The organism is Pseudomonas sp. 32A, assembly GCF_052682255.1.
The window spans coordinates 3,314,088-3,369,556 of record NZ_JBQYLY010000001.1 but is presented as its reverse complement, the minus strand read 5'-3'; the positions used below and the strand labels follow the sequence as shown (position 1 = coordinate 3,369,556).

Annotated in this window: 58 protein-coding genes and 1 riboswitch (2 of these 59 cut by a window edge); of the genes, 29 read left to right on the top strand and 29 right to left on the bottom strand. The window is 62.0% G+C overall.

Going from position 1 to position 55,469, the window contains the following annotated elements; all coding sequences use genetic code 11:
- Nucleotides 1–51: the 3' end of a DUF1090 domain-containing protein gene (locus tag ACUN0G_RS15355; RefSeq protein WP_445573764.1), read on the top strand. The gene continues 345 nt to the left of window position 1, outside the view; only the last 51 of its 396 coding nucleotides appear in the window; the start codon falls outside the window, past its left edge; the stop codon is at nt 49–51.
- 6 nt (nt 52–57) lie between these two features.
- Here the strand turns inward: ACUN0G_RS15355 and ACUN0G_RS15350 are convergent, their stop codons facing one another.
- Nucleotides 58–507, bottom strand: coding sequence for a c-type cytochrome (locus ACUN0G_RS15350; RefSeq protein ID WP_445573763.1), 450 nt, complete (start codon nt 505–507; stop codon nt 58–60).
- A 128-nt stretch (nt 508–635) separates the two neighbouring features.
- Between ACUN0G_RS15350 and mltA the strand changes: the two genes are divergently transcribed.
- The gene (mltA, locus tag ACUN0G_RS15345; protein WP_421551481.1) at nt 636–1,808 is read left to right on the top strand and encodes a murein transglycosylase A; all 1,173 of its coding nucleotides are present in this window, start codon (nt 636–638) and stop codon (nt 1,806–1,808) included.
- 140 nt (nt 1,809–1,948) lie between these two features.
- On the opposite strand, the gene ACUN0G_RS15340 is transcribed toward mltA, so the two are convergent.
- A complete protein-coding gene (locus ACUN0G_RS15340; protein ID WP_177043143.1) occupies nt 1,949–2,335 on the bottom strand; it encodes an MAPEG family protein in 387 nt (128 codons plus the stop codon).
- A gap of 31 nt (nt 2,336–2,366) precedes the next feature.
- The gene (locus tag ACUN0G_RS15335) at nt 2,367–3,200 is read right to left on the bottom strand and encodes an EamA family transporter (protein ID WP_063026578.1); all 834 of its coding nucleotides are present in this window, start codon (nt 3,198–3,200) and stop codon (nt 2,367–2,369) included.
- 454 nt (nt 3,201–3,654) lie between these two features.
- On the opposite strand from ACUN0G_RS15335, the gene ACUN0G_RS15330 reads away from it, so the two are divergent.
- Complete coding sequence (locus ACUN0G_RS15330) at nt 3,655–4,920, top strand: cation:proton antiporter (RefSeq protein ID WP_445573762.1); 1,266 nt, start codon at nt 3,655–3,657, stop codon at nt 4,918–4,920.
- Here the strand turns inward: ACUN0G_RS15330 and ACUN0G_RS15325 are convergent.
- Together ACUN0G_RS15325 and ACUN0G_RS15320 are read right to left on the bottom strand one after the other, a co-directional pair.
- On the bottom strand, nt 4,914–5,801 hold the full coding sequence (locus ACUN0G_RS15325; RefSeq protein ID WP_445573761.1) for a formate/nitrite transporter family protein: 888 nt from the start codon (nt 5,799–5,801) through the stop codon (nt 4,914–4,916). The genes ACUN0G_RS15330 and ACUN0G_RS15325 overlap by 7 nt on opposite strands.
- Before the next feature lie 76 nt (nt 5,802–5,877).
- Complete coding sequence (locus ACUN0G_RS15320; protein ID WP_003216852.1) at nt 5,878–6,282, bottom strand: acyl-CoA thioesterase; 405 nt, start codon at nt 6,280–6,282, stop codon at nt 5,878–5,880.
- A gap of 198 nt (nt 6,283–6,480) precedes the next feature.
- Nucleotides 6,481–6,586: riboswitch (S-adenosyl-L-homocysteine riboswitch) on the top strand.
- A 21-nt stretch (nt 6,587–6,607) separates the two neighbouring features.
- Between ACUN0G_RS15320 and ahcY the strand changes: the two genes are divergently transcribed.
- The 5 genes from ahcY to ACUN0G_RS15295 all read left to right on the top strand — a co-directional run bounded on the left by ahcY (nt 6,608) and on the right by ACUN0G_RS15295 (nt 13,174).
- Complete coding sequence (gene ahcY / locus ACUN0G_RS15315; protein WP_056857730.1) at nt 6,608–8,017, top strand: adenosylhomocysteinase; 1,410 nt, start codon at nt 6,608–6,610, stop codon at nt 8,015–8,017.
- Between the two features lie 170 nt (nt 8,018–8,187).
- Nucleotides 8,188–9,033: a methylenetetrahydrofolate reductase [NAD(P)H] gene (metF, locus tag ACUN0G_RS15310; RefSeq protein WP_063033886.1), complete on the top strand. Its 846-nt coding sequence runs from the start codon at nt 8,188–8,190 to the stop codon at nt 9,031–9,033.
- Between the two features lie 75 nt (nt 9,034–9,108).
- A complete protein-coding gene (locus ACUN0G_RS15305; protein WP_445573760.1) occupies nt 9,109–10,191 on the top strand; it encodes a hypothetical protein in 1,083 nt (360 codons plus the stop codon).
- 70 nt (nt 10,192–10,261) lie between these two features.
- On the top strand, nt 10,262–11,065 hold the full coding sequence (locus tag ACUN0G_RS15300) for a substrate-binding periplasmic protein (RefSeq protein ID WP_445573759.1): 804 nt from the start codon (nt 10,262–10,264) through the stop codon (nt 11,063–11,065).
- 222 nt (nt 11,066–11,287) lie between these two features.
- Entirely contained in the window at nt 11,288–13,174 is a 1,887-nt protein-coding gene (locus ACUN0G_RS15295; RefSeq protein ID WP_017476487.1) for a DEAD/DEAH box helicase, read from the top strand.
- Nucleotides 13,175–13,243: 69 nt separating this feature from the next.
- Here ACUN0G_RS15295 and ACUN0G_RS15290 read toward each other — a convergent pair whose 3' ends face one another.
- Both ACUN0G_RS15290 and ACUN0G_RS15285 read right to left on the bottom strand, forming a co-directional pair.
- Nucleotides 13,244–13,840, bottom strand: a complete 597-nt coding sequence (locus ACUN0G_RS15290; protein WP_258342598.1) for a YceI family protein — start codon at nt 13,838–13,840, stop codon at nt 13,244–13,246.
- 32 nt (nt 13,841–13,872) lie between these two features.
- Nucleotides 13,873–14,424: a cytochrome b gene (locus ACUN0G_RS15285; RefSeq protein ID WP_010167627.1), complete on the bottom strand. Its 552-nt coding sequence runs from the start codon at nt 14,422–14,424 to the stop codon at nt 13,873–13,875.
- A 280-nt stretch (nt 14,425–14,704) separates the two neighbouring features.
- Between ACUN0G_RS15285 and ACUN0G_RS15280 the strand changes: the two genes are divergently transcribed.
- A complete protein-coding gene (locus ACUN0G_RS15280) occupies nt 14,705–16,111 on the top strand; it encodes an adenosylmethionine--8-amino-7-oxononanoate transaminase (protein WP_421525173.1) in 1,407 nt (468 codons plus the stop codon).
- A gap of 162 nt (nt 16,112–16,273) precedes the next feature.
- On the top strand, nt 16,274–16,993 hold the full coding sequence (locus ACUN0G_RS15275) for a 16S rRNA (uracil(1498)-N(3))-methyltransferase (RefSeq protein ID WP_445573758.1): 720 nt from the start codon (nt 16,274–16,276) through the stop codon (nt 16,991–16,993).
- Between the two features lie 142 nt (nt 16,994–17,135).
- Here ACUN0G_RS15275 and ACUN0G_RS15270 read toward each other — a convergent pair whose 3' ends face one another.
- The 3 genes from ACUN0G_RS15270 to ACUN0G_RS15260 are packed head-to-tail and all read right to left on the bottom strand — an operon-like array spanning nt 17,136 to nt 19,705.
- The gene (locus tag ACUN0G_RS15270; protein WP_445573757.1) at nt 17,136–18,071 is read right to left on the bottom strand and encodes a transporter substrate-binding domain-containing protein; all 936 of its coding nucleotides are present in this window, start codon (nt 18,069–18,071) and stop codon (nt 17,136–17,138) included.
- A gap of 24 nt (nt 18,072–18,095) precedes the next feature.
- A complete protein-coding gene (locus tag ACUN0G_RS15265; RefSeq protein WP_445575556.1) occupies nt 18,096–18,434 on the bottom strand; it encodes a RidA family protein in 339 nt (112 codons plus the stop codon).
- A 29-nt stretch (nt 18,435–18,463) separates the two neighbouring features.
- A complete protein-coding gene (locus tag ACUN0G_RS15260; RefSeq protein ID WP_445573756.1) occupies nt 18,464–19,705 on the bottom strand; it encodes a D-amino acid dehydrogenase in 1,242 nt (413 codons plus the stop codon).
- Nucleotides 19,706–19,813: 108 nt separating this feature from the next.
- Here ACUN0G_RS15260 and ACUN0G_RS15255 point away from each other — a divergent pair, with 108 nt between their 5' ends.
- On the top strand, nt 19,814–20,716 hold the full coding sequence (locus tag ACUN0G_RS15255) for a LysR family transcriptional regulator (RefSeq protein WP_445573755.1): 903 nt from the start codon (nt 19,814–19,816) through the stop codon (nt 20,714–20,716).
- Here the strand turns inward: ACUN0G_RS15255 and trhA are convergent.
- Complete coding sequence (gene trhA / locus ACUN0G_RS15250; protein ID WP_003216828.1) at nt 20,711–21,328, bottom strand: PAQR family membrane homeostasis protein TrhA; 618 nt, start codon at nt 21,326–21,328, stop codon at nt 20,711–20,713. The two genes, ACUN0G_RS15255 and trhA, sit on opposite strands and share 6 nt — an antisense overlap.
- Before the next feature lie 235 nt (nt 21,329–21,563).
- On the opposite strand from trhA, the gene ACUN0G_RS15245 reads away from it, so the two are divergent.
- From ACUN0G_RS15245 to ACUN0G_RS15235, 3 genes are read left to right on the top strand one after another with little or no spacing between them, the layout of a single operon-like run.
- Nucleotides 21,564–22,130, top strand: a complete 567-nt coding sequence (locus ACUN0G_RS15245; protein ID WP_445573754.1) for a chromate transporter — start codon at nt 21,564–21,566, stop codon at nt 22,128–22,130.
- Nucleotides 22,130–22,672, top strand: a complete 543-nt coding sequence (locus tag ACUN0G_RS15240) for a chromate transporter (protein WP_258342611.1) — start codon at nt 22,130–22,132, stop codon at nt 22,670–22,672. Before ACUN0G_RS15245 ends, ACUN0G_RS15240 begins: the two co-directional genes overlap by 1 nt.
- Before the next feature lie 37 nt (nt 22,673–22,709).
- Complete coding sequence (locus ACUN0G_RS15235) at nt 22,710–23,624, top strand: LysR family transcriptional regulator (RefSeq protein WP_177048526.1); 915 nt, start codon at nt 22,710–22,712, stop codon at nt 23,622–23,624.
- 120 nt (nt 23,625–23,744) lie between these two features.
- Here the strand turns inward: ACUN0G_RS15235 and madM are convergent, their stop codons facing one another.
- From madM to ACUN0G_RS15185, 10 genes are all read right to left on the bottom strand, one after another.
- Entirely contained in the window at nt 23,745–24,509 is a 765-nt protein-coding gene (gene madM, locus ACUN0G_RS15230; RefSeq protein ID WP_258342614.1) for a malonate transporter subunit MadM, read from the bottom strand.
- A gap of 1 nt (nt 24,510) precedes the next feature.
- Nucleotides 24,511–24,924: a malonate transporter subunit MadL gene (gene madL, locus ACUN0G_RS15225; protein WP_102604131.1), complete on the bottom strand. Its 414-nt coding sequence runs from the start codon at nt 24,922–24,924 to the stop codon at nt 24,511–24,513.
- A 246-nt stretch (nt 24,925–25,170) separates the two neighbouring features.
- A complete protein-coding gene (gene mdcH / locus ACUN0G_RS15220; RefSeq protein WP_445573753.1) occupies nt 25,171–26,076 on the bottom strand; it encodes a malonate decarboxylase subunit epsilon in 906 nt (301 codons plus the stop codon).
- Nucleotides 26,073–26,669 carry a malonate decarboxylase holo-ACP synthase gene (locus ACUN0G_RS15215; RefSeq protein WP_445573752.1) on the bottom strand — a complete coding sequence of 199 codons (597 nt, stop codon included), beginning with the start codon at nt 26,667–26,669 and terminating at the stop codon, nt 26,073–26,075. Before ACUN0G_RS15215 ends, mdcH begins: the two co-directional genes overlap by 4 nt.
- The gene (gene mdcE / locus ACUN0G_RS15210) at nt 26,663–27,439 is read right to left on the bottom strand and encodes a biotin-independent malonate decarboxylase subunit gamma (protein WP_445573751.1); all 777 of its coding nucleotides are present in this window, start codon (nt 27,437–27,439) and stop codon (nt 26,663–26,665) included. Before mdcE ends, ACUN0G_RS15215 begins: the two co-directional genes overlap by 7 nt.
- On the bottom strand, nt 27,436–28,278 hold the full coding sequence (locus tag ACUN0G_RS15205; protein ID WP_167664103.1) for a biotin-independent malonate decarboxylase subunit beta: 843 nt from the start codon (nt 28,276–28,278) through the stop codon (nt 27,436–27,438). Before ACUN0G_RS15205 ends, mdcE begins: the two co-directional genes overlap by 4 nt.
- Nucleotides 28,271–28,570 carry a malonate decarboxylase subunit delta gene (locus ACUN0G_RS15200; protein ID WP_003216806.1) on the bottom strand — a complete coding sequence of 100 codons (300 nt, stop codon included), beginning with the start codon at nt 28,568–28,570 and terminating at the stop codon, nt 28,271–28,273. The genes ACUN0G_RS15205 and ACUN0G_RS15200 overlap by 8 nt, the downstream gene beginning before the upstream one ends.
- On the bottom strand, nt 28,570–29,418 hold the full coding sequence (locus ACUN0G_RS15195; RefSeq protein ID WP_445573750.1) for a triphosphoribosyl-dephospho-CoA synthase: 849 nt from the start codon (nt 29,416–29,418) through the stop codon (nt 28,570–28,572). The genes ACUN0G_RS15200 and ACUN0G_RS15195 overlap by 1 nt, the downstream gene beginning before the upstream one ends.
- Complete coding sequence (mdcA, locus tag ACUN0G_RS15190) at nt 29,419–31,089, bottom strand: malonate decarboxylase subunit alpha (RefSeq protein WP_026077844.1); 1,671 nt, start codon at nt 31,087–31,089, stop codon at nt 29,419–29,421.
- A gap of 316 nt (nt 31,090–31,405) precedes the next feature.
- Nucleotides 31,406–31,729, bottom strand: coding sequence for a DUF6124 family protein (locus tag ACUN0G_RS15185; RefSeq protein WP_445573749.1), 324 nt, complete (start codon nt 31,727–31,729; stop codon nt 31,406–31,408).
- A 487-nt stretch (nt 31,730–32,216) separates the two neighbouring features.
- Between ACUN0G_RS15185 and ACUN0G_RS15180 the strand changes: the two genes are divergently transcribed.
- Together ACUN0G_RS15180 and ACUN0G_RS15175 are read left to right on the top strand one after the other, a co-directional pair.
- A complete protein-coding gene (locus ACUN0G_RS15180) occupies nt 32,217–32,495 on the top strand; it encodes a type II toxin-antitoxin system RelE/ParE family toxin (RefSeq protein WP_087693244.1) in 279 nt (92 codons plus the stop codon).
- A 14-nt stretch (nt 32,496–32,509) separates the two neighbouring features.
- Entirely contained in the window at nt 32,510–32,797 is a 288-nt protein-coding gene (locus ACUN0G_RS15175; protein ID WP_087693245.1) for a HigA family addiction module antitoxin, read from the top strand.
- Between the two features lie 9 nt (nt 32,798–32,806).
- Here ACUN0G_RS15175 and ACUN0G_RS15170 read toward each other — a convergent pair whose 3' ends face one another.
- From ACUN0G_RS15170 to pilG, 6 genes are all read right to left on the bottom strand, one after another.
- On the bottom strand, nt 32,807–33,262 hold the full coding sequence (locus ACUN0G_RS15170) for a chemotaxis protein CheW (RefSeq protein WP_445573748.1): 456 nt from the start codon (nt 33,260–33,262) through the stop codon (nt 32,807–32,809).
- The gene (locus ACUN0G_RS15165; protein WP_445573747.1) at nt 33,255–39,095 is read right to left on the bottom strand and encodes an Hpt domain-containing protein; all 5,841 of its coding nucleotides are present in this window, start codon (nt 39,093–39,095) and stop codon (nt 33,255–33,257) included. The genes ACUN0G_RS15170 and ACUN0G_RS15165 overlap by 8 nt, the downstream gene beginning before the upstream one ends.
- A 147-nt stretch (nt 39,096–39,242) precedes the next feature.
- Nucleotides 39,243–41,282, bottom strand: a complete 2,040-nt coding sequence (locus ACUN0G_RS15160) for a methyl-accepting chemotaxis protein (RefSeq protein ID WP_258342633.1) — start codon at nt 41,280–41,282, stop codon at nt 39,243–39,245.
- Complete coding sequence (locus ACUN0G_RS15155; protein ID WP_177025598.1) at nt 41,279–41,803, bottom strand: chemotaxis protein CheW; 525 nt, start codon at nt 41,801–41,803, stop codon at nt 41,279–41,281. The genes ACUN0G_RS15160 and ACUN0G_RS15155 overlap by 4 nt, the downstream gene beginning before the upstream one ends.
- Nucleotides 41,804–41,815: 12 nt before the next feature.
- Nucleotides 41,816–42,181, bottom strand: coding sequence for a twitching motility response regulator PilH (pilH, locus tag ACUN0G_RS15150; protein WP_017476512.1), 366 nt, complete (start codon nt 42,179–42,181; stop codon nt 41,816–41,818).
- Between the two features lie 47 nt (nt 42,182–42,228).
- A complete protein-coding gene (gene pilG / locus ACUN0G_RS15145) occupies nt 42,229–42,636 on the bottom strand; it encodes a twitching motility response regulator PilG (protein ID WP_003213736.1) in 408 nt (135 codons plus the stop codon).
- A 239-nt stretch (nt 42,637–42,875) separates the two neighbouring features.
- Between pilG and gshB the strand changes: the two genes are divergently transcribed.
- The 7 genes from gshB to ACUN0G_RS15110 all read left to right on the top strand — a co-directional run bounded on the left by gshB (nt 42,876) and on the right by ACUN0G_RS15110 (nt 48,977).
- On the top strand, nt 42,876–43,829 hold the full coding sequence (gene gshB, locus ACUN0G_RS15140; protein WP_010167673.1) for a glutathione synthase: 954 nt from the start codon (nt 42,876–42,878) through the stop codon (nt 43,827–43,829).
- A gap of 77 nt (nt 43,830–43,906) precedes the next feature.
- Complete coding sequence (locus tag ACUN0G_RS15135) at nt 43,907–44,806, top strand: energy transducer TonB (RefSeq protein ID WP_445573746.1); 900 nt, start codon at nt 43,907–43,909, stop codon at nt 44,804–44,806.
- Nucleotides 44,807–44,992: 186 nt separating this feature from the next.
- Nucleotides 44,993–45,562, top strand: a complete 570-nt coding sequence (locus ACUN0G_RS15130; protein ID WP_258342638.1) for a YqgE/AlgH family protein — start codon at nt 44,993–44,995, stop codon at nt 45,560–45,562.
- Complete coding sequence (ruvX, locus tag ACUN0G_RS15125; protein WP_445573745.1) at nt 45,562–45,999, top strand: Holliday junction resolvase RuvX; 438 nt, start codon at nt 45,562–45,564, stop codon at nt 45,997–45,999. The genes ACUN0G_RS15130 and ruvX overlap by 1 nt, the downstream gene beginning before the upstream one ends.
- Nucleotides 46,000–46,173: 174 nt before the next feature.
- Nucleotides 46,174–46,680, top strand: a complete 507-nt coding sequence (gene pyrR / locus ACUN0G_RS15120; protein WP_445573744.1) for a bifunctional pyr operon transcriptional regulator/uracil phosphoribosyltransferase PyrR — start codon at nt 46,174–46,176, stop codon at nt 46,678–46,680.
- 24 nt (nt 46,681–46,704) lie between these two features.
- Nucleotides 46,705–47,709, top strand: coding sequence for an aspartate carbamoyltransferase catalytic subunit (locus ACUN0G_RS15115; RefSeq protein WP_167664094.1), 1,005 nt, complete (start codon nt 46,705–46,707; stop codon nt 47,707–47,709).
- Nucleotides 47,706–48,977 carry a dihydroorotase gene (locus tag ACUN0G_RS15110; protein WP_063026517.1) on the top strand — a complete coding sequence of 424 codons (1,272 nt, stop codon included), beginning with the start codon at nt 47,706–47,708 and terminating at the stop codon, nt 48,975–48,977. The genes ACUN0G_RS15115 and ACUN0G_RS15110 overlap by 4 nt, the downstream gene beginning before the upstream one ends.
- A gap of 134 nt (nt 48,978–49,111) precedes the next feature.
- Here ACUN0G_RS15110 and ACUN0G_RS15105 read toward each other — a convergent pair whose 3' ends face one another.
- Nucleotides 49,112–49,540, bottom strand: a complete 429-nt coding sequence (locus tag ACUN0G_RS15105; RefSeq protein ID WP_076012988.1) for an NINE protein — start codon at nt 49,538–49,540, stop codon at nt 49,112–49,114.
- Nucleotides 49,541–49,789: 249 nt separating this feature from the next.
- Here ACUN0G_RS15105 and ACUN0G_RS15100 point away from each other — a divergent pair, with 249 nt between their 5' ends.
- Nucleotides 49,790–50,425, top strand: coding sequence for a C40 family peptidase (locus ACUN0G_RS15100; protein WP_076012989.1), 636 nt, complete (start codon nt 49,790–49,792; stop codon nt 50,423–50,425).
- Between the two features lie 115 nt (nt 50,426–50,540).
- Here ACUN0G_RS15100 and ACUN0G_RS15095 read toward each other — a convergent pair whose 3' ends face one another.
- Nucleotides 50,541–51,575, bottom strand: a complete 1,035-nt coding sequence (locus tag ACUN0G_RS15095; protein WP_445573743.1) for a type IV pilus twitching motility protein PilT — start codon at nt 51,573–51,575, stop codon at nt 50,541–50,543.
- Nucleotides 51,576–51,632: 57 nt separating this feature from the next.
- Between ACUN0G_RS15095 and ACUN0G_RS15090 the strand changes: the two genes are divergently transcribed.
- The 5 genes from ACUN0G_RS15090 to metW all read left to right on the top strand — a co-directional run.
- A complete protein-coding gene (locus ACUN0G_RS15090; RefSeq protein WP_076012991.1) occupies nt 51,633–52,319 on the top strand; it encodes a YggS family pyridoxal phosphate-dependent enzyme in 687 nt (228 codons plus the stop codon).
- Nucleotides 52,320–52,352: 33 nt separating this feature from the next.
- Nucleotides 52,353–53,171, top strand: coding sequence for a pyrroline-5-carboxylate reductase (gene proC, locus ACUN0G_RS15085; RefSeq protein ID WP_258342643.1), 819 nt, complete (start codon nt 52,353–52,355; stop codon nt 53,169–53,171).
- Between the two features lie 24 nt (nt 53,172–53,195).
- The gene (locus ACUN0G_RS15080) at nt 53,196–53,783 is read left to right on the top strand and encodes a YggT family protein (protein WP_017476523.1); all 588 of its coding nucleotides are present in this window, start codon (nt 53,196–53,198) and stop codon (nt 53,781–53,783) included.
- A gap of 229 nt (nt 53,784–54,012) precedes the next feature.
- On the top strand, nt 54,013–55,155 hold the full coding sequence (metX, locus tag ACUN0G_RS15075; RefSeq protein WP_330564742.1) for a homoserine O-succinyltransferase MetX: 1,143 nt from the start codon (nt 54,013–54,015) through the stop codon (nt 55,153–55,155).
- 25 nt (nt 55,156–55,180) lie between these two features.
- A protein-coding gene (gene metW, locus ACUN0G_RS15070) for a methionine biosynthesis protein MetW (RefSeq protein ID WP_421525189.1) crosses the window boundary here: on the top strand, nt 55,181–55,469 show its 5' end (the start). The gene runs 332 nt beyond the window's last position; 289 of the gene's 621 nt are visible here — the first part of the coding sequence; the start codon lies at nt 55,181–55,183; its stop codon lies beyond the right edge, outside the window.

The window sequence follows — 55,469 nt, the reverse complement described above, 5'->3', positions numbered from 1 at the left end:
GCCCAGTCACGCAAGGACCTGCAGGAAGCCCTGGACGAACTGGACAAGTAAGACGCCTCAGTGATCGCGGAACTGTTTATGGCACGCGGTGCAGGCATCTTCGACTTTCTGCACGGCCGGCCCCAGGTTGCTGGCCTTGTAGGGCTGGACCTGGCTGGCGATCACCAATTCACCGGTGGCCGCTTCAAGGTTGCGGGCCATCTCCTGGAAACGTGCCTGTTGCTGCCACACGTCGTCCTTGGCGCTAGCGTGGTCTTCCTCACGCACGCTCGGGAAATGTTTCCACGGTTCATGGGACAACGCATCAAGCTTGACCGCGCCTTCGGCAAATTTGGCGCCGTCGAACGGAAGGCGTCCACGCAGCATGCCGCCCAGGTCTTCGCCGGTCTTGAGCATCTGCTTGAAAATGGCCTTGCGCTGGCCAAGGGGCGAATTCGGATCAACCCCGCCGCAGGCGGACAGCGTCAGGCAGGCCAGCAATACAACGGTCAGTCTTTTAAAAGTCATGATGGCTCAAGGTCACGGGAAACGGCGGCCAGTATCCTCGCCCCGCCCGTAAAGACCAATACCCCTATTAATAATAAGGGTTGTTCGAGCGCCAATCCGCGCGGGCAACCGCTTCAGGAATTTTGTGTATGAATACCCGCTTTAAACCCTGGGGCCGCCGCTTGGCGTGGGCTCTGCCAATGATCGCGTTGCTGGCCGGTTGCGACACCGGCAAAGACGAGAAAGCCAAACCCCACGCCATCGCCACCTACGTCGGCGCGACCTGGGAAAACCTGCCGGCCGTGTCGGACACTGACCTGCAAGCCGGCTTTGAATCCTGGCGCAGTGCCTGTCAACGACTCAAGGCTGACCCGGTGTGGGGCACGACGTGCGCGGCATCGGCCACTGTGCCGTCGACGGCAGTAGCGATTCGCGACTTCCTCAAGGCCAACCTTGATGTCTACGGCCTGCGTTCGGCTGACAACAGCCCCAACGGCCTGATCACCGGCTACTACGAACCGGTTTACCCCGGCAGCCTGACCGAAACCGCCACCGCCCATGTGCCGGTGTTCGGCGTGCCGGATGACCTGATCATCGTCAACCTGGAAAGCATCTACCCGGAGCTCAAGGGCAAACGCCTGCGCGGCCGCCTGGAAGGTCGGGTACTCAAACCCTATGACGACGCCAGCGCCATCAACCAGCAAGGCTCCACCGCCAAGCCCATCGCCTGGCTGACCAATCCTATGGACCTGCAATTCCTGCAGATTCAAGGTTCGGGCCGCATCCAACTGGCCGATGGCCGCCAATTGCGCGTCGGTTACGGCGACCAGAACGGCTACCCGTACCGCCCCATCGGCCGCTGGCTGGTGGAGCAAGGCGAACTGAAAAAAGAAGACGTGACCATGGGCGCCATCGCGGCCTGGGCCAAGGCACATCCGCAGCGTATTCCTGAATTGCTGGCAAGCAACCCCAGCTACGTGTTCTTCAGCGCCCGCCCCGACAGCAACGAAGGCCCCCGTGGTTCGCTGAACGTGCCGCTGACTGCGGGTTATAGCGTCGCGGTGGATCGCAAGGTGATTCCACTGGGCAGCCTGTTATGGCTATCGACTACGCGACCGGACGGCACACCGATTGCCCGCCCGGTGGCCGCGCAGGATACCGGTGGTGCAATTACCGGTGAAGTGCGGGCCGACCTGTTCTGGGGAACCGGTGATGCCGCTGGTGAGCTGGCGGGCAACATGAAGCAGCAGGGCCAGATCTGGATGCTGTGGCCCAAAGGCGCAGCGCTGCCGAAAGTGCCCGATGCGCCGACAGGCACCTGAAGAACACCACGGTCTATGTGGGAGCGGGCTTGTGTGGGAGCGGGCTTGCTCGCGAATGCGGTGGATCAGTCGATACATCCGGTGACTGACACACCGCATTCGCGAGCAAGCCCGCTCCCACATTTGAACAGCGTCAGGCTTTAGATCGAGACGAAGAAGAAACTCGCAATCAACGCCATCCCCACCGCCCATACCACCGACCGCAGAATCGCCCAGTCCGCCAGGTAGCAGATGATGTAAAGCAACCGGCTGGTAATAAACAGCACCGCCAGCACGTTGATCGTCACCAGCGACGCCGCGCCGGCCAAATGGGCAATGATCACCGCTGCCGCAAAGGCCGGGGTCACTTCAAAGCTGTTGAGTTGCGCACTGTGGGCACGCTTGGCGAACCCCTCCAGCGTATCCAGGAAGGCACGCGGATCATGGTTCTGCCGCGGCCCGAACTTGCCACCGCTGAACTTGGCCACGCCCGTGCACAGGTACGGCAGAAAAATTGCGATCAACACACACCAGAAAGCGACTGTCATAACCCATTCCTTTTTTAGTTTTGTCCGACGGTTAGAGTTTCATCACGAACATGCCGATCAGCACCAACCCACAGGCTATGAGCCGCGGGCGGCCGAAAGGTTCTTTCAGGTAACGCATGCCGAACAGCACCACAAGAATCACACTGACTTCCCGCAGCGCGGCAGCCTCGGCAATCGAGCCCAACTGCATGGCCCAAAGCACCAGAGCGTAGCTCAACAACACGCACAACCCGACACTCAGCCCCAGCCGCCATTGCGTGCGCCAGAACAACCCGAACGCCGCCCGTTTGCGCACCATCGCCAGCAACGGAAACGGCCATGCGCTTATCAGCGTCAGCCACACCAGGTAGTCCAGTGGGTGTGACCAACGGCGCAACGCCTGGCCATCGAGGAAGGTGTAGCAACCGATACACAGGCCGATCAGCGCCACCACCGGCAGCATCGACCAAGGCAACCGGTCGCCACCGCCGCCCTGCCACAACAGGCACAGCATGCCGAACGGAATCAGCAGGATGCCCAGGATCTGCTGGGTACTGAGCACCTCACCGGCAAACACCAACGTCAACGCCAGCACCACCAGCGGCGACAACCCACGCATCAGCGGGTACACCAAGCCCAGGTCACCCACGCGATAAGCCTGGATCAGCAGGTAGCGGTAGAGCAATTCAAACAGTGCCGAGGCGATGATCCACGGCCAGATTTCCAGCGGCGGAAACGATACAAACCCCACCGCCAGCACCACAAACAGCAACGCCACCGTGTCCATGCACGCGATGACCAACAGGCGCTCGCCGCTGAATTTGATCAAGGTGTTCCACGTCGCATGCAACAGCGCCGCTACCAGTACCAGAGCTGTTGCGATCACGGTGACTCCCCAGTCAGAAAAAGCAGATTTGATTCGCCATATTTCAGCACCTGTTTATACTAAAGCCGACCACGCCGCACTCAGTTGCGCAAAGACCTGGACCAATAATTTTTTGCTGCTGCCCGATCTTCGCCGATCCGGGCCTCGGCATGCGTATGCCTGATCAGAGCGTCACGATTACCGACAGGAGATCCTCGCCTGCCGCTCGGTGCATGGATCGGCGGGATGGTGCCGGCGGCACTTTTGTTCATCAACCTGCAACGTCGCCGCCCGGCTGCGGTCAACGTAGCCAACTGATAAATGTGTTCTGTGTGGGAGCTGTCGAGCTTTAGCGAGGCTGCGATACAGGCGCTGCGGTCTTGCAGGCTCACCCAGGTGATGCCATCGCAGCCTCGCTGGGGCTCGACAGCTCCCACATATGATCTCTACTCACTCCTCCATCCAAGGACCCCGGATGCTTGAACTTGTCGCTGCGTTTATTTGCCTGACCACCCTGCTCACTTACGTGAACTACCGCTTCATCGGCCTGCCGCCCACCATCGGTGTGATGGTGACGGCACTGATGTTTTCCCTGCTGCTGCAAGGCTTGAGCTTTATCGGCTACCCCGGCCTTGAAGAGCGCATCCAGCAGTTGATCGGCCAGATCGACTTCGGCGACTTGCTGATGAACTGGATGCTCTCGTTCCTGCTGTTCGCCGGCGCCTTGCACGTCAACCTGAGTGACCTGCGCAGCTACCGCTGGCCCATCGGCCTGCTCGCCACCTTCGGCGTATTGATTGCCACGGTGGTGATCGGCAGCCTGGCCTTCTACATCTTCGCCCTGTTCGGCTGGCACGTGAGCTTCCTGTATTGCCTGTTGTTCGGCGCACTGATTTCCCCCACCGACCCGATTGCCGTACTCGGGGTGCTGCGGACCGCCAACGCGTCGAAACCACTGAAGACCACCATCGTCGGCGAATCGCTGTTCAACGACGGCACGGCGGTGGTGGTGTTCACCGTATTGCTGGGCATCGCGCAACTGGGTGAGACGCCTACGGTCGGCGCGACGGCCATACTGTTTGCCCATGAGGCAATCGGTGGCGTGGTGTTCGGCGGGCTGATCGGCTACATCGTGTACCTGATGATCAAGAGCATCGAGCAGTACCAGATCGAAGTAATGCTGACCCTCGCCCTGGTGATCGGCGGCTCGGCGATGGCCACCGAGCTGCACGTCTCGGCACCGATTGCGATGGTGGTCGCCGGGCTGATCATCGGCAACCTGGGCCGCAAGCTGGCAATGAACGACATGACCCGCCGCTACCTGGACGGTTTCTGGGAACTGCTCGATGACATGCTCAACGCCCTGCTGTTCGCGCTGATCGGCATGGAGCTTTTGCTGCTGCCGTTCAACTGGCTGCACGTGTTGGCGGCAAGTTTGCTGGCGGCGGCGATCCTGTTGTCACGCCTGTTGACGGTGGCCCCGGCGATCCTGCTGCTGCGGCGCTGGCGCACGGTGCCCCGCGGCACCATCCGCATCCTTACGTGGGGCGGCTTGCGCGGCGGGGTTTCGGTGGCATTGGCCCTGGCCCTGCCGTTGGGCCCGGAGCGCGACTTGCTGCTGAGCATCACCTACATCGTGGTGCTGTCGTCGATCCTGTTGCAGGGCTTGAGCATCGGCAAGCTGGTCAAGCATGTGACCAAGGATGAGCCGGCGCCTGCTGCGGCGCCGGAGACTCACTGACCCTTGTTGATCTGCTGCGGATGCCTCGGGTCCGCAGCGGGTTTACCCGGCAGGCTGCTTTCGCTGCGAATCTGCGCATGGCTGATCAGCGCAAAGATAAAGCTGCCGCCGATGATATTGCCCGCCAATGTCGGCCCGGCGAACACCAGCCAGAAGTCTTTCCACGGCAGCTCGCCGGCAAATACCAGGTACGACACTTCCGCCGAGCCCACCACGATGTGGGTGAAGTCTCCCAGTGCCATCAGGTAGGTGATCAGGATGATGATCCAGATTTTGGCGCTTTCCATGGAGGGGATCATCCAGACCATGGTGGCGATCATCCAGCCCGACACGATGCCCTTGGCGAACATCTGGTAGGCGTCGTTTTCCATGACCTTGCGCCCGATTTCCAGGAAGGCCAGGTCGGTCTTGGTGTCAAAGATCGGCAAGTGCAGCATCACGTACGCCACCAGCAAGGTGCCGCACAGGTTGCCCACCAGCACCACGGCCCATAAACGCAGCAGGCGTGCGAAATTCTTCAGCGTGGGCTTGCTCATCACCGGCAACACCGCGGTCAGGGTGTTTTCGGTGAACAACTGCTGACGGGCGAGGATCACGGCAAGAAAGCCGGCGCAGTAACCAAAACTGGCGATCACCTTGAACTCTTCGCCATCCGGCAGGCGCGAGTTGAGCAAGCCCATGCCCATCAGCGACAGGCCCATGGTCAGGCCGGCGGCCAGCGCCGACCACCACAACGCGGCGACGTTGCGCTCCAGTTCCTGGTCGCCTTGAGTGCGGATGATTTCATGCAGAACCGCCGCGCGAGGCGGCTGGTTCTTGTCGACGTCGTGCTGCTCTTCCTGCGACAGATTGGGGGTCTTGCCGTCTTCTTGCGTGGCCATGGTGATACCTGAACGGGGGGCGATGTTCAGGTACGACCTATGGTTGATCAAGAGCGTTCACTGGCCCTGCGCAGGTTTACTCGCCGAGGCCTTCGGACTGGAACTGATCCTTCACGTACTTGATCTCGGTGCGGCCATGGGGCGCCGGCAAACCGTCTTCACCCAGGTTCACAAAGACCATTTTTTCCACGGTCAGGATGCTCTTGCGGGTGATCTTGTTACGCACTTCGCAGGTCAGGGTGATGGAGGTGCGACCGAACTCGGTGGCGGTGATGCCCAGCTCGATGATGTCGCCCTGGCGCGAGGCGCTGACGAAGTTGATTTCAGAGATGTACTTGGTCACCACCCGCTGGTTGCCCAACTGGACAATCGCGTAGATGGCCGCTTCTTCGTCGATCCAGCGCAGCAGGCTGCCACCGAACAGGGTGCCGTTGGGGTTGAGGTCTTCGGGTTTTACCCATTTGCGGGTGTGGAAGTTCATGTTCACTCCAAAGCGTGTTGCGAAATGATGGGCAACATCATGGCAGAGGCCGGGCCCAAGCTCTATGAGCCATTGCCTATCAACCCCATGAGCGATCTTCATGCCGCCGACAGAAAGGCTTTAGAAGTCAGGCGCAGGCGGCTATAATCGCCTCCGCTTCAAAACGGTCATCTTCGATTGATACCGTTCTCCCGCCACCTGTCCGAGGGGCGCTGCAGCAGGCTCGACCTGTCAGGCTCGGATGGGGCGTTGTCCGGCCTGGTTAGCCAGCTGGATACTAAACGCACAACGGCGCCCATTCGCACACTACGAATGGAGGCTCTTCATGAGCGCTGTAATCACGCCTGCAGGTTTTACCGACTACAAAGTCGCCGACATGTCCCTCGCTGCCTGGGGCCGTCGCGAAACTTTTATCGCCGAATCCGAAATGCCAGCCCTGATGGGCCTGCGTCGCAAGTACGCCGCTGAGCAGCCGCTCAAGGGCGCGAAGATTCTCGGCTGCATCCACATGACCATTCAGACTGCCGTGCTGATCGAAACCCTGGTTGCCCTGGGTGCCGAAGTACGTTGGTCGTCCTGCAACATTTTCTCGACTCAAGACCAGGCCGCTGCCGCTATCGCTGCTGCCGGGATCGCTGTTTACGCCTGGAAAGGCGAGACCGAAGAAGAGTACGAGTGGTGCCTGGAGCAAACCATCCTCAAGGATGGCAAGCCATGGGACGCCAACATGATCCTCGACGACGGCGGCGACCTGACCGAGCTGCTGCACAAGAAGTACCCGCAGATCCTCGACCGCGTCCACGGCGTGACCGAAGAAACCACCACCGGCGTTCACCGCCTGCTGGACATGCTGGCCAAGGGCGAGCTGAAAATCCCGGCCATCAACGTCAACGACTCGGTGACCAAGAGCAAGAACGACAACAAGTACGGCTGCCGTCATAGCCTGAACGATGCGATCAAGCGCGGCACCGACCACCTGTTGTCCGGCAAGCAAGCGCTGGTGATCGGCTACGGTGACGTGGGCAAGGGCTCGTCCCAGTCCCTGCGTCAGGAAGGCATGATCGTTAAAGTCTCCGAAGTTGACCCGATCTGCGCCATGCAAGCCTGCATGGACGGTTTCGAAGTGGTTTCGCCGTTCATCAACGGCCAGAACGACGGCACCGAAGCGAGCATCGACAAAGCGCTGCTGGGCAAGATCGACCTGATCGTGACCACCACCGGCAACGTGAACGTGTGCGATGCAAACATGCTCAAGGCCCTGAAAAAGCGCGCCGTGGTGTGCAACATCGGTCACTTCGACAACGAAATCGACACCGCTTTCATGCGCAAGAACTGGGCATGGGAAGAAGTGAAGCCACAGGTACACAAGGTTCACCGTACCGGCGCGGGTGATTTCGACCCGCAGAACGATGACTACCTGATCCTGCTGGCCGAAGGCCGTCTGGTGAACCTGGGCAACGCCACTGGCCACCCAAGCCGCATCATGGATGGCTCGTTCGCCAACCAGGTACTGGCCCAGATCTTCCTGTTCGGCCAGAAATACGCCGACCTGTCGCCCGCCCAGAAAGCCGAGCGCCTGACCGTGGAAGTACTGCCGAAGAAACTCGACGAAGAAGTGGCCCTGGAAATGGTCCGCGGCTTTGGCGGCGTAGTGACTCAACTGACCAAGACCCAGGCCGACTACATCGGCGTGACGGTCGAAGGCCCGTTCAAGCCGCACGCTTACCGCTACTAAGTAACCGGCAACACCTGCTCTACCTGTAGGAGCGAGCTTGCTCGCGAAAAACCCAAAGGCACCGCGTATCCCTGTTTACACGCGTTATCGTTGACGTTCTTCGCGAGCAAGGTCGCTCCTACAGTTCGGATGGGTGCACAGTCGGCTTTCGAGTTCCCAAGGGTATGACCATGTCCCAAGACCGTCGCTACAGCTTCGAGTTCTTCCCGACCAAGACCGATGCTGGGCATGAAAAACTGATGGCGACTGCCAAGCAGTTGGCCAGCTTCAACCCCGATTTCTTCTCCTGCACCTACGGTGCCGGTGGCTCCACCCGCGATCGCACGATCAACACCGTGTTGCAGCTGGAAAGCGAAGTCAAAGTCCCTGCTGCTCCGCATTTGTCCTGCGTGGGCGACAGCAAGGCCGACCTGCGCAGCCTGCTGACCCAATACAAGCAAGCCGGCATCAAGCGCATCGTCGCCCTGCGCGGTGACCTGCCGTCCGGCATGGGCATGGCCAGCGGCGAGCTGCGCTACGCCAATGACCTGGTGAGCTTCATCCGTGAAGAAACCGGCGATCACTTCCACATCGAAGTGGCCGCTTATCCGGAGATGCACCCCCAGGCGCGCAATTTCGAAGACGATTTGCAGAACTTCGTGCGCAAGGCCAACGCCGGCGCCAACAGCGCAATCACCCAGTACTTCTTCAACGCAGAGAGCTACTTCTACTTCGTTGAACGTGTACAGGCGATGGGGGTGAATATCCCGATCGTGCCGGGCATCATGCCGATCACCAACTACAGCAAACTGGCGCGCTTCTCTGACGCCTGCGGCGCGGAAATCCCACGCTGGATTCGCAAACAACTGGAAGCCTACGGCGACGACGTCAAGAGCATCCAGGCGTTCGGCGAGCAGGTCATCAGCGAGATGTGTGAACAATTGTTGCAAGGTGGCGCGCCAGGGTTGCACTTCTATACCCTGAACCAGGCTGAGCCTAGCCTCGCTGTCTGGAACAACCTGAAGCTGCCACGCTAAGGCCTGTTCCGAAATGCAAAGGCCCTCATAATGAGGGCCTTTGCCGTTCTAAACGCCCACGGAATCCTGCAGTCCATGAATACAACCGCCCCGACGTCCCGCCCGCAACTGGTCTACCTGGTATTCGGCGCCGAGACTTACCATCAGGAAGCGGTATTCAGCATCGCCAGCGCCCTGGCTTTCCTGCGAGGCACGCCGGATGCCGGCATCGACATCCAGGTCTTCAGCGACAACCCCGAGCCCTATCGCTTGCTGCCGGTACGGGTGCGCCCGCTGGATGAAGCCACGCGCAAACGCTGGAGCGAGCCCCATGGCTACCACTTCCGCACCAAGCACGTGGTGCTGCGGCAGGTGCTGCAAGAGTCCGAAGTGGCGCTGCTGATCGACACCGACACGTTTTTCCACCACTCGCCCCTGGCGCTGTTTGAACGCGTGCAGCCCGGCACCCTGCTGTGCAACGCCTTCTACACCAAATACGGCGACAACCACGAAAGCATTCTGTACAGCGCCCTGTACCAGCGCCTGCTGGACATGGGCGTGGCCGACGACGACATGATGACCCTCAATTCCGGGGTCATGGGCCTGACGCAGCAGGACGCGCACATTCTCGACCGCTCGATCGAGTTGATGGACGAACTGTTTCCCCATGCCCAGGGCGCCTACACACTGGAAGAGTTCTGCCTGTCCATCGCCGCTTATCGCACCGTCAACGTGCGCGAATGCCCGGACCTGATCCACCACTACTGGAGCCGCAAGCAGCTGTTCCGGGCCAAGGTCAAGGCGTGGATCGCCAAGCATGGGGCGAACCCCACCAGCGTCACGGCCCTGGACGATACCCGCCAGGTCTCCGCCCACCTGCCGCGCCCGCCGCGCCTGCAACGGCTGATGTACAAGCTGATCACCCTGATATTGCCCAGGCACCAGCAGCAGTTCATCCGGGAAATCCTCTACGGCTGCTATGAGCATGAAAACGAGTTCGACCAGGCGTGTGGCCCGGTTTGGTGGGACAAGGCCCGGCAAAATCAGGAAGAGCGCCAGGGCCGGCCCGTGGATGCCCATCTGCTGGAGCACTGGTTTGCCAATCCCGTGGTGCGGCTGATTCTCGGTGAGCGGCGCGAGGCGATCTACGAACACTTGATCAAATCTCCCGGTAAGTAAAACCGGCAGGCGCCCGCAGATCGCTGAGCCAGAGCTTCTCTTTAGCCCGAGACAGTCGTAATCTCGGGGCATGCCTGTCACTTTCCGGTTGTTGACCGTTGTTCTTTTCGCTTGCCTGAGCCTCGGTGCCCATGGCGAGAAACTGCGCATTGTCACCGAGCCCTGGGCGCCTTACGTGTATGACGACAACGGCACCATGCGCGGGCTCGACTACGAGACCACGGTGATCGTGTTCCAGCGTTTGGGCATCGACGTGGACTGGCAATTCTTGCCCTGGAAGCGTTGCCTGGCGATGCTCGATCAAGGCCAGGCCGATGGCGCACTGGATATTTTCCACAGCCACGAACGCGACGCGGTGCTGCTGTACCCCAGCGAGCCGCTGTCCGAGGTGGAGTTCGTGCTGTTCTACGCCAACGCGCGCCCACATCCGTTCCAGACCTTCGACGACCTGCGCGGCCTGACCATCGGCACGTCGCCGGGTTACCTCTATGGCGCCGAATTCAGCGAGTCCACGCAGTTCAAGCAGGAGCCGGCCGCCAGCCATGAGGCCAACTTCGGCAAGCTGGCCCTGGGGCGGATCGACCTGGTCATCACGGACCGCCGGGGCGGCCAGCATGTGCTTAAGGCCCTCGGACTTGAACACCAGATCACCCAGGCGCCCCAGGTGGTCAGCAGCCAGCCACAGTTCCTCGCGGTGCGCCGGGGTGCCGGCATGGACTTGCTGGTGCAACGCTTTGCCGCCGAACTCAAACGCTTCAAGCAAGAGCCGGCCTACGCGGCCTTGAGCGCCAAATATGCCGGTGCAAGCCTCCAGACCAGCGCATCAGCCCTGCCTGCAAGCACCGTTGAGCAGCAGGAAAGCAGCGCAGAGTGATTGCTCTGTTATACTCCGGCCTTTCCGCCAGGCTTACGCCCGGACGCTTCGGTCTTGCAAAAGGCACCCGACCCCGCTACAGCGCAGCTTTCAAGCCCGCGCGAGCCGTCTGAGTGCCTGCCAGCCCCAGCAGGACCGGACGGGATTGCGTTCATCTAAACGCCATTCACGCCAGGCAAGACTATCCCTCTGGGCCAAGCCCTAACTAAAACAGGATTACTCATGTCCTTTGCTTCCCTCGGTCTCTCCGAGGCTTTAGTCCGCGCCATCGAGGCAGCGGGCTATACCGAGCCTACTCCGGTGCAACAGCGGGCCATTCCCGCCGTGTTGCAAGGCCGCGACCTGATGGTTGCGGCTCAGACAGGTACTGGTAAAACCGGCGGCTTCGCCCTTCCGATCCTGGAGCGGTTGTTCCCCAACGGTCACCCGGACAAATCCCAGCGTCACGGCCCGCGCCAACCGCGCGTATTGGTCCTGACCCCTACCCGCGAACTCGCCGCCCAAGTGCATGACAGCTTCAAGCTGTATGCCCGCGACTTGAAGTTCGTCAGCGCCTGCATCTTCGGCGGCGTCGGCATGAACCCACAGGTTCAGGCCATGTCCCGTGGTGTCGACGTACTGGTTGCCTGCCCGGGTCGTTTGCTCGACCTGTGCGGCCAAGGCAGCGTCGATTTGTCCCACGTGGAAATCCTCGTGCTGGACGAAGCCGACCGCATGCTCGACATGGGCTTTGTCCATGACGTGAAAAAGGTCCTCGCGCGCCTGCCGGCCAAACGCCAGAACCTGCTGTTCTCGGCCACGTTCTCCAACGACATCACCGCTTTGGCGGGCAAGTTGTTGCACAACCCTGAGCGCATTGAAGTCACCCCGCCGAACACCACCGTCGAGCGTATCGAGCAGCGCGTATTCCGCCTGCCGGCCGCTCACAAGCGTTCGCTGCTGGCCCACCTGATCACCGCCGGCGCGTGGGAACAGGTATTGGTCTTCACCCGCACCAAGCACGGCGCCAACCGCCTGGCCGAGTACCTGGACAAGCACGGCCTCACCGCCGTCGCCATCCACGGCAACAAGAGCCAGAACGCTCGCACCAAAGCCCTGGCCGACTTCAAGGCCGGTGAAGTGCGCATCCTGGTCGCCACCGACATCGCCGCTCGCGGCCTGGACATCGACCAACTGCCCCACGTGGTCAACTTCGAGCTGCCAAACGTCGACGAAGACTACGTGCACCGTATCGGCCGTACTGGCCGGGCCGGTCGTTCGGGCGAGGCCATTTCCCTGGTCGCACCGGACGAAGAAAAGCTGCTGAAAAGCATTGAGCGCATGACCAAGCAGAAAATCGCCGACGGCGACCTGATGGGCTTCGACTCCAGCGCCGTTGAGGCTGAGAAGCCTGAAGTGCGCGAGCGTCCGGACGTGCGTAACCCGCGCAACAACCCACGCGGTCCGAAGGGCGATGGCCCGAACGGCGGCGGCGGTGGTGGCGGTCGTAAAGACAAGGGCAAGGACAAGGGCGGCAAGGACAAGGCTGCGACCAATGGCCGTGGCGAACGCCCGGCCCGTGAGCAAAAGCCCCGTGAAGGCACCCCGGCCCGCGAACAGCGCCAGCCGAGCCAGCCGCCACGCGCTGCTGCCGACCGTGCTCCGGACGAGTTCCTGGACGACGACGTGGACAACTTCGGTAACCGCGTTGACTACGTGCCCCAGGCCAAGCCGGCCCAGGGCCGTGGTCGCCGTCCGGGCGCTCCTGCCCAGGGTGCAGGCGCTGGTTCTGCGCCACGTACCGGCGGCCAGCCACAAGGTCGCCAGAACGGTCCGCGCAGCAGCAACGGCGCCACCACCGGCACCCCGCCTGCCAAGCGCAGCGGCCCGCGCAACGGCGCACCCCGTGACGGCCAGGCCCGTCGCGAAGAGTCGCGCAACCGTCGCCCGGCCCGTGATGATCAACCTCGTCTGTCGGAGCCAGCGGTGCAAAACCCGCGCGGCGGCCCGGCACCGAAGATCATCCACAAAGAGTCGAAAAGCGATCGCACGCTGACACCTGAGCAGTTGGATCAACTGCCGGGCCGTCCACGTGGTGAAAAACCGGCGTTGCTGACCCGCAACCGCTGAGTTTTCAAAGCGCCATAAAAAATGCCCCGGATCGCGAGATCCGGGGCATTTTTGTGTGGCCGGCGAAAATTACTTCGCTTTCACACCTTCAAACGTTACGTACAGCTCAACCGTGTTGGACGCTGGGCCCAGGTCCATTTGCTTGCCGAAGTCCTGGCGGTTGAAGGAGGTAGTGCCTTCAAAGCCAGCACGGTAGCCGCCCCATGGATCCTTGCCTTCACCCAGGAAGGTCGCCTTGACGACGATCGGCTTGGTCACGCCGTGGAAGGTCAGGTCGCCGGTCACGTCTGCAGTGACTTTGCCGTCAGCATTCTTGCCGGTGGTCTTGACGCTGGTGGAGACGAACTTGGCATCGGCATACTTGCCAACGTCCAGGAAGTCTTTGCTGGCGATGTGCTTGTCACGTTCGGCGTGGTTGGTGAACACGCTGGCAGTGCGGACGTTGAACTCAATCTTGCTGTCTTCAGGCTTGGCAGCATCGAAGCTGAACTTGCCGTCCAGGTCCTTGAAGGTACCGGTGATGAAGCTGTAGCCCAAGTGGCTGATCTTGAAGTCAACGAAGGCGTGCTGGCCTTCCTTGTCGACAACGTAGTCAGCTGCCATCGCCTGACCGGCAGTCAGCAGGGCAGAACCGATGGCCAGAGCGGCGAGAGTCTTTTTCAACATGCTTTCTATTCCTTGTGAGTCGAGGTTGAACATCAGGCTTTGCGCCCCAGCATACGAACCAGGGTCACATCACGATCAATGAAATGGTGTTTCAACGCAGCCACACCATGGAGGCCGGCGAACACCACCAATACCCAGGCCAGGTACAAATGCACCACGCCTGCGGTGTCTGCCTGGTCCGGTAGCCCGGAAACCAGTGCAGGAATCTCAAACAGGCCAAACACCGGGATCCCGACACCGTCTGCGGTGGAAATCAGGTAACCGGCAATCATCACGGCAAACAGCCCGAGATACAGGAATGCGTGGCCAAACGCAGCCCCCAGACGTGTCATGCGGCTATAGCTGGCAAGCGGTGGCGGCGGCGGGCTGAGCAAACGCCAGACAATGCGCACCAGCATGATGGCGAACAGCGTGATGCCGATGCTTTTGTGCAGGTCCGGGGCGTCTTTGCGCCAGGTGCTGTAGTAGTCGAGACCCACCATCCACAGGCCCAACGCGAACAGACCGAACACCACCAGGGCCACGCCCCAGTGCAAAACAATACTGACCCAGCCATAGCGGGCCGATGAGTTACGTAGCTGCATGTTCCAAATCCCGTAAGAACTGTGCCAAGACTATCGACTTACCTATCGATTTAAAGCGGAAAATTTCGCTTTGAAATATCGAGAAATACGATCAAGAGCCTATGCAGAGTAAGTTAACAAGAGATTAAGGACTATCCAGAAGAAACGTGACGGACTGTCCTGCGTTTACCACCAATTTACGCTTCCACCTCGCAATGGGTTGTGACACAGGTCTGCATTGCATAGGCTTGCGCGATTGTTTCGCCCGCGCACGTCGCGAGCCGCTTCGAGGAGAATGAAGATGGGTTTGAATAATCAGTGGATGCAACGCGACCTTGCGGTGCTGTGGCATCCCTGCACCCAGATGAAAGACCACCAGCAACTGCCGTTGATCCCGATCAAGCGTGGCGAAGGCGTCTGGCTGGAAGACTTCGAAGGCAAACGCTACCTCGACGCCGTCAGTTCCTGGTGGGTCAACGTGTTTGGCCACGCCAACCCGCGCATCAACCAGCGCATCAAGGACCAGGTAGACCAGCTGGAGCACGTGATCCTCGCCGGGTTCAGCCACCAGCCGGTGATCGAGCTGTCCGAGCGCCTGGTGAAGATGACGCCCGAAGGCCTGACCCGCTGCTTCTACGCCGATAACGGCTCGTCGTGCATCGAAGTCGCGCTGAAGATGAGCTTTCACTATTGGCTCAACCGTGGCCTGCCGAACAAGAAGCGCTTTGTCACCCTGACCAACAGCTATCACGGCGAAACCATCGCCGCGATGTCGGTAGGCGATGTGCCGCTGTTCACCGAAACCTACAAGGCCCTGCTGCTGGACACCATCAAGGTGCCGAGCCCGGACTGCTACCTGCGCCCCGACGGCATGAGCTGGGAAGAACATTCCCGGAACATGTTCCTGGCCATGGAGCAGACCCTCGCCGACAACCACGACACCGTGGCTGCCGTGATCGTCGAACCGCTGATCCAGGGCGCCGGCGGCATGCGCATGTACCACCCGGTGTACCTCAAGCTGCTGCGCGAAGCCTGCGACCGCTATGGCGTGCACCTGATCCACGACGAAATCGCCGTGGGCTTTGGCCGCACCGGCACGATGTTCGCCTGTGAACAGGCCGGCATCCGCCCGGACTTCCTGTGCCTGTCCAAGGCCCTGACCGGCGGCTACCTGCCGTTGGCGGCGGTGGTCACCACCGACGATGTGTACGACGCCTTCTACGACGACTACCCGACCCTGCGCGCCTTCCTGCATTCCCACAGCTACACCGGCAACCCGCTGGCCTGTGCGGCGGCCCTGGCGACCCTGGACATCTTCGAAGAAGACAACGTCATCGAAAACAACAAGGCCCTGGCCCAGCGCATGGCCACCGCCACCGCGCACCTCGTGGACCACCCCCACGTTTCGGAAGTGCGCCAGACCGGCATGGTGCTGGCCATTGAGATGGTGCAGGACAAGGCCACCAAGACCGCCTACCCGTGGCAGGAACGCCGGGGCCTCAAGGTGTTCGAGCATGCCCTGGAACGTGGCGCGTTGCTGCGGCCATTGGGCAGCGTGGTGTATTTCCTGCCGCCCTACGTGATCACCCCGGAGCAGATCGACTTCCTGGCTGAAGTGGCCAGCGAAGGGATTGATATCGCCACCAACAGCAAGGTCAGCGTGGCGGTGCCCAAGGATTTCCACCCAGGGTTTCGTGATCCGGGCTGATTGAGTTCACTTGATTAATCGGTGCCGCTGCTGCCTGACCGGTAGGAGCGAGCTTGCTCGCGAAAATCGTCAACGATAATGCGGGTATCCTGTTTAAACGCGGCGCCCTTACGTTCTTCGCGAGCAAGCTCGCTCCTACATGAACCTCCCCAGAGAACAGAAATGAGACTGTCCCGCTTTTTTGTCGACGCCCCCCTGAGCCTTGGCGACCACGAGTTGCCGGAAGCCCAGGCGCATTACATCAGCCGCGTGTTGCGCATGAGCGAAGGCGACGCCGTGCAACTGTTCGACGGCTCCGGCCAGGAGTTTCGCGCCAGCTTGCTGGAAGTCGGTAAAAAACGCGTGGTGGTGCAAGTCACCGAGGCCTTTGCCGGGCAGGTCGAATCACCGTTGCAGATTCACCTCGGCCAGGGCCTTTCCCGTGGCGAGCGGATGGACTGGGCGATCCAGAAAGCCACCGAGCTTGGGGTAAATGAAATCACCCCGATCTTCAGCGACCGCTGCGAAGTGCGCCTCAAGGACGAACGTGCCGATAAACGCCTGCAGCACTGGCGCCAGGTGGCGATCAGCGCGTGCGAGCAATGCGGTCGCTCGCGGGTGCCGGTGATTCACCCGCCGCTGCTGTTGGCGGATTGGCTGAAACAGGCAGAGGCGGACTTGAAACTGGTGCTGCACCCGGTCGCCGAGCCGCTGGTGAGCCACGCCAAGCCGGGAAGCCTGGCCTTCCTGATCGGGCCGGAAGGTGGCTTGACCGATGGCGAAGTCGAGAGGGCACAAGGTGCGGGTTTTCATTCTGCACGCCTGGGCCCACGGGTGCTGCGCACCGAAACCGCGCCAGTCGTGGCGCTGGCCGTAGCCCAACAACTCTGGGGCGACTTCTAAACCCGTTTTGCAAACCCAATCAAATGTGGGAGCTGGCTTGCCTGCGATAGCGGTGGGTCAGCTACACATCTGTTGCTGATACACCGCTATCGCAGGCAAGCCAGCTCCCACATTTTGATCGGGTTTCCACCCCTGGTCCGGCTTATTCCACCGGGTCACTCACCGGCTTGGCAATGATCGCCTTCAACTCACTGGTCATCGGGAATTCCAGGTTCAAGCCCTTGGGCGGAATCGGCTGTTCAAACCAGCGCTGGTAGATCCCGTTGATCTCCCCCGAGCTGTACAGCCCGGCCAGGGTTTCGTTGACCACCGCGAGAAACTGCGGGTCGTCCTTGCGCACCATGCAGCTGTAGATTTCCCGCGACTGCTCTTCCCCCACCACCACCCACTTGTGCGGGTCCTTGGCCTTGGCGCGCTCGCCATAGAGCAACGCGTCATCCATGTAGAACGCCGCCGCCCGACCCGATTGCAGCATCTGGAAGGCTTCGCCATGGTCCTTGGCGCTGATCACCGACATGTTCAGTTTGTGATCAACGTTGTAGCTCTTGAGGAACCGTTCGTTGGTGGTGCCGGCGGTGGTTACCACGTTCTTGCCCTGCAGGTCGGCGAAGCGTTTGATGCCGCTGTCGTTGGCGGTCAGCAACTGGCCTTTCACATAGATAAACCCGTAGGAAAACGCCACCTGCTTCTGCCGCTCGGCGGTCACGCCGGTGGAACCGCATTCCAGGTCCACGGTGCCGTTTTGCACCAGGGCAATGCGGGTCTGGGACGTCACCAGGTTGTACTTCACGTTGAGCTTCGGCACCCCGGTTTTCTGCTGGATGCGCTCGACGATCTTGTTCGCCAGCTCCACCGAATAGCCCATGGGCTTGCCGCTGTGATCACCCACATAGGAAAACGGCACCGAGGCATCGCGGTAGCCGAGGGTGATGCTCTTGGCGTTGGCGATCTTGCTCAGCGTGCCTTCCAGAGGGGCTTCGGTTGCCTGGGTCTGTGCGCTCAATATCAGGGCCAGGAAGAGTATGGGGCTGCTGCGCAGCCCGACGGGGGACGAGCCCCCTCGCCACAGTTTTTGCATTGTTATTCTCCGTTTTTGTTTTAGTTATGGACGGCGCACGGCAATGACGCTGATTTCAACGAGCACATCCGGTCGCGCCAACTGCGCCTGCAACGTGGTACGCGTCGGTGCCTGCCCCGGCGATAGCCAGGCGGACCAGGCTTCATTCATCGGCGCAAAACCCTCCTGGATATTGTTCAGGTAGATGGTCGCGTTCAGCAGATGATCCTTGTCGCTGCCGGCCTCGGCCAGCAGCGCATCAATCCTGGCCAGCACCTCTTCGGTCTGGGTCTTCACATCGCGGCCTTCGCCCGGCACCTGGCCGGACAAAAACACCAGGTCCTGAAACACCACGGCGCCAGACAGGCGGCTGTTGCTGTTGATTGATTCGGGTGATGGTCATCTAAACATCCTCAAGCGGCACGGGGCGCGAAGCCCTGCATATCAATGGAAGTGGTGTGCCGGCCAATCAACTCGGCCAGCACCTGGCCGCTGCCGCAAGCCAGGGTAAACCCAAGGGCGCCGTGGCCGAGGTTAAGCCACAGGTTGCTATAAGCGCTGGCGCCAATCAGCGGCACCCCCGTAGGCGTCGCCGGGCGCATGCCGGCCCATTCGACCGCCTGCGAGTAATCTCCGGCCAGTGGGAACGTCTCAAGGGCCTGACGTTTAATCAGCGCCAGGCGCTTGGGTTCAAGGCGGGTGTCGAAGCCAACGATGTCCACCATCGCCGCCACCCGCAGTTGCTCACCGATGCGCGCGTACACGATCTTGCGGTCGTAGTCGGTGATACTGATGTTCGGCGCCTGATGCTGCGCACCAATCGGCACGCTCAGGCTGTAGCCCTTGAGGGGATAGAGCGGCAGCGACATGCCGGGCAAGGCCAGCTCGGGGCTGCGGTGCCCGGCGGCCAACACCAGGTGCTGCACGGGCAGCCGCTGACTGCCCATCTCGATCGCCTGCACGGTGCCCGCACTGTGGAGAATCCCCGTCACCTTGCGCCCCAGCAGGAACGTGCAACGCCCCGACGCTTCAAGCCGCGCCGCCAGCTGTTGGCAGAACCCATGGCAGTCACCGACTTCTTCATTGGGCGTATAGATGCCGCCAGCAAAACGGGCGCCGTCCAGGGTCGGTTCCAGCCGGGCGCAGTCCGCCGCCGAGAGCACTTGTTGCTGCAACGGGTCCGTCACTTTATTCAGCGCACGTTCATAGCTGTCGAGGCTGCGAAAGGTCACCAGCTTGCCATTGCGCCGCCAGTGGAAATCCCCCAACTGGTCCTCTTCACGCCAGCGTTGCAGGGTGTCCTGGCTCAGGGACGCCAGGCGCAGCAGATGGGCCGCATTGCGCTGGTTCACCGAGCCACGACAAGCCCCCAGGAACGACGCCATCCAGCGCCACTGTGCCGGGTCCATGCGCGGGCGCAGCTTCAGCGGCGAGTCACCCCGCAACATCCAGCCGATGGCTTGCAACGGCACGCCCTTGTCGGCCAGCGGTGCGACATAGCGGTAGGACAGCTGCCCGCCGTTGGCGAAACTGGTCTCGCTGCCCAGGGTTTCCCGAGCCTCGACCACAGTCACCTGCATACCGGCACGCACCAGGGCGTAGGCACTCGCCAGGCCGATAACCCCACCACCGATGATGCAAACCTGCTGAGCCATGTGCGTCCCTTAACCGTGTGATGTCAGGCTTGAAGGTTAGAGGCAGGTGACAGCGGCGGGACAATGAATAAAGATGGGTCACCCATAAACAAAGGTTATGGACTGCCCATGCGCTTGCGTCATATCGAAATCTTCCAGGCCATCCGCCAGACCGGCTCCATCAGCGCCGCGGCTCAACTGCTGCATGTCTCGCAGCCGGCGGTGAGCAAGGTGTTGCAGCATGCCGAGTTGCAGCTGGGGTTCCCGCTGTTCCTGCGCATACGTGGCAAGTTGCAGCCGACGCCGGAAGCATTGGCGCTGGAGCGGGAAGTCGACAAGGTGACCGAAAGCCTGCAAGGCGTGCGGCGCCTGGCGCAGAACTTGCGGCGTGAGCCGGGCCAGAGCCTGCGTATTGGCGCCACACCGGCGCTGGCCCTGTCGTTGCTGCCGCCGGCCATCCGCGAATGGACCCAACGCTACCCGGACATTGCCTGCGAGCTGTCCAGCGCCCACAGCCGCGAGCTGGTGCAAAACCTGTTGATGCGTGAAGTCGACGTGGCGCTAACGCTGCAGCCGCCCGATCACCCAGGGCTGAACGCCCAGCCGTTGGCCCACGGCGTGCTAGTGGCGCTGGCACCGCAGGGTTACTGGACGGAAAACGAGCTGGGCAAACCGTTGCCGCTGATGGCCCTGGCGGGCGCACCGTTGATTGGCCTGTCCAGCGCCGACCCGTTGTCGGCGAAGCTGGACAGCTACCTGGAAGCGGTCGATCCACCGCCCCGGGTCAGCATCGCAGTGCAGACCTATTCCCTGGCCAGGGCCATGGTCGAATCCGGCGCCGGGCTGGCGGTGATCGATCCGTTCACCGCCCTCGGCGCATCACCGGCCACCACTTGCATTCGCCCGCTGGCGCCACCGCTGCCAATCACCTTGTACGCCCTGACCCGCGCCGACGAACCGCCGCCGCATATGCTGGCGAGCCTGCTGGAGATCTTCGGCAGCCGGGCCCAGGAGCAATTGGACCGGCTATAACACGTACCCCATGATCGCCACGAAATGCAGCAGGCTGCCGCCGATCACGAACAAATGCCAGATCCCGTGGGAGTGCCGCAAGCGGTCCTCCAGGGCAAAGAAAATAATGCCCACGGTGTACAGCACCCCGCCCGACGCCAGCCAGGCAAACCCCGTGGGGCCCAGCGCAGCAATCAGCGGCTTGACCGCCACCAGCACGATCCAGCCCATCACGGCGTAGATCACGATCGACAATATCCGCGCCTCGGAGCGGGGCTTGATCTCCTGCAGGATGCCGATCACCGCCAGCCCCCACACAATCCCGAACAGCGTCCAGCCCCACGGCCCGCGCAGCGTCACCAGGCAAAACGGCGTGTAGCTGCCGGCGATCAGCAGGTAGATCGAAAAGTGATCGACCTTCTGCATGATCGCTTTCTTGCGCCCGCGCACGCTGTGGTAAACGGTCGACGCGCTGTACAGCACCAACAACGTGAAACCGTAGATCGCTACGCTGACAATCTTCCAGGGGTTGCCGTCCATACTGGCCACCACCAACATCCATACCGCACCCACAAAAGCCGCAACCGCCCCGAGCAAGTGGCTCCAGGCGTTGAATCGTTCCCCGTGATACATGTGTCACTCACCTCGAATAACGGTTATCACCTCGACCATTCTGACGTCACCCACCCAATATCAGGTAACAACCTTTCTTCATTTGCCCAAATACACACGCCGATGGATGATTCGCTTCATCCTGTGGGAGCTGGCTTGCCTGCGATAGCGGTGTATCAGCAGCAGATACATGTCTGACCCACCGCTATCGCAGGCAAGCCAGCTCCCACATAAAAACCCCTCATCGGTAACGCCCATGCCCGACCTTGAACCTGCCCAGCCCCACCCGAGTCTGTGGCAGTTGTTTTACAACTTCGCCATGGTCGGCCTGTTTGGCTTCGGCGGCGTGATGCCCTGGGCGCGGCAGATGATGGTCGACCGCAGGCAGTGGGTCAGCGAACAAGGCTTCAACGAGCTGCTGACCACCGGCCAATTTTTCCCCGGGCCGAATATCGCCAACGTCGGCATCATCTACGGCCGGCGCCTACACGGCTTGCCGGGTGCGGTTGTGACCGTGGTCGGCTTGTATCTGTTCCCCTCGCTGATCACCGTGCTGGCCGGCTTCGCCTATGCCAAATGGTGGAGCCATGATGTGGTGCAGCAGATCTTCGGCGCGGTGATGCCGATCGCCACCGGGCTGATGCTCGGCACCACGCTGCGCCTGCTCAAGGCCATGCCGCGGACCCTGGCGAATTACAGCGCGTTCGTCCTGACCTTCGTGTTGATGGCGGTGCTGGTGTTGCCGTTGTGGATGGTCTTGTTGATCTGCATCCCTAGCTCCTTGGCCTTGAGTTTCATCGGTTCGCAAAAGGTGGCCGGCTGATGCAGAGCGTGCTGTTTCACCTGATGATCCAATGCGCGCTGTGGTCGCTGATGGCGATTGGCGGCAACACCGTGGCCCTGAGCGATATCCACCGCTACACCGTCACCGACATGAACTGGATCACCGACGCCCAGTTCGTCGCCTTCTTCGCCCTGTCCCAGGCATTGCCCGGGCCCAACGGCATGTTCCTGGTGTTTATCGGCCAGCAAGCCGCCGGGTTGCCGGGGGCGCTGGTGGCGCTGACCGCCAAGCTGGTGCCCTGCTCGGTGCTCACCTACTTCGGCGCCGGCTGGCTGGAGAAACACACCGAGACGCCGTGGGTGCAGCGGGTCAAGCGCAGCCTGTTGCCGATCTCCATCGGGCTGATCCTGGCCGCCAGCTACATCCTGATGAACAGCCTGGAAAACAACGCCACCAGCCTGGTGCTGACCCTGGCCAGCGCCGCCGTGGTGTATTACACAAGGCTCAACGCGATCTGGCTGATCATCCTCGGCGTGCTGCTGGGCCTGTGCAGTGCATGGCTGGGAGTGAACTGGTTTTAGGGGCACAATCGACGGCATTCGAACAAGAGTCACACCCATGCTGATCGACGAAGAGTTCACCCTCAAGAAGCTGGAAATTTTCCTGGCGTTTATGCGCACCGGCAACCTGGCGCGGGCGGCGGCTGAATTGCAGACCAGCAACGTCAGCGTGCACCGGGCGATCCACTCCCTGGAAAACGCCCTGCGCTGCCCGCTGTTCAAGCACGAAGGCCGCAACCTCACGCCGCTGGAAAGCGCCTATGTGCTGGAAGAGCGCGCGCAGAAGCTGGTGCAGGACGTGGTGGACAGTGTGCGGCTGACCCGCGAGGCCGCCGGCTTTTCCGCCGAGCGTTTCAAGCTGGGCTCGCTGTATTCGCTGACGGTGAAGACCGTGCCGCAGTTGATCATGGGGCTGAAGATTCGCCGCAGCGAACTCAACATCGACCTGATCCTCGGCTCCAATTTCGACTTGCTCTACAAGCTGAAGAACATGGAAGTCGACGCGATCCTGATCTCCCTCGACGAGCACGCCAACGATCCCGACTGCGAGCAGATCGCCCTGTTCTCCGACGATATTTTCCTCGCCACCCCGGCCGATTCGCCCTTGGACCGCGAGCAGCAAATCGACCTGGCGGATGTGCGCGACGCCACCTTCATCACCCTCACCCAAGGCTTCGCCACCCATCAGGACGGCAACCGCGTATTCAAGCAGGCAGGGTTCGAGCCGAAGGTGGCGATGCAGGTCAACGATATCTTCACCCTGCTGAGCATGGTCAGCTCGGGGGTGGGTTATGCGCTGCTGCCGGGACGGATTGCGGCGGTGTATGAGAACCGGGTCAAGCTGATTCCCCTGCAACCGCGCTACCGTTTGCAGCAGCACATTGGCGTGGTGTTTCTGAAAGCCAAGGAGCGCGACCCGAATTTGCTCGCGCTGTTGGCGGAGTGCCGGATGTATGCCAATCGCCAGACTTGAGACCGCTATCGCAGGCAAGCCAGCTCCCACATTTGACCGAGTACTCCCAGACAACCCAGTCAAATGTGGGAGCCGGGCTTGCCCGCGATGAGGCCAGCCCATTCAACCCAGCGTTTGGATCTAGCCGACGATTCCTCGCACGATGAAGTAAAGCAACGAAGGCCCCAGCAAGCACCCAAGCCCAGTGTGAAAGGTGGCGGTCAACGCGCCATACGGCACCAGCCGCCGGTCCGTCGCTGCCAGGCCTGCCGTCACACCGCTCACCGTGCCGGCCAAACCACCGAACACCATGGCTGAGCGCGGGTTATCCAGGCCCATCCAGCGGGCCGCCATGGGCGTGCCGACCATCACCAGGATCGCCTTGATCAACCCAGTCGCGATGGACAGCGCCACCACATCCGAGCTTGCACCCAGCGCCGCCCCGGTCACCGGCCCGACGATGTAAGTCACCGCGCCCGCACCGATGGTGGTCATGCTGATCGCATCGCGATAACCAAACGCCCAGGCGATACTCGCGCCCACAATAAACGGCAACACCGTGCCCAGCAGCAAGGCAATCGCACCAATCAAACCGGCCTTGCGCGCCTCGGTGGCCTGTACTTCAAACGCCGTGGCCACGATGGCAAAGTCCCGCAGCATGGCGCCGCCCATCAAGCCGATCCCGGAAAACAGCGCCACGTCCGCCAGGCCTTTCTGCCCACCGGTCAAGGTGCCGCCCACCCAGGCCAGCACCAGCCCGATCACAATCGCGATGGCTGAGCCGTGGATGCGGCCGAAGGTCAGGCGCTTGGACAGCACCACCGAAATCCACATCACCACGCCGACAAATGCAAAGGCGGTGACCAAGCCGTTATTTGCCAGGCCTTTCTCGATGAGTTCCCACATATCAGCGACCTCCCGCGACAGGTGCAACCGCGATCAGCGGCTCTTCATCGGGCAACGGTTCGCCTTTGTGCGTACGGCTGATCAAGGCAATCGTGCAACCGCACACCACCACCGAACCAATCGCCGCCAGCACCGCCACCGGGCCGCCGTGCAGCGCGGTCACGACGTTTTGCTGGGCCGCCATCGCCACCACCACCGGGATGTACATGGCGCCCCAGAAGCCGACACCCATCTCGCATTCCTTGGTCATGCCGCCGTGCTTGTGCATCCACAGCCGCGCGCAGATCAGCAGGATCATTGCGATGCCCACCCCGCCCACGTTGGATTTCACTCCCAGCAACACGCCGAGCATGTCCCCCAGAATCACGCCTGCCAACATGCAGATCGCCAGCAACGCCACACCGTAAATAATCATGATGGTTGTCCTCAAAGTGCTTCATCGAAATTGTTGTTTTTGTGCTTCGAAAGCCTTGGGCGGCAATGCCGATCCGATAAAGATGAATACCGTACCTGTGGCGAGGGAGCTTGCTCCCGTTGGGCTGCGTAGCGGCCCTGAAATCCTGGGAGCGCTGCGCACTCCAACGGGAGCAAGCTCCCTCGCCACAGGTCATGGGTGACCCGCTCTATCTATTAACCGACCAGCATCAGCCTTGGTGGAGCTCTATCGGTGATGGTTTCCCTCCTCTCGCAGCAAGGCCTGCAAGGTGTCCAGGCGGGCGCCTTCGAAGGCGATGACGGTGCCTTGCTCGAATACCCGGCGCGCGAGGCCCGTGAGCACGGCGCCGGGCGGCAGTTCGAGATGCAGGCGCACGCCACGCTCATAGGCGCTTTGCACGGTGCCGCGCCAATCGACGATGCGGCACATGTTGAAAGCGAGGTCGTCGCGCAGGTGTTCGGTGTTGTGGATCGGCCGGGCGCGGGTGCTGCTCAGGTAGGTAATGCTCGGCATTTTCAGCGTCACTTCAGCGAAGGCTTGAGCCAGTGTTTCGGCAGGTTTTTCCAGCAGCGCACAATGGGACGGCACGCTGACGGCCAGGCGTTTGGCGACGCCGTTGCCGCGGACCAGATTGGCGACTGCTTTCATTGCTTCGTCGCTGCCCGCGATAACCGTCTGGTTATCGGCATTGATATTGGCCAGGTACACCGGGGTTTGTGTGCTGTGGACCTGGGCGAGCAAGGCTTCGACGGTGGACAGGCCCGGGCCGATAAGCGCGGTCATGCCGTAGCCGTGGGGATACGCGTGTTGCATCAATTCGCCGCGCAGGCTGACGAGTTTCAGCGCGTCGGCAAAGTCCAGGGAGCCAGCAATTACAGCGGCTGGATAGGCGCCGATGGACAGGCCGGCGACGTAATCGGGGGTGTGTTCCAGCAAACGCGCACTGGCCACGCCGGCAATCAACAGACAGAGCTGCACGGCGCGGGTCGAGGCCAGCGCTTCGGCCGAGTCGAGTTTCAGCACGTCTTCATTCAAGGCAGCACTGGCTTCGTCCAGCACCGCGCGCGGCAGCTGCTGGAGCATGCCGGGACGCTGGGCGCCCTGCCCCGGGAATGCCAGGAGGCTACTCATGCCACGGCCTGCCACGGGTCGACCACCAACTGCGCGCCGCTGGCGTTCTTCAGCAGCACGCGACGCGAACCACCGGCCCACTCGCGCAACGCGACGGCGCCAAACGGCGTTTGCAGTTGCAGGTCCACGGCGCACACCGCTGTATCCAGTATCGCCAGCAAGTCTTCGGCATCGCCGCGATCCAGTCGCTCGGGCGTACGCAAAATCAAATCCAGATCACTCTTGGCGTGCAGCGCCTCGATGCCGCTGGCCAACTCGAAACCCGCACTGCCGGTGACACCCCAACTCTCTCCCGCCAGCACCGGTCGCAACTGAGCGAGGGCCTGCAACGCCGGTAAATCCCGTGAAGAGATCACACCACGCAGGTCTTCCGGCACCACGCGTCGCCGCACGGCGGCCATCGGCATCACGGCGGCGAAGCGCTGCTCGCGCAAGCGCCCACGCACACCCACCGGCACATAGCCCGGCGGCGCGATGGCACGCCGCACCACTACCGGATGCCCAGCGGCCAATGCATCCAACACCCAGGCCGGTGCATCAGCGGGGGCATGCACCGGGGTCATGCCCCAGAGCAAGTCGTGGGCGTTCACCATTGCTCCCGCAGCAGTTGACGCACATGGCTGGAGGCCGCGCGATTGGTGGCGCCCAGGCGGCCGCTCAGGTCACGGCCGCCTGCCTGCACATCCTTGATCGCCTGCAGCAGGCAATCGCTGACCCGCGCAATATCTTCGGCAGTGGGTTGCTCAATCTGGCTGACCGACAAGGTCTCCCAGAGCAAGCCAAGGCTCGCATAGCTGTCGATGTCATAGGCCATCGGCGGCACGCTGGCGGCCAAGGCTTCCAGCTCTTCGACACTGCGCAGGGTCACCCGCGCCGCCGAGGCCTTGCCCATGGCATGCACCATCACGCCGGGATCGCGCAGGGCAATCAGGCGGTTGGCCTGGTAACCATGGGCGAGGAACGCTCCGGACATCGCCTTGCCCACCAGCAGCGCGATCACCGGATGACCGGCCAACCGGGCGCGAGCGTAGCTGTCGGCAGCGGCGGCCAGGGCTTGATGGATGCCCAGGGCCTCTTCGCGACGACCGTAAGCCTGGCTCGGCACATCGACGATGGCAATCAGCGGACGCTTGTCGCCGGTATCGACCGCTTCATCAACCGCCTTGGCCAAGCCCCAGCCTTCCAGCAAACCGACTTCACCGTTGCGAGCGCGGGGAAAGCGGTTTTGCGCATCGGTGACCACCGCGATAAAGCGCACAGGCTGATCACCGAGCACACCGTCGGCGACTTTCAGCGAGTTAGGCAAACCGCTCACCGGCGTTGCATCGCCGCTTAATGCGTTGAACCACTGCAAACCTCTCATGAGCGTTCTCCCTGATACAGATCGCGAACCGTCGCCGGGTCGATTTGCGGTTCGGCGTTCAGTGCAGCCAGGCGTTCCAGATAGTGTTCGACCTGACGGCTGCGCTGTTTTTCCGGCAAGCCTTGTTGCAGCAGCTCAGTGATTTGCTGCTGAATCTGCGCCACGTCGTCGGCCACATACCGGTCGGCCAAACCGCTGTTAAAGCGTTGCTCACCGCCGGTCAGGCTCCAGATGAAGGGCCGGTCGCGGGAGTCGTATTCCTCAAGCCCGGCTTCCTGTTCGATCACCTGCGGGCCGTTCAGGCCAAGGCGCGCCTCGCGGGTCACCAGCAGATAACTGCACAAGCCCGCCGCGATGGACATGCCACCAAAGCAACCGACGCTGCCGGCCACCACGCCGATTACCGGCTGGTACTGGCGCAGGTCGACAATCGCCGCGTGGATATCGGCGATGGCGGCCAAGCCCAGGTTGGCTTCCTGCAAGCGCACGCCGCCGGTTTCCAGCAGCAGGATGGCGCGCGTCGGGATGCCGTTGCGGTTGTCCTCGGCGGCCAGTTCCAGTGCGCCGGCCATCTTCGCGCCGCCGACTTCACCGAGGCTGCCGCCCTGAAAATTGCCTTCGATAGCGGCGATGACCACCGGCAAGCCGGCGATGCTGCCCTTGGCGATCACCACGCCGTCATCTGCCTGAGGCACCACGCCCTGGCGACTCAACCATGGCGACATGACGCGCTGGAACGGATCGATCAATTCGCGATAGCTGCCCGCATCGAGCAAGGCCTTGGCCCGCTGCCGGGCGCCGAGTTCGACGAAGCTGTGTTTGTTGAGCAAGTCAGTCATGACCGATCTCCTCGAAGCCCTGCTCCAGGCGCAAGCGCACCACGCCGGGTGTGGCGCCGAAGTCGTGGATATCGATGTTCAGTGCGGGGGGCGTCTGCTCCTGGAAGATCCGTTCGAACAGGTGCTGCCAACGTAGCTGCGCACCGTTCACCGAGGTCTGCACCTGAATCGTCAGGGTGCCGGCGGTGCCCGGTTCCAGCAGCACCTCCAGGTCGCCCGAGCCGACGCAACCCACCAGCGCACGGCCCTTGGCGGGCTGCCCGGCGGGGAATTCAAAGGATAAGGTTTCCATCACAGCGCTCCGTCGAGGCGGTCGATAAACAGGCAGGCGGCCAACAGGTCGGCGGCGCCACCGGGGGAGGCATTCAGCGCCAGCAGTTGCTGGTCCAGCTCATGCAGTTGGCGGCGGCCGGCGAGGCTTGCACTGCCACCGGCGTCCAGCACCGCTTGGGCGCCTTGTTGCATGGCCTGCAAGCCTTCAGGGCCGGCGCGGTAGAGCACGCAGGTGTCGGCCAGGTCCGTCATGATCGCCAGCAAGGCATCGAGGCGAGCGTTCTGTTCGCCGTGTTGGTGCAGGCGGCTTTTTTTCAGCTGTGGCAGGCCGCGTTGCAGCACTGAAGGGAAGCCCAATTGCGCTTCTTCACGGGCACCGCGAGCGCCGTAGCGTTGTGCGACCTGGGCGCCGTGGCTCAGCGGTTGAGGTGCGTAACGGTCGTTGAGCAAGGCCAGGCGGGCAGCACGCAACGTCACCGCATTGGCAGTGCAGGATTCGGGGTGCAGTGCGGCGGCGGCGACTAACAGGCCGAGGGCCCAGATCGCACCGCGATGGGTATTCACGCCGCTGGTAGTAACGAGCATCGCCTGTTCGCCTTCGCGACCGATCCGCCCAAGGGCTTCTCGCAAGGACAAACCCACTTCGCCACATTCGATCGCCACTTCGGCCATTTCCTTGAACGCCGGCCACAACGACAGCGCCGAGGCGTGCATCAAGCCGAGGTGCAAATCGGTATGGGCGCCGTTGCCGCGACGGTCCACCAGGGCGGGTTTCGGCGACAGGTCGGCTTCATCAATCAAGGCGTCGACGGCCATGTCGGCCAAGCGTTCGGCCAGTGTCAGGTCGTGCAGTTTGAGTGCGTGCATTTACCAGCTCCTGAACTTGGCGGGCGGGTTGTACAAGCCACCGGACCACTCCACCAGATCGGCCACGCTCTTGGCGGCCAGCAACTCGCGGGTAGCGTCGGTGCGGCGGATGCCGAGGTCTTCGGGCAGCGCGATCAGGCCTTCGCGACGCATGCGTGCGGTGTCCTTGGGGTTGTGGCGCATGCCGATGGCGGTCACCCCGGCGACGGCAGCGATCATCGCCTGGCGCTCTTCCAGGGAGCGGGCCTTGTACAGGTAGGCGATGCCTTCTTCGGTGAGCAGGTGCGTGACGTCATCGCCGTAGATCATGATCGGCGCCAGGGGCATGCCGCTTTTGCGGGCGACTTCCACCGCGTCGAGGGTTTCGACGAAGGTGGGTTTACCGCCTTCCTGGAACGTCTCGACCATCTGCACCACGAGCTTTTTGCCGCGTTCGAGCAAGGCTTCCGGGGCGTCGTCGTGGCGCATGTCGAGCCAGGCGGGTGTGCCGTGGCGGCGACCCCGTGGGTCATGGCCCATGTTCGGCGCACCGCCAAAGCCGGCGAGGCGGCCACGGGTGACGGTGGAGGAATGCCCGTCGCCGTCGACCTGCAAGGTGGCGCCGATAAACAGATCCACCGCGTATTGGCCAGCCAGCTGGCAGAACATCCGGTTGGAACGCAACGAGCCGTCGCGGCCGGTGAAGAACACATCCGGGCGAGCGGCGATGTAATTTTCCATGCCCAGTTCGGTGCCGAAGCAATGCACGCTTTCGACCCAGCCGCTTTCAATCGCAGGAATCAGGGTTGGGTGCGGGTTGAGGGTCCAGTTGCGGCAGATCTTGCCCTTCAGGCCCAGGGATTCACCGTAGGTTGGCAGGATCAATTCTATGGCGGCGGTGTTGAAACCGATGCCGTGGTTCAGCGACTGAACGTTGTGTTTTTCGTAGATGCCACGGATCGCCATCATCGCCATCAACACATGCACCGGCTTGATGTGCCGTGGGTCGCGGGTGAACAGCGGTTCGATGTAGAAAGGCTTGTCGGCGACCACCACGAAATCGACCCAGCTTGCCGGAATGTCGACGCGAGGCAGGTCGGTGACGTCATCCACCAACTGGTTGACCTGGACGATGACGATGCCATCGCTGAAGGCGGCCGGCTCGATCAGCGCGGGTGTGTCTTCGGTGCTGGGGCCGGTGTAGATATTGCCGGCGCGGTCGGCCATGAAACCGGCGGAGAGCACGACGTTGGGAATCAGGTCCACTACCAGCCGCGCGTAGAGTTCGATGTAAGTGTGGATCGCGCCAATTTCCAGCAGGCCGTCTTCCAGCAACTGGCTGATTCGCAGGGATTGGGTGCCGGCGAAGGAGAAATCCAGCTTGCGGGCGATGCCCTTTTCAAACAGGTCCAGGTGCTCGGAGCGGCCGACGCTGGGCATGATCATGTGCAGGTCGTGGAGCTTGGCGGGATCGGCCTTGGCCAGAGAGCGCGAGAGGAAATCGGCCTGCTTCTGGTTGTTGCCTTCCAGCACCACACGGTCGCCGGGGAGGATCAGGGCTTCCAGGGCTTCGACGATGCGCTCGCTGGGCAGCACGGCGCCATCGGCGAAGGATCGCACCAGTGCGAGGCGGCGCTGCTTCTCATCGCGCCGCCGCGTCCAGCGCGAGTCGGGGGAAGTTGTTGTTGTCATGGTCGCTCCACGGGATTTGCTGTCGTGGGCTGTACCTTAGGAGGGTATTGGGGGGGCATCAATCAAGCTGCGCGGCGAACCGTTACGATTGGAGTAATGGTTCGCCAGCAAACGCTGAGGCTCGGGCTGCGCACAGTTCAAATGTGGGAGCGGGCTTGCTCGCGAATGCGGTGGGTCAGTTGATAAATCGGGTACTGACGCACCGTATTCGCGAGCAAGCCCGCTCCCACATTTTGTTTAGCTGCGTTCATAGGATCGTACGCAAGAGTCCCAAAATGGGAACGATCAGTCCCTTTTTGGGACCGATCCCACTTCGTCACATCGCCGCTGGGCTCACCTGCTCCAACGCCTGATCAACCAGTAACTGCCCCAGCTCACTCATCTGCTGAATGGCCAGCACCACACCGCGCTGGGAACCTTCCAACTCAAAGGCCAGGTTGGAAGTCAGGGCGTTGAGTGAGGCAAAGGTTTCAGAAGCGTTGGCCAGCAGGGCTTCGGTGGATTGGGAGGGCGTGACGGTAAAGAGTGAAGATGAAGCGGAAGTCGGAAAGTAATGATCCATGGCACGCTCGGCGGCGGCCTGGAGTTTGCGGTGTTCGATTTCGGTGTCATGCGGCGGATTGGGGGTAGGTTTGAACATGATGAAACTCCTAAACAGATGAGTAAGGAGCGCCACCGTTCGCTTGCACGCGAAAGAGGGTGGCGACCGTGCGCAGGTGTGCAAGACCGGGCCTGTTTAGGACACCCAGCAGGTCCGAAGACCTCCTGCGCGCAGCCGCCATAAAGCAGCGAGCACAAAAAACGCCCGTTGGATGGCTGGGCGTTTGTACGCCTAAACAGTTTCGTCGGACTTGCACGTCCGTGTCACCGTTTTTTGCGATGACGGACGAAGACTAGGCGCGATCGCAGGGCACAACAAGTTCATGCACAGCGCGAGAGGTTGCAGGAAAAATCCGACTGTAAAGCGCACGCCGATTGCTCCTACAAACTTTTCGGGTTGTTGCTCGGAACCCGTCTCTCTAGCCTTTTCCGTCCGAAGCATGTCACCGATTGGGCGTTATGAATCTGATATCCAAACCTGATACAAGGCCATTGCAGAGCGTGATGTATCACATCACAATCTCGCCATGATCGTTAGCTGGAAGCATAAAGGCCTCAGGGTCTTTTTTGAGACTGGTTCTACTAAAGGTATCAACGCAGACCATGCGAAACGCTTGCGTCGCGTGTTGCTGGTTCTGAATAGAGCCACACACCGTGATGAACTGGACATGCCCGGTTGGCGGTTTCACCGATTGAAAGGCGATCTGATCGACTACTGGTCCGTCAGTATCAGCGGTAACTGGCGCATTATTTTTCGGATGTTCAACGACCAGGTAGAACTGGTCGATTATTTGGACTATCACTGAGCAAAGGCATCGATATGGACATGCATAACCCTCCCCACCCTGGCGAAATCCTGCTTGAGGACGTGATCCCGGCCTTGGGCATCACCATTACTGAAATGGCACGGCGCCTTGGCTTCGCCAGAGAAACATTCTCTAGAATCCTCCACGGACACGCGCCAATCAGCCCGGATCTTGCGGTAAGGCTTGAACGGGCAGGTATCAGCAAAGCTCGGTTGTGGCTTTCGATGCAAAGTGCCTATGACCTGTGGCAGGCAGAGCATCGAGATCAACCGAAAATCGAACGGTTTGCACGGATTGACTGACGGTTACACTCAGGCCAACCCCGCCTCCACCAACAACGCCTCCAACCCCATCAAATCCGGCACCTTCGCCACATGTTCTCCCACCTGCACCGCCGCCAGTTCCAGCGGGCACAACGGCACGTCCACATAACTCAACTGGCTATCGAGCTTGTACGAACGCGGAATCCCCTGGATCACCAACGCAATAAACTTCAACGTCGGCCGTCCTCCAAGGGTGTTCAACACCACAATCCGCGCCCGCTCTCCCACCACGCCCGACTCGCCACACGCGGCCTCAAAGCTGATCAACGGCAACTGCCGATCCCGCCAGGTAACCTGCCGCAAATACCACGGCGGCGCGTCGCTGGCCGGTTCGCCGCGCTGGAAGTCGATCAACTCGGCCACAGCGACGTTGGGCAATAACAGGTGACGGTCGGTCAATGGCAGTAGCAAGCCGGTGAGTTGCGTAGCGCGGTGATCAAGCACGGGACTTGCTCCAATAAGCGATGCTTTCCAGCAACACCGACTCTTGATAAGGCTTGCCAAGGTAGTCGTTGACGCCAATCGCCATCGCACGATCACGGTGTTTTTGCCCGGTGCGGGAGGTGATCATGATGATGGGCATGCGCATCAGCCGTGGGTCGTCGCGCACCTGGATCGCCACTTCGAAGCCGTCCATGCGCGGCATTTCGATGTCGAGCAGCATCAGGTCCGGGGTGTGTTCTTCCAGCACGGCCATGGCGTCGATGCCGTCCTTGGCGGTGAGCACGTTCATGCCGTTGCGCTCCAGCAGGCGACTGGTGACTTTGCGTACGGTGACCGAGTCGTCCACCACAAGTACCAGCAGTGGACGCTTTTTCAGGGGGTCGTTGAGGATCAAGGGCGCCTCGACCGCCTGGGCCGGCAAGGCCGGTGGCCGCGCGCGGATATGCGCCAGCAGGTCGATGATCAGTACTACGCGGCCATCGCCGAGGATGGTTGCGCCCGACAGGCCCTTCACCCCGGCAAATTGCGGCCCCAGGCCCTTGACCACGATCTCCCGGGTGCCGGCCATGGCATCTACCTGCACCGCCACGCGCCGCTCGTTGCACTGCACCAGCAGCACCGGCAGCGGCTGGTATTGGCCGAGCAGGTTCGGGCGGCCAACGGTGTGCAACAGGTCGCCAAGGTAGAACAGTTCGTAGCGCTGGCCGGCGTATTCGTAACGCGGCGGATTCAGCTGATAGTACCCTTCCAGCTCATGGGGCATGACCCGCACCAGGCCTTCGATGGTGTTCAGCGGGATCGCGTATTGATCATCCGCACACTGCACCATCAACGCCTGGTTGACCGACACGGTGAACGGCAGGCGAATGCGAAAGTGCACGCCCTGCCCCGGCGTCGAATCGATAACCATCGAACCGCCCAGTTGGCGCACTTCTTCATGCACCACGTCCATGCCCACGCCACGCCCGGAAATCTGGGTGATTTTTTCGGCGGTGGAAAACCCCGGTTGCAGGATGAACTGCAACACGTCGCGGTCGCTGATTTCCAGGTTGGGGTCGAGCAAACCGCGCTTGATCGCCTTGCGCCGAACCGCTTCAAGCGGCACGCCGGCGCCGTCGTCGCGCATGTCGAAAACGATGTCGCCGCCTTCGTGGGTCAGGTCCAGGGTGATCCGGCCTTTTTCAGGCTTGCCCGCCAGCAACCGCGCATCACGGGATTCCAGGCCATGGTCGACGGCGTTGCGCAGCATATGCTCCAACGGCGCAACCATGCGCTCCAGCACGTTGCGGTCCATCTCGCCTTCGGCATTGCCGACGATAAATTCCACGTCCTTGCCCAGCTCTCCGGCCACCTGCCGCACGATGCGTTTAAGCCGCGGCAGCATGCGTTCGAAGGGCACCATGCGCGTGCGCATCAGGCCTTCCTGCAGCTCGGTGTTGATCCGCGCCTGTTGCTGCAAAAGGTTGTGGGCGTCCTGGTTGCGACGCTCGAGGGTTTCCTTGAGGTCGAGCAGGTCGGAAGCGGACTCGAACAAGGCCCGGGACAGTTGTTGCAGTTGGGAATGGCGGTCCATTTCCAGTGGGTCGAATTCTTCGTAGCCCAGGCGTTCGGCCTCAGCTTGTTGGCGGCTGAGAATGCGGCCCTGGGTTTCGGTGTCGAGCCGGCGCAGTTGGTCGCGCATACGCTCGATGGTGGTTTCCACTTCGTTGAGGGCAATGCGCGCATCGTTGACCTGCTGCTCGATGCGCCCACGGAAGATCGAGGTTTCACCGGCCAGGTTGACCAGGTCATCCAGCAAGTCGGCAGAGATCTTCACCATGTCGGCGGCCGGATCACTGGCCGGCACCGCCTCGGTTTTGGTGGCCGCCAACGCCACCGGCGCGGCCGTCACTTCAGCCGGATGCACCAGGCTTTTGATCCGCTCGATCAGCAGATCCACCGAGCCCACCGGCATTCCCGCCGCCACGGCTTCGATCATCTGCGCCAGGCGGTCGTGGCAGCCTTGCAGCAACGCGAAGAGTTCCGCCGACGGCGCCAGCAAACCAGCGGACAAGCCTTCGTAGAGAAACTCCAGCTCATGGGCCAGGTCGCCAATCGGGCCGATCTCAACCATCCGCGCGCCGCCCTTGAGGGTGTGCAGGTCACGCAGCAGTGTCTCGACTTCCTGGCGATTTTTTGGCTCGGCCTGCCAGCGCAACAGCGCGGCGCCGGAGCTGTCGAGGATGTCGGCGGCTTCTTCGAGAAAGATATCCAGCAGCTCGGGATCACTGCCCGGCGTCTCGACTTCGGCGGCTGCGGCGGGCGCCGCTTGTCCGATGCCGTGGCGCAACTCACGCAAGTGGCTGATCAGGTCGGTGGAGTCGCTCAGCGGTTGTTGGTGTTGCAGTTGCTCAAGCAGCAGCGCCAGTCGCTCATGACTGGCCATCAACCCGTTCGCCAACTCGCTGGAGTAGCTGTAGCGACGGTCCACCAGGCCTTCGTAAAGGTTTTCCAACTCAAGGGCCAAGTCGCCCACCGCGCCGATTTCAGCCATGCGCGCGCCACCCTTGAGGGTATGCAAATCCCGTTGCAGCGACGACAGCGGTGCGGCGTTATCCGGGTCCAGCAGCCAGCGCTTCAGGGACTGGCCGGCGCTGTCGAGGATGTCCACTGCCTCTTCAAGGAAGATCTCGACGATCTCATCGTCTATCGCAAAGCCCTGGTCCAGCTTCGCCGTAGCGGCACCCAGTTCGGAGATGCTCAGCGCGCGGCTGCCATCGGTCTTGATCAGGCCGGTGGCGGACGGGTCGAGGCCTTCATCCAGCAGCTCGCGCAGGGCTCGAACCCGTGCCGGCGCCGCGCTGATTTCCTGGCCGGCGGCCAGTTGGTCGAGCATGTTGATCAGGGCTTCGTGGGCCTGCTCAGCTTCGTGGAAGAAGCGCTCGCTGACCGCCAGGCTGCTTTCTTCCACCGCGCCGTAGAGGTCGAGCAAGGCTTCGCACAACTCATCCATCGGGTGCAGGTCGGCCAGGTGCGCGCCTTCGCCGAGAGTGGTCAGTTCGTCCAGCAGTGCGCTCAGTTCCTGGCGCTCGCCGGGGTGCTGTTGCCAGCGGCGCAGCAGGCTTTCGGCGTCCAGCAGGATGTCCATGCCCTGGGCCAGGAAGTTGGTGATCAACTGCGGGTCGCGCTTGATGCGCAGCCCGGTGCTGGGTGCATTCAGCAGGGCTTCGAGCTGGCTGTTCAGCAGGTTTTGCGTGCGTTCGATCAAGGCTGCTGCGCCGTTGATGGGCGCGTGGGGATCACTGTCCAGCTGGCGCACCCCACGCTGGAACAGCGCCTCGGCCTCCAGCAGTAATTCGATTTCGTCCAGGTCCAGCGGCAGGCGATGGGCCTTGTATTCGCGGGTCAGGTGATCCAGCGGGCGCGCCAGTTCGGCGATGGGCAACACGCCGGCCATGTAGGCGCTGCCTTTGAGGGTATGCAGCGCCCGTTGCAGCTCATCGCTGACTTGCAGCGGCAGGTGCTCGGTGGCCTGTTGCAGGAAATGGTTGAGGCTGTCGAGGTGGCTCTGGGCTTCGTTGCGGAAGATTTCCAGCAACTGCGGGTCCAGGGCGGCCGGGTCTGTGGCCGAGGGTCCGACACCGCTGGCCAAGGCATGGGCGCGTGCCGCCAGTTCGTCTACGTCGTCGCGCTGGCGCTGGGCATCGTCGGCGAAATCGGTGATCAGCTCCGGCAGCAATTCCAGCACATCATCCAGCACCGCTTGCACATCAGGGCCCGGCGCAACGCTGCGTTCCAGCACGCGGTTGAGCAGGTTTTCCACGGCCCAGGCCAGCTCCGCCAACACCAGGGCGCGGACCATGCGACCACTGCCTTTCAAGGTGTGGAAGGCGCGGCGCATTTCGCTCAGGGTGGCCTTGTCTGCCAGGCTCGCGGTGCCGGCGGGTACGTGGCTGTGCAGCACGTCGAGGACTTCGGCGGTTTCTTCGAGGAAGACTTCCCGCAGCTCGTCGTCGATGGGCTCTTCGCCGGCAGGCGGTGGCAGCAGGCTGCCAGGGCGTTGGAGGGCTGGCGGGTTAAGGCGCGAGGTGGGGCTGGCCAGCGCATCCGCGAGAAACGGGGTTTGTTCCGTCGGCGTATCATCCTGGGCGAGCAGTGCCTGGCGCCACGGCTTCTCGGCCGGCAAATAGCCCAGTGCAGCGAGGCCTTCGGCGGCCACTTCCAGCACCCGTTCCCCCGGGGCGTCGTGGTCCTGCAGCATGCGTTCGAGGTAATACTCGAGGCTGGTGAGCACATCGGCAAAATGCTCAAGCTGCGCCTCGGAAGGCGCGGCCTCACTGACCATCAATTGCTCGTTGACGTAATCGTTGCAGCCGCGCATCAGGCTCGCCGCACGGGACAGCGGAATCATCGCCAGGGCACCGCGCACCTGGGTCAGCAGCTCGGGCAGCGACTCCAGACGCTGGCGGTCCCAATGGGCCTCGATGCAGTCGATCACCAGCTCTTTGGCCTGGGTCAGGCACTGGCAGGATTCGCGGATCACCAGGTGGTGGATCTGCGTCAGATCGGTGGTGGGCAGGCGGCTTTCTTCCCGGCGTTCCGGCTCGACCGTGCCGACCATCCCGGCCAGCGTCGCCTCGACGTAGAGCAAGGCACCGGCGACGTCCATCAACACCGCATCGTTGGGCTCGCGCTGCCCCTGGGCCAGGCCGAGCACCACCGCCAGTTGGTCGATGATCACTTTGCGCGGCTGGCCGAAACCCAATACCGCCAGGGTATCGGCGATCTGGCGCAAGGGCGCCAGCAAGGCCTCAAGGTCGGAGGCGTGCTGGCGGTCGCTGCGTACGAACAGGTCCAGGCGTTCCTTGACCCGCACCAGTTCCTCACACAACGCGCCGAGCACCGAGCCCATCGCGTCACGGTCCGGGCCGGCCAGGCGGGCGCGTTCGGCGTCCACCACGGCGCTGTCGGGCAGGGCTTCATCGAGGCCATAACGTTCTTTCAAACTTTGCATCCGTGGAGTCGGTCGGGTGACTTTGGCGACGTAGAACAACAGGCTCTTGAGCAGCTCATCCGGGGCCGGGGTGTTGATGCCGTTGATGCCCTGGATCAGCAGGCGCTTGAGTTCCTTGTCGCAGGCTTTGAGCAAACTGCGCAACGCCGGGCTGTTGGCAACCACGCCAATGAGCATGCCTTCCACCAGCGCCGAGGTCACCTGCCACAACGGTAACAGCGGCGCACCATGGCACAGGGCTTCGAGGCGGGCGAAAACCCGCGCCATGTCTTCCAGGTTGCTGGGGCCGTGGTCTTCGCGCAGCAAGCCGACCAACGCCTGTTGCAGCATCTGCCGCCACTGACGCAGCAGCGCGGGGAAATCCTCCGGCGTGCGCTGGGCCAGCGCTTCCTCGGGCAGCGGCGGGATCACCAGCAGTTGCGGGCTGAACAGGCTGGTTTCCGAGAGCAGGCTCTCGCCGCGCACGCTGCGCAGGTCGTTGAGCAGCGGCAGCACCACCAGGGGCAGGTCGCGGCGGGCGCTGTGCACGCGGTCGAGGTACAGCGGCAGTTGGCCGAGGCCCTGTTGCAACAGGCGAATGCCTTCGTCGCGCTGGCTGACGCGCGCGCCTTGCAGGGCGAGGGCCAGTTGCTCCATTTCTTCGGCGAACAAGGCTGCGCCGTAGAACTCGACCATCAGCAAACTGCCGTGGACCTGATGAATGCATTCCAGGCATTGGCCGATGGCTTCGCTGCTGCCTTCTTCAACATAGGCGTCCAGCGCCGAACGGGCCTGTTTCAGAGTTTCGGCAATTTCGCCCTTGACCCATTCGAGGGCCACGTAGTCGTGCCGATCAACCATAACCGCTCCCGTCTGAATTCATGAGTTGCCGTGTTGCTTGAACATAACGCCCTGTAGGAGCGAGCTTGCTCGCGAAGAGCGCTAACGATGACGCGGGCATTCTGAATGAACGCGGCGCTCTCGGGTTTTTCGCGAGCAAGCTCGCTCCTACGGGGCTGGCGGCAAGGTGAACCCCGACACCGAGCGCCGCAACTGACTGGCCATTTTTGCCAGGTTGCCGATGCTCTCGGCAGTGGCCGTGGAACCAGAAGACGTCTGAGTGGTGATCTGCTGAATCACGTTCATCGTCAACGAAATCTGCCCTGCCGACGACGTCTGCTGCTGCGCCGCGTTGGAGATACTCTGGATCAACGCCGCCAGGGTTTTCGACACGCCTTCGATCTCTTCCAGCGCCACGCCGGCGTCCTGGGCCAGCCGCGCACCGCGCACCACTTCGGTGGTGGTCTGTTCCATGGAAATCACGGCTTCGTTGGTGTCCGTCTGGATCGCCCGCACCAGGGTTTCGATCTGTCGGGTCGCCGCCGAAGAACGCTCGGCCAGGCGCTGTACCTCATCGGCCACCACCGCAAAACCGCGCCCGGCATCACCGGCCATGCTCGCCTGGATCGCCGCGTTGAGGGCGAGGATGTTGGTCTGCTCGGCGATGTCGTCAATCAGGCTGACGATGTCGCCAATCTCCTGAGACGACTCCCCCAGGCGCTTGATGCGCTTGGCGGTGTCCTGAATCTGTTCGCGGATGTTGTCCATGCCGTGGATGGTGTTGTGCACCACCTCATTGCCTTTGTTGGCAATCTCTACCGAACGCTCGGCCACTGCCGACGATTCGGCGGCGTTGGCCGACACCTGGTCGATGGACTGGGCCATCTGGTTGATCGCCGTGGACGCTTCGGCAATCTGTTGCGCCTGATGCTCCGACGCTTGGGCCAGGTGCATGGCGGTGGCCTGGGTGTCCTGCACCGCACCAGCCACCTGGCCGGCAGTGAGGTTGATGGTCGCCACCAGGTCGCGCAGTTGGTCCACGGAGTAGTTGATGGAGTCGGCGATGGTGCCGGTGAAGTCTTCGGTGACCGAGGCGGTGACGGTCAGGTCGCCGTCGGCCAGGTCTTCAATCTCGTCCAGCAGGCGCATGATCGCGTTCTGGTTGCGCTCGTTCTTCTCGGCGGTCTCCCGCAACTGGCGGTTGGTCTCGCGGACCATCACCAGGCCGATCAGGATGATCGAGGCCAGCGCCAGCAAGCCCAGCACGTAACCGCCGATGGTGTCGAAGGTGCGCCCGTCGGCCAGGTTTTCAAAACCGGTGGCCAGGTGCGAGGCTTCGTCCAGCAGGGTTTGCGACAGGTTGAAAATATTGCTCGCCGAGGCGCGCACCTGGAACAGCTGCGGCGAGGTCTCGAGGATTTCATCCACCGAGCCGGAGACGAATTCGAACAGCTCGGCGATTTCCGCCAGCCGCGCCCGCGCATCGTGATCTTCAACCTGAGAGATACGCAGCCCGGGGTTGCCCTGGAGCATGCCGTTGAGCACCTGGCCGAAACGGTTGGCATCGCGTCCAAAGGCATCGGCGGCCTGCACGGCGGTTTCGTCGCCCGCCAGCACGGTGTTCACCGCGCCGAGGATGCGTTCGGCCAGCAACGATTGGCGCTGGGCCAACGCCACCTGGCTGGCCGGAGCACCGCGTTGCAGGAGGATGTCGACGACCTTCTCCGACTCCATCTGCAATTGCGGAACGGTTTCCGCCAGGGTCGCGGCCACTTGATGCAGTGACAGCACCGTTTGCTCGCTGGCCAGAATCGCATCGGCGTTTTTCAGCAGCGCTTCCCAGTCAGTCTGCACGGCGCGCATTTCTGCGCGCACGGCGGTGGGTGCGGCAGGCAGGCCGGTGGCCGGGTCGCCTTTTTTCAGGTAACCCCAGCGCTGGGCAAAATCGTTGCGCGCATCCCCCAGCAGCTTGAACGCAGCGGCCTTGCCGGCGGCGGCCTCGGTGGCGTTCTTGGCGATGCGCTGGGACAGCACCCGCAGCTCACCGGCGTGGCCGATGTACTGTTTGTCGTAGGTGGACTGGGTGTTGAGGTAAGCGAAGTTGGCGAACAGCAGCATGATGAACACGATCAGCGCGATAAACAGCACAATGATCTGCGAGCGGCTGCGGGACGCTTCCTGGGGTTTGGCGGGGGTAACGGTACTCATGCGGCAACATCCATGAAGCCTGGAGCCTGGGCCAGGGCGAAGGGGCTGAAGACCTGCCACAGCTGATCGCCGTCGAACTGGCCCTGGATAAACGGCGCGTCGCCTGCGGTGCTCGTCGACAATGCGTCTTGTGCGAAATGCTGCATGCCCACCACCTCGTCCACCAACAGGCCGACAAACACGTCCTGATATTCCACCACCAGCACCCGCCGCTGTTTGCGCGCCACCGACAGGTCAAGGCCGAGGAACCCGCCCAGGTCCATCACCGGCAGCAAGCGCCCACGCAGGTTGGCCACGCCCTTGACCCACGGTTTGACGCCGGGCATCAAGGTGCAGCGCGGTTCGTGCAGCACTTCCGCGACCTCACCCATGGGTGCCACGTACCAGTGCTCACCCAGGCGAAACCCGATCCCGCTCCAGCTGTGCAGCCGGGTTTCCTGGGACGGCAGGTCGGCGGCCAGCAAGCGGCAGCGGCGGTCGATGTCCAGCAGCAGCTCGAAGGCGGTTTGCGACTCGGTCATGGGAACGTGCCGTCAGCCGGCCAGCACCTTGTTCAGGGTGGCGATCAGGGTTTCTTCGTCCACCGGCTTGGTCAGGTAATCCTTGGCGCCCTGGCGCTCGCCCCAGATCTTGTCGGTTTCCTGATCCTTGGTGGTGATGATGATCACCGGGATGTGCCCGGTTTCAGGGTCTTTGGTCAGTTGCCGGGTGGCCTGGAAGCCATTAAGGCCCGGCATGACGATGTCCATCAATACCGCGTCAGGCTTTTCCTGGCGGGCCAGCGCGACGCCGTCGCCGCCGTTCTGGGCCTTGAGGACTTCGTGACCATGCTTTTCGAGCATTTCAGTCAGTTTGTACATTTCAGTCGGCGAGTCGTCGACGATCAGAACACGTGCCATGGTTATCCCCACTTCTTTAGTAGACGCCAGCCCTCGTGGGGCCCTCGTCAGTGTGCTTGTTCTACTGCGGCGAAGCCCGGTACATAGGCCTTGATCGCGCTCAGCAGTTCTTCCTTGCTGAAAGGCTTGGTCAAAAATTGATCAGAACCGACGATGCGCCCCTTGGCCTTGTCGAACAGACCATCCTTGGAAGACAACATGATCACCGGGATCGACTTGAACGCCGGGTTGTTCTTCACCAGCGCGCAGGTCTGATAGCCATCCAGGCGCGGCATCATGATGTCGACAAAGATAATGTGCGGGTGATGGTCAACAATCTTGGCCAGGGCATCGAAACCGTCGATGGCCGTGATGACGTCGCACCCTACGTTCTTCAACAGTGTTTCGGCCGTGCGGCGAATCGTTTTCGAATCGTCGATCACCATCACTTTCAAGGCGTTGGAATGCTGTTCCATATCTGCTCTACCATCGCCACAGCGAATAGGTTTTCGGTGTGTACTGCCTGATGTTGCACAGGACGAGCGTCAAAAGCCTCGGAATTCAAGGGCTGATGTGCCATGGCAGCCTTTTTAGCACAGTCTCAGAACGCAATCTATCGGCCGACCCGCGCGGTGGTTTTTCCTTGACCCACAACAGCCGCAGCGCCACTCTGACGCCACTTTTATGCGCCCTTATTTGCTAGAGGAAATCCCCCATGAGCGTTCGCGTCGGCATTGTCATGGACCCTATCGCCAGCATCTCCTATAAAAAGGACAGCTCGCTGGCCATGCTGCTGGCCGCCCAGGCCCGCGGCTGGAGCCTGTTCTATATGGAGCAGCCGGACCTTTACCAGGGCGACGGTGAAGCGCGGGCGCGGATGCGCCCGCTGCAGGTATTTGCCAACCCTGAGAAGTGGTTCGAGCTGCAAGACGAAATCGACAGCCCCCTGAGCGACCTTGACGTGATCCTGATGCGCAAGGATCCGCCGTTCGACATGGAGTTCGTCTACTCCACCTACCTGCTGGAGCAGGCCGAACGCGCGGGCGTGCTGATCGTCAACAAGCCCCAGAGCCTGCGCGACTGCAATGAAAAGCTGTTCGCCACGCTGTTCCCACAGTGCACACCGCCCACCGTGGTCAGCCGCCGCGCCGATGTGCTGCGTGAATTCGCCGCCAAGCATGGTGATGTGATCCTCAAGCCGCTGGACGGCATGGGCGGCACGTCGATCTTCCGCCACCGCGCGGGCGACCCGAACCTGTCGGTGATCCTGGAAACCCTGACCGCGCTGGGCACCCAGCAGATCATGGGCCAGGCCTACATTCCGGCAATCAAGGACGGCGACAAGCGCATCCTGATGATCGATGGCGAGCCGGTGCCTTATTGCCTGGCGCGCATTCCGGCAGCCGGCGAGACCCGTGGCAACCTGGCAGCCGGTGGCCGGGGTGAAGCCCGCCCGCTGACGGACAAGGATCGCTGGATTGCCGCCCAAGTCGGCCCAACCCTGCGTGAAAAGGGCCTGCTATTTGTAGGACTGGACGTAATTGGCGAGAACCTCACCGAGATCAACGTCACCAGTCCGACCTGTATTCGCGAGATCGACAATGCATTTGGCACGAACATCGGCGAAATGCTGATGGCAGCCATTGCCTCCAAGCTACAAGCCAAGTGACATAGAACAGCCGGACACAAACCAACATTGCGTTATCATGCGCCACCTGTGAAATGCGCGATGTTGGTTTTCTTGTCATGACGCTCCCGCCCGATCTGCCCCCCGAACTCTCCCACAGCGGCGTGCGCCCGGCTGATCGGCTCGGATTTACCCTGTTTCTCGCGGCGTTGATTCACCTGGCGTTGATCCTCGGCCTGGGCTTCACCTTTGCCGAGCCCAAGCAGATCACCAAGACCCTGGAAATCACCCTCGCCACCTTCAAAAGCGAAAAGAAGCCCGAGAAGGCTGATTTTCTCGCCCAGGACAACCAGCAAGGCAGCGGCACCCTCGACAAGAAGGCCGTGCCCAAGACCACCGAAGTGGCGCCGTTCCAGGACAACAAGGTCAATAAGGTCACGCCACCGCCAGCGCCCAAGCCGGAGGTGAAACAGGCTGCACCCAAGGCCGCCGTCACCACCGTCGCGTCCAAACCGCAAAAAGCCCCGACCCAGCGTGAAAAGGCCAAGACCGAACCCACGCCTGCCCCGCCGGCCCCGACGTTTGACAGCTCGCAACTCTCCAGTGAAATCTCCAGCCTGGAAGCCGAACTGGCCCATGAACAACAGCTGTACGCCAAGCGCCCGCGGATCTACCGCCTGAATGCTGCCTCCACCATGCGCGACAAAGGCGCCTGGTATAAGGACGAATGGCGCAAGAAGGTCGAGCGCATCGGCAACCTGAACTACCCGGACGAAGCCCGCCGCCAGCAGATCTACGGCAATTTGCGACTGCTGGTGTCGATCAACCGCGACGGCACCTTGTACGAAGTGCAGGTACTGGAGTCCTCCGGCCAACCGCTGCTGGACCAGGCGGCGCAACGCATCGTGCGCCTGGCGGCGCCTTTTGCGCCGTTTACCGGGGACTTGAACGACATCGACCGCCTGGAAATCATACGCACCTGGCGCTTTGCCAAAGGTGATCGGCTGTCCAGTAACTAACCCTGCTCTGTGTAGGAGCGAGCTTGCTCGCGAAGGTCGTAAACGATAACGCGGGCTTTCTGGCTTAACCCGGCGCTCTCAGGTTTTTCGCGAGCAAGCTCGCTCCTACAGAGAATCAACACGCCAAACCAATTCCTGCGCATCCTCAGCTTGTCAGTTCGCCCCTCCAACGCCACACTAGCGGACATGAAAAATGTCAGCCCGACCTACCTCAAGCACCAATTCCTGATCGCCATGCCCCATATGGCCGACCCGAACTTTGCGCAGACCTTGACCTACATCGTCGAGCACACCGCCAATGGTGCGATGGGGTTGGTGGTCAACCGCCCGCAAGACCTGAACCTGGCCGATATCCTCGAGCAACTGCGACCGGACATCGACCCGCCAGCCAACTGCCAGCACGTACCGATCTACATCGGCGGGCCGGTGCAGACTGACCGGGGTTTTGTGCTGCACCCCACCGGGCCGAAATTCCAGGCGACTGTGGACCTTGAAGGGCTGTCGCTTTCCACTTCCCAGGATGTGTTGTTCGCCATCGCCGATGGCATCGGGCCTGATCAAAGCGTGATCACCCTGGGCTACGCCGGTTGGGAAGCCGGGCAACTGGAGGCGGAGCTGGCGAGCAATGCCTGGCTGACCTGCCCGTTCGATGCCGACATCCTGTTCAACACCCCCAGCGAACTGCGCCTGGAAGCGGCGGCCGCCAAGCTGCGGGTCAACCTCAGCCTGCTGACCAGCCAGGCGGGGCACGCCTGATGACCTTGCGTCTGATCCTCGGTTTTGATTACGGCACCAAACAGATCGGCGTTGCCGTCGGCCAGGTTATTACCGGCCAGGCCCGCGAGCTGTGCACCTTGAAAGCCCAGAACGGCGTGCCGGACTGGAACCAGGTCGAAGCCCTGATCAAGGAGTGGAAGCCCGACGCCGTCGTGGTCGGCCTGCCCTTGAACATGGACGGCACCCCGAGCGAGATGTGCCTGCGGGCCGAAAAGTTCGCCCGCCGCCTGAATGGCCGCTACAACCTGCCCTTCTATACCCACGATGAACGCCTGACCACCTTTGAAGCCAAGGGCGAGCGCCGCGACCGTGGCGGGCAGAAAGGCAGCTACCGCGACAACCCGGTGGATGCCATCGCTGCGGCCCTGCTGTTGCAGGGCTGGCTGGATGAAAACACCGCTTTATTTGAATCCTGAATTGCCGCATTGCTTTTTGTAGGAGCGAGCTTGCTCGCGAAAAACGTCAACGATTACGCGCGCGTCCAGTGACGCACGCGGTGCCTGTGAGTTCTTCGCGAGCAAGCTCGCTCCTACAGTGTCTTTTACGTTTGAGCCCGGACCTTGCCTGCGCAAGGCCTTGAAGGAGCCACCATGAGCCTGCCCAATCCCGCCGACCTGATCAGCCAGATGGCGATCCGCCTCAAGGCGCACTTGGAACACCGCGTCATCAGCGAGCCGCGTTTTATCGGCATTCGTACCGGTGGCGTATGGGTGGCCCAGGCGCTCCTGGAAGAACTGGGCAGCGACTCGCCCCTCGGCACCCTCGATGTGTCCTTTTACCGCGACGACTTCAGCCAGAACGGCCTGCACCCGCAAGTGCGCCCTTCGGCCCTGCCGTTCGAGATCGAAGGCCAGCACCTGGTGCTGATCGATGACGTCCTGATGAGCGGTCGTACCATCCGCGCCGCCCTGAACGAACTGTTCGACTATGGCCGCCCGGCCAGCGTGACGCTGGTCTGCCTGCTGGACCTGGATGCCGGCGAATTGCCGATCAGCCCGGACGTGGTCGGCGCCACCCTGTCCCTGGAAGCCCACCAGCGGGTAAAATTGTCCGGTCCCACGCCGCTCGAACTCGAACTGCAAGACCTTGCCCTTTAAACCGCCTTGTAAAGAGTCCCCGCGATGACGCCTCTAGATGCCAAGCGCCCGCTGCAGCTCAATGCTCAGGGCCAGCTGCAACACTTCCTGTCCCTCGACGGCTTGCCCCGCGAACTGCTCACCGAAATCCTCGACACGGCCGACTCGTTCCTCGAAGTCGGCGGCCGGGCAGTGAAAAAAGTCCCGCTGTTGCGCGGCAAGACCATCTGCAACGTGTTCTTCGAGAACTCGACCCGCACCCGTACCACCTTTGAGCTGGCGGCCCAGCGCCTGTCGGCTGACGTGATCACGCTGAACGTGTCGACCTCGTCGGCGAGCAAGGGCGAAACCCTGCTCGACACCCTGCGCAACCTGGAAGCCATGGCCGCCGATATGTTCGTGGTGCGCCACGGCGACTCCGGCGCTGCGCACTTCATCGCCGAACACGTGTGCCCGAACGTGGCGATCATCAACGGCGGCGACGGCCGTCACGCCCACCCGACCCAGGGCATGCTCGACATGCTGACGATCCGCCGGCACAAGGGCAGCTTCGAAAACCTCTCGGTGGCCATCGTTGGCGACATCCTGCACTCGCGGGTAGCGCGCTCGAATATGCTGGCCCTGAAGGCCCTGGGTTGCCCGGACATCCGCGTGATCGCCCCCAAAACCCTGCTGCCGATCGGCATCGAGCAGTACGGCGTGAAGGTCTACACCGACATGGCCGAAGGCCTGAAGGATGTGGACGTGGTGATCATGCTGCGCCTGCAGCGCGAGCGCATGGCGGGCGGCCTGTTGCCGAGCGAAGGCGAGTTCTATCGCCTGTTCGGCCTGACCACCGCGCGCCTGGCCGGCGCCAAGCCGGATGCCATCGTGATGCACCCGGGGCCGATCAACCGTGGCGTGGAGATTGAGTCGGCAGTGGCCGACGGCGCGCAGTCGGTGATTCTCAACCAGGTGACCTACGGCATCGCCGTCCGCATGGCCGTGTTGTCCATGGCCATGAGCGGGCAAACCGCACAACGTCAATTCGAGCAGGAGAACGCCCAGTGAAGCTCAGCATTCTCGGCGCCCGAGTCATCGATCCGGCCAGCGGCCTGGATCAAGTCACCGATCTGCACCTGGAAGCCGGCAAGATCATTGCCATCGGCGCCGCACCCGCAGGCTTCAGCGCCAGTGAAACCATCGACGCCAAAGGCCTGATCGCCGCGCCCGGGCTGGTGGACCTGAACGTCGCCCTGCGCGAACCGGGTTACAGCCGCAAAGGCAGCATCGCCAGCGAAACCCGCGCCGCCGCAGCCGGCGGCGTCACCAGCCTGTGCTGCCCGCCCCACACCAAGCCGGTGCTGGACACCTCGGCCGTGACCGAGCTGATCCTCGACCGCGCCCGCGAAGCCGGCAACTGCAAAGTGTTCCCCATCGGCGCCCTGAGCAAAGGCCTGGACGGCGAACAGTTGGCCGAGCTGATCGCCTTGCGCGACGCCGGCTGCGTGGCCTTCGGCAACGGTCTGGAGAGCTTTCGCAGCACCCGCACCCTGTGCCGCGCCCTGGAATATGCAGCGACCTTCGACCTGACCGTGATTTTCCACTCCCAGGACCGCGACCTGGCCGAAGGTGGCCTGGCCCACGAAGGCGCCACCGCGAGCTTCCTTGGCCTGCCGGGCATCCCGGAAACCGCCGAGACCGTGGCCCTGGCCCGGGACCTGCTGCTGGTGGAGCAAAGCGGCGTACGCGCGCACTTCAGCCAACTGACCAGCGCTCGGGGCGTGGCCCTGATTGCTCAGGCCCAGGCTCGCGGTTTGCCGGTGACAGCGGATGTGGCGTTGTATCAGCTGATTTTGACGGACGAGGCGCTGATCGACTTCTCCAGCCTGTATCACGTGCAGCCGCCCCTGCGTACCCGCGCTGACCGTGACGGTTTGCGGGCAGCGGTGAAGTCCGGGGTGGTTTCGGCGATTTCCAGCCATCACCAACCCCACGAGCGGGACGCCAAGCTGGCGCCGTTCGGTGCGACGGAACCGGGTATCAGCAGCGTCGAGCTGTTGCTGCCGCTGGCAATGACATTGGTGGAGGATGGCTTGCTGGACCTGCCGACGCTGCTGGCACGCCTCAGTGCGGGCCCTGCCGAGGCGCTGCGCCTGCCGGCGGGCAAGTTGGCGGTGGGTTCGGCGGCGGACCTGGTGCTGTTTGATCCGGCCAGTTCCACGATTGCCGGGGAACACTGGCTGTCCAAGGGCGAGAACTGCCCGTTCATTGGTCATAGCCTGCCGGCGACTGTGCGGTACACCCTGGTGGATGGGCGGATCAGCTACCAGGCTTAAATCCGATCCAGAGTGGGCACAGTCAATGTGGGAGCGGGCTTGCTCGCGAAAGCGGTGGGTCAGTCAATAGAGATGTCGACTGACACATCGCATTCGCGAGCAAGCCCGCTCCCACATTTGGATCTCCACAAATCTTATCGACCGCCGCTGCGCTCGGCATTACGGATCGAAACCTGTGTATTCAGCGTCCAGAAGTCATACAGCACGCCGATCAGGAATAACCCGCCGGTCAGCAAGTAAACGATCCCGCTGATCCATTTGCCCTGATACATGCGGTGCAACCCGAACACACCCAGGAACGCCAACAGAATCCAGGCCACGTTGTATTCAATCGGCCCGGCCGTAAATCGCAGGTCCGCTTCCCGGTCCATTGCCGGAATCAGGAACAAGTCGATCAGCCAGCCAATCCCGAACAAACCGAAGGTGAAAAACCAGATCGTCCCGGTCACCGGCTTGCCGTAATAAAAGCGGTGAGCACCGGTAAAACCGAAAATCCAGAGCAGGTAACCGATCACCTTGCTGTGGGTGTCTTGCTGCGAAACATCCTGTCGATAGGTGTTCATGGAGTACCTCTTTCGCCTCGATAGATAAATTTTTTCATTTTCTTTGTGACTTTTTTACGGGCGCCCGACGCACGGCAAATGGTATCTTCCCTCCCGCAAAGCCTTATGCCACCTGACCTGAGTCGGACAATAGCGACAATTCGTCGCGTTTTTCCTGAATTTGACCCCAGGGTTCAGTCGACAAACGGCCTTAGAACGACACTAAAACCTGTTATAAAGTTGCGCGCAAACCAAAAAGAGCCACGCCTAATGCGACCATTTTTCAAGACATGGCTAACCATTTGCCTATTAATGCCACTGGCCGCCCACGCCACCAATCGTGAGCAACGACTTCCAAACGTTAATGGTTTCACCCCTAAAGTTCACGCCACTACCAGCTCCGCCAAATCGGTAAAGCTGACCGTGAAGCGCCCGACTCAACTGAGCAAGGCCAACGGCAAGGCAGTTCCAGGGTTGATGGCCGTCAACACCAAGCAAAGCAGCAACGTCCTCAGCCGCGCCGTCAACGTGCTCGGTACTCCTTATCGTTGGGGCGGCAGCAGCCCAAGTAAAGGGTTCGACTGCAGTGGTTTGGTGAAATATGCGTTTAACGACGTAAAAGCCGTGGATTTGCCGCGCACTTCCAACGCCATGGCCGCCGGCCACGGGCAAAAGGTTGAGCGCAAGGACTTGAAACCGGGCGACCTGCTGTTCTTCAAACTGAAGAGCCGCCAGGTGAACCACGTTGCCATTTACCTGGGCAACGACCGCTTTATCCACGCACCGCGTCGTGGCAAGTCCGTTAGCATCGATACCCTGAAGAAGCCGTTCTGGGACAAGAACTACGTGATTGCCAAGCGTGTCCTGCCTAAAGAGCAGAACAATCTGCGGATTGTGCAGCGCTGATTGATCGTTCCCACGCTCTGCGTGGGAATGCTTCACTGGACGCTCCGCGTCCGCTCTTGTGACGCAGAGCGTCACGGGCTGCGTTCCCACGCAGAGCGTGGGAACGATCATGATCTTAAATATCCCCGGGCACCCTCGCCTTCTCCCGCGCATGCTCCCGGCTGATCAGCCCCAGGCTGACCAACGCCTTCAAACTCATGTCCAGCGTCGTCATCCCCAGCGCCCCACCCGTCTGGATCGCCGAATACATCTGCGCCACCTTGTCCTCGCGGATCAAGTTACGAATCGCCGGCGTGCCGAGCATGATTTCGTGAGCCGCCACCCGCCCGCCGCCGACTTTCTTCACCAGCACCTGGGACACCACCGCCTGCAATGACTCCGAGAGCATCGAGCGGACCATGGCCTTTTCCCCTTCCGGAAACACATCCACCACTCGATCCACGGTTTTAGCCGCCGACGTGGTGTGCAATGTGCCGAACACCAGGTGCCCGGTTTCCGCCGCCGTCAGTGCGAGCCGAATGGTTTCCAGGTCCCGCAATTCGCCCACCAGGATCACATCCGGGTCCTCCCGCAATGCCGAACGCAGGGCGGTCGAGAAGCTGTGGGTGTCGCGATGCACCTGCCGCTGGTTGATCAGGGCGCTTTTCGGTTGATGGATAAATTCGATAGGGTCTTCAAGGGTGAGGATGTGCTGGCGACGATGGGTGTTGAGGTAATCGATCATTGCCGCCAGGGTGGTGGACTTGCCGGAACCGGTCGGCCCGGTGACCAGTACCAGCCCTCGGGGCAGGTCCGCGATGCGCCGGAACACCTCGCCCAACCCCAGGCTTTCCAGGCTCTGCACCGTCGAGGGGATGGTGCGAAACACCGCGCCCATGCCCCGGTGCTGCTGGAACACATTTACCCGAAACCGCGCCACCTCGGGCAACTCGAAGGCAAAATCCGTTTCAAGAGATGTTTCGAAATCCTTTTGCTGATGATTGTTCAGCAAAGGGCTGAGTAACTCCGCCACCTGCGTAGGGAGCAGCACCGGCCAATCGAGGGGCCAGACCTCGCCATCAACTCGCAGCATCGGCGCCAACCCGGCCGACAGATGCAGGTCCGAGGCCCGCCGGCGTAAGCCGGCAGCCAGCAGTTCAGTGATATCCATAGGGCTTTCCATTTCCAGTAGAATGCCGCGGACTCCATATCCACGGGCGCAACTTGAATGTCGACCATAGCAGACAACATCAGCCTGGTTTCCGAGCGGATCCGAGCCGCGGCCCAAGCCTCGCAACGCGACGCAGACAGCGTGCACCTGTTGGCCGTGAGCAAGACCAAACCCGCACAGGCCATACGCGAGGCCTATGCCGCCGGGATGCGTGAATTTGGCGAGAACTATCTGCAGGAAGCCCTGGGCAAACAGGCCGAATTAACCGACCTGCCCTTGAGTTGGCACTTCATCGGCCCCATTCAATCGAACAAGACTCGCGCGATCGCCGAGAACTTCGCTTGGGTGCATTCCGTGGACCGCCTGAAAATCGCACAACGCCTGTCCGAGCAACGCCCGGCTGACCTGCCGCCGCTGAATATCTGCATTCAGGTCAACGTCAGTGGCGAAGCCAGCAAGTCCGGCTGTACACCCGCCGACCTGCCCGCCCTGGCCGAAGCCATCAGCGCCCTGCCGCGCCTGAAGCTGCGCGGTTTGATGGCGATCCCCGAGCCAACCGACGACCGCGCAGAACAGGACGCAGCCTTCGCGACCGTACGCGACCTGCAAGCGAGCCTGAACCTGGGGCTCGACACACTTTCCATGGGCATGAGCCATGACCTTGAGTCGGCCATCGCCCAAGGGGCCACCTGGGTGCGGATCGGTACCGCGCTGTTTGGTGCCCGCGACTACGGCCAGCCGTGAAATGGCTGACATCCATCTGAGTAAGGACCTGTCATGAGCAACACGCGTATTGCCTTTATCGGCGCCGGTAACATGGCGGCCAGCCTGATCGGCGGCCTGCGGGCCAAGGGCCTGGAAGCACAACAGATTCGCGCCAGCGACCCGGGCGCCGACACGCGCTCCCGCGTCAGCGCCGAGCACGGCATCGACACCTTCGCCGACAACGCAGAAGCGATTGAAGGCGTGGACGTGGTGGTGCTGGCGGTCAAGCCACAAGCCATGAAAGCCGTGTGCGAAAGCCTGCGCCCCAGCCTCAAGCCCCATCAACTGGTAGTGTCCATCGCCGCCGGCATCACTTGCGCCAGCATGACCCACTGGCTCGGCGCCCAGCCGATTGTGCGTTGCATGCCCAACACCCCGGCGCTGCTGCGCAAGGGCGTGAGCGGCTTGTACGCCACCTCCGAAGTCACTGCCCAACAGCGTGATCAGGCACAAGAGCTGCTGTCCGCCGTGGGTATCGCCGTGTGGCTGGAACACGAGCAGCAACTGGACGCTGTCACCGCCGTGTCCGGCAGTGGCCCGGCGTATTTCTTCCTGCTGATCGAGGCCATGACCGCCGCTGGCGTGAAACTCGGCCTGCCACAGGAAGTCGCCGAGCAATTGGCCGAGCAAACCGCACTGGGTGCCGCGCAGATGGCCGTGTCCAGTGATGTCGACGCCGCCGAACTGCGCCGTCGCGTAACCTCGCCGGGCGGTACTACCCAAGCGGCAATCGAATCGTTCCAGGCCGGGGGCTTTGAAGCCCTGGTGGAAAAAGCACTGGGTGCCGCAGCACATCGTTCGGCCGAAATGGCCGAGCAGCTGGGCAAATAGTCGTCCCCCACATAGGAATCAAACATGCTCGGAATCAATGACGCTGCCATTTTCATCATCCAGACCCTGGGCAGCCTGTACCTGCTGATTGTGCTGATGCGTTTTATCCTGCAACTGGTGCGGGCGAACTTCTACAACCCGCTGTGCCAGTTCGTGGTGAAGGCCACGCAACCGCTGCTCAAGCCACTGCGCCGGGTGATCCCGAGCATGTTCGGCCTGGACATGTCCTCGCTGGTGCTGGCGCTGCTGCTGCAGATCCTGCTGTTCGCGGTCATCCTGTTGCTCAACGGCTACCAGGCCACCACGCTGCTGTTGCTGCCGTGGGCCTTGATCGGGATTTTCTCGCTGTTTTTGAAGATCATTTTCTGGTCGATGATCATCAGCGTGATCCTCTCGTGGGTCGCTCCCGGTAGCCGCAGCCCTGGCGCAGAGTTGGTGGGGCAGATCACTGAACCGGTGCTGGCACCGTTCCGTCGCCTGATACCGAACCTGGGTGGCCTGGATATCTCGCCGATCTTCGCGTTTATCGCGATTCAGCTGCTGCAAAGCTGGGTGATTCCGCGCCTGGCTTTCTACGCGTTCATGCCCAAAGAACTGTTCGGTCTGATCTGACGACAATGTGGCGAGGGAGCTTGCTCCCGCTGGGCTGCGCAGCAGTCCCAAAAAGGCCGACCGCGTTGCATCTGCAAAATCGCGGCAGCCGGACTGGGACCGCTTCGCGCTCCAGCGGGAGCAAGCTCCCTCGCCACAAAAGCCTTAAAAACACCAGCAGCCGGCCTTTGCTTGCCGCTGGGTGCAGCGGTCTTTAGACTTACGCCTCATTTAAACGAGAGCAGGGTCGATGCCAGCTGCCTTCCCCCCCGATTCTGTTGGACTGGTCGTGCCCCAAGTGGCGCACTTCAGCGAACCGCTGGCCCTGGCCTGCGGCCGTTCGCTGCCCGCCTACGACCTGATCTATGAAACCTACGGCCAACTGAACGCCACGGGCAGCAATGCCGTGCTGATCTGCCACGCCTTGTCCGGCCATCACCACGCTGCTGGGTTCCACAGCATGGACGAGCGCAAGCCCGGCTGGTGGGACAGCTGCATCGGCCCGGGCAAACCGATCGACACCAACAAGTTCTTCGTGGTCAGCCTGAACAACCTCGGCGGCTGCAACGGTTCCACTGGCCCCAGCAGCCTCAACCCGGAAACCGGAAAACCGTTTGGCGCTGATTTCCCGGTACTGACCGTGGAAGACTGGGTGCACAGCCAGGCGCGCCTGGCCGACGTACTGGGCATCGCCCAATGGGCCGCCGTGATCGGCGGCAGCCTGGGCGGCATGCAGGCCCTGCAATGGACCATCACCTACCCGGACCGCGTGCGCCATTGCCTGGCCATCGCCTCGGCCCCCAAGCTGTCGGCGCAGAACATCGCCTTCAACGAAGTGGCGCGCCAGGCGATCCTCACCGACCCGGAGTTCCACGGCGGTTCGTTCCAGGAAGCCGGCGTGATCCCCAAGCGCGGGCTGATGCTCGCGCGCATGGTCGGGCACATCACTTACCTTTCGGATGACTCCATGGGCGAGAAATTCGGCCGTGGCCTCAAGAGCGAGAAGCTCAACTACGACTTCCACAGCGTCGAGTTCCAGGTCGAGAGCTACCTGCGTTATCAAGGCGAGGAGTTTTCCGGGCGTTTCGACGCCAACACCTACCTGCTGATGACCAAGGCCCTGGACTACTTCGACCCGGCGGCGAACTTCGACGACGACCTGGCGCGCACCTTCGAGGCGGCCACCGCCAAGTTCTGCGTGATGTCGTTCACCACCGACTGGCGCTTCTCCCCGGCCCGCTCGCGGGAACTAGTGGATGCGCTGATGGCCGCGAAGAAAGACGTCTGCTACCTGGAGATCGACGCACCGCAAGGCCACGACGCCTTTCTGATCCCGATCCCGCGTTACTTGCAGGCCTTTAGCAATTACATGAACCGAATAGCGCTTATATGAATTGCTTACGCTTTGGGAGAACGCCATGAGAGCCGACCTGGAAATCATCCAAGACTGGATCCCCGCCGGCAGCCGCGTGCTCGACCTCGGTTGCGGCGATGGCGAACTGCTGAGCTGGCTGCGCGACAACAAGCAAGTCACCGGCTATGGCCTGGAAAACGACCCGGACAACATCGCCCAGTGCGTGGCCAAGGGCATCAACGTAATCGAGCAGGACCTGGACAAGGGCCTCGGCAACTTTGCCAGCAACAGCTTCGACATCGTGGTCATGACCCAGGCACTGCAAGCCGTGCACTACCCGGACCGGATCCTCG

Coding starts and splice junctions, on each gene's coding strand:
- ACUN0G_RS15325 (WP_445573761.1), bottom strand. CDS start 5,801: ATGGCCACGCAAGAAGACGGCAAGACCCCCAATCTGTCGCAGGAAGAG.
- ACUN0G_RS15115 (WP_167664094.1), top strand. CDS start 46,705: ATGACGCCTCTAGATGCCAAGCGCCCGCTGCAGCTCAATGCTCAGGGC.
- pilG (WP_003213736.1), bottom strand. CDS start 42,636: ATGGAACAGCATTCCAACGCCTTGAAAGTGATGGTGATCGACGATTCG.
- ACUN0G_RS15165 (WP_445573747.1), bottom strand. CDS start 39,095: ATGGTTGATCGGCACGACTACGTGGCCCTCGAATGGGTCAAGGGCGAA.
- ACUN0G_RS15090 (WP_076012991.1), top strand. CDS start 51,633: ATGTCGACCATAGCAGACAACATCAGCCTGGTTTCCGAGCGGATCCGA.
- ACUN0G_RS15300 (WP_445573759.1), top strand. CDS start 10,262: ATGCCTGTCACTTTCCGGTTGTTGACCGTTGTTCTTTTCGCTTGCCTG.
- madL (WP_102604131.1), bottom strand. CDS start 24,924: ATGATTATTTACGGTGTGGCGTTGCTGGCGATCTGCATGTTGGCAGGC.
- ACUN0G_RS15135 (WP_445573746.1), top strand. CDS start 43,907: ATGACGCTCCCGCCCGATCTGCCCCCCGAACTCTCCCACAGCGGCGTG.
- metF (WP_063033886.1), top strand. CDS start 8,188: ATGTCCCAAGACCGTCGCTACAGCTTCGAGTTCTTCCCGACCAAGACC.
- ACUN0G_RS15185 (WP_445573749.1), bottom strand. CDS start 31,729: ATGTTCAAACCTACCCCCAATCCGCCGCATGACACCGAAATCGAACAC.
- ACUN0G_RS15080 (WP_017476523.1), top strand. CDS start 53,196: ATGCTCGGAATCAATGACGCTGCCATTTTCATCATCCAGACCCTGGGC.
- ACUN0G_RS15240 (WP_258342611.1), top strand. CDS start 22,130: ATGCAGAGCGTGCTGTTTCACCTGATGATCCAATGCGCGCTGTGGTCG.
- ACUN0G_RS15245 (WP_445573754.1), top strand. CDS start 21,564: ATGCCCGACCTTGAACCTGCCCAGCCCCACCCGAGTCTGTGGCAGTTG.
- ACUN0G_RS15155 (WP_177025598.1), bottom strand. CDS start 41,803: ATGACCGAGTCGCAAACCGCCTTCGAGCTGCTGCTGGACATCGACCGC.
- ACUN0G_RS15290 (WP_258342598.1), bottom strand. CDS start 13,840: ATGTTGAAAAAGACTCTCGCCGCTCTGGCCATCGGTTCTGCCCTGCTG.
- ACUN0G_RS15285 (WP_010167627.1), bottom strand. CDS start 14,424: ATGCAGCTACGTAACTCATCGGCCCGCTATGGCTGGGTCAGTATTGTT.
- gshB (WP_010167673.1), top strand. CDS start 42,876: ATGAGCGTTCGCGTCGGCATTGTCATGGACCCTATCGCCAGCATCTCC.
- ACUN0G_RS15270 (WP_445573757.1), bottom strand. CDS start 18,071: ATGCAAAAACTGTGGCGAGGGGGCTCGTCCCCCGTCGGGCTGCGCAGC.
- proC (WP_258342643.1), top strand. CDS start 52,353: ATGAGCAACACGCGTATTGCCTTTATCGGCGCCGGTAACATGGCGGCC.
- mdcH (WP_445573753.1), bottom strand. CDS start 26,076: ATGAGTAGCCTCCTGGCATTCCCGGGGCAGGGCGCCCAGCGTCCCGGC.
- ACUN0G_RS15330 (WP_445573762.1), top strand. CDS start 3,655: ATGCTTGAACTTGTCGCTGCGTTTATTTGCCTGACCACCCTGCTCACT.
- ACUN0G_RS15205 (WP_167664103.1), bottom strand. CDS start 28,278: ATGACTGACTTGCTCAACAAACACAGCTTCGTCGAACTCGGCGCCCGG.
- ACUN0G_RS15195 (WP_445573750.1), bottom strand. CDS start 29,418: ATGCACGCACTCAAACTGCACGACCTGACACTGGCCGAACGCTTGGCC.
- ACUN0G_RS15235 (WP_177048526.1), top strand. CDS start 22,710: ATGCTGATCGACGAAGAGTTCACCCTCAAGAAGCTGGAAATTTTCCTG.
- ACUN0G_RS15260 (WP_445573756.1), bottom strand. CDS start 19,705: ATGGCTCAGCAGGTTTGCATCATCGGTGGTGGGGTTATCGGCCTGGCG.
- ACUN0G_RS15130 (WP_258342638.1), top strand. CDS start 44,993: ATGAAAAATGTCAGCCCGACCTACCTCAAGCACCAATTCCTGATCGCC.
- ACUN0G_RS15295 (WP_017476487.1), top strand. CDS start 11,288: ATGTCCTTTGCTTCCCTCGGTCTCTCCGAGGCTTTAGTCCGCGCCATC.
- trhA (WP_003216828.1), bottom strand. CDS start 21,328: ATGTATCACGGGGAACGATTCAACGCCTGGAGCCACTTGCTCGGGGCG.
- ACUN0G_RS15275 (WP_445573758.1), top strand. CDS start 16,274: ATGAGACTGTCCCGCTTTTTTGTCGACGCCCCCCTGAGCCTTGGCGAC.
- ACUN0G_RS15175 (WP_087693245.1), top strand. CDS start 32,510: ATGGACATGCATAACCCTCCCCACCCTGGCGAAATCCTGCTTGAGGAC.
- ACUN0G_RS15100 (WP_076012989.1), top strand. CDS start 49,790: ATGCGACCATTTTTCAAGACATGGCTAACCATTTGCCTATTAATGCCA.
- mltA (WP_421551481.1), top strand. CDS start 636: ATGAATACCCGCTTTAAACCCTGGGGCCGCCGCTTGGCGTGGGCTCTG.
- ACUN0G_RS15305 (WP_445573760.1), top strand. CDS start 9,109: ATGAATACAACCGCCCCGACGTCCCGCCCGCAACTGGTCTACCTGGTA.
- ACUN0G_RS15180 (WP_087693244.1), top strand. CDS start 32,217: ATGATCGTTAGCTGGAAGCATAAAGGCCTCAGGGTCTTTTTTGAGACT.
- ACUN0G_RS15215 (WP_445573752.1), bottom strand. CDS start 26,669: ATGGTGAACGCCCACGACTTGCTCTGGGGCATGACCCCGGTGCATGCC.
- ACUN0G_RS15320 (WP_003216852.1), bottom strand. CDS start 6,282: ATGAACTTCCACACCCGCAAATGGGTAAAACCCGAAGACCTCAACCCC.
- pilH (WP_017476512.1), bottom strand. CDS start 42,181: ATGGCACGTGTTCTGATCGTCGACGACTCGCCGACTGAAATGTACAAA.
- ahcY (WP_056857730.1), top strand. CDS start 6,608: ATGAGCGCTGTAATCACGCCTGCAGGTTTTACCGACTACAAAGTCGCC.
- ACUN0G_RS15350 (WP_445573763.1), bottom strand. CDS start 507: ATGACTTTTAAAAGACTGACCGTTGTATTGCTGGCCTGCCTGACGCTG.
- madM (WP_258342614.1), bottom strand. CDS start 24,509: ATGTGGGAACTCATCGAGAAAGGCCTGGCAAATAACGGCTTGGTCACC.
- metX (WP_330564742.1), top strand. CDS start 54,013: ATGCCAGCTGCCTTCCCCCCCGATTCTGTTGGACTGGTCGTGCCCCAA.
- ruvX (WP_445573745.1), top strand. CDS start 45,562: ATGACCTTGCGTCTGATCCTCGGTTTTGATTACGGCACCAAACAGATC.
- mdcA (WP_026077844.1), bottom strand. CDS start 31,089: ATGACAACAACAACTTCCCCCGACTCGCGCTGGACGCGGCGGCGCGAT.
- ACUN0G_RS15105 (WP_076012988.1), bottom strand. CDS start 49,540: ATGAACACCTATCGACAGGATGTTTCGCAGCAAGACACCCACAGCAAG.
- ACUN0G_RS15255 (WP_445573755.1), top strand. CDS start 19,814: ATGCGCTTGCGTCATATCGAAATCTTCCAGGCCATCCGCCAGACCGGC.
- ACUN0G_RS15160 (WP_258342633.1), bottom strand. CDS start 41,282: ATGAGTACCGTTACCCCCGCCAAACCCCAGGAAGCGTCCCGCAGCCGC.
- mdcE (WP_445573751.1), bottom strand. CDS start 27,439: ATGAGAGGTTTGCAGTGGTTCAACGCATTAAGCGGCGATGCAACGCCG.
- ACUN0G_RS15095 (WP_445573743.1), bottom strand. CDS start 51,575: ATGGATATCACTGAACTGCTGGCTGCCGGCTTACGCCGGCGGGCCTCG.
- ACUN0G_RS15200 (WP_003216806.1), bottom strand. CDS start 28,570: ATGGAAACCTTATCCTTTGAATTCCCCGCCGGGCAGCCCGCCAAGGGC.
- pyrR (WP_445573744.1), top strand. CDS start 46,174: ATGAGCCTGCCCAATCCCGCCGACCTGATCAGCCAGATGGCGATCCGC.
- ACUN0G_RS15340 (WP_177043143.1), bottom strand. CDS start 2,335: ATGACAGTCGCTTTCTGGTGTGTGTTGATCGCAATTTTTCTGCCGTAC.
- ACUN0G_RS15280 (WP_421525173.1), top strand. CDS start 14,705: ATGGGTTTGAATAATCAGTGGATGCAACGCGACCTTGCGGTGCTGTGG.